The sequence below is a fragment of the Agaribacterium haliotis genome (genome assembly GCF_002312815.1).
GTDB classification, from domain to species: Bacteria; Pseudomonadota; Gammaproteobacteria; order Pseudomonadales; family Cellvibrionaceae; genus Agaribacterium; species Agaribacterium haliotis.
On record NZ_NKQJ01000004.1, the window covers coordinates 1 to 56,896 of the forward strand.

General features: G+C 52.0%; 55 protein-coding genes and 1 tRNA gene (1 of these 56 cut by a window edge). 24 read left to right on the plus strand and 32 right to left on the minus strand.

The window, feature by feature from the left end; translation table 11 throughout:
- Positions 1–43: 43 nt before the first annotated feature.
- The 4 genes from CFK45_RS05945 (at position 44) to CFK45_RS05960 (ending at position 4,495) form a co-directional block, all read left to right on the plus strand.
- The gene (locus CFK45_RS05945) at positions 44–268 is read left to right on the plus strand and encodes a hypothetical protein (RefSeq protein ID WP_096085524.1); all 225 of its coding nucleotides are present in this window, start codon (positions 44–46) and stop codon (positions 266–268) included.
- 190 nt (positions 269–458) lie between these two features.
- Positions 459–1,889: a tetratricopeptide repeat protein gene (locus tag CFK45_RS05950; RefSeq protein WP_096085525.1), complete on the plus strand. Its 1,431-nt coding sequence runs from the start codon at positions 459–461 to the stop codon at positions 1,887–1,889.
- A gap of 9 nt (positions 1,890–1,898) precedes the next feature.
- A complete protein-coding gene (locus tag CFK45_RS05955; protein ID WP_143247487.1) occupies positions 1,899–3,797 on the plus strand; it encodes an ATP-binding protein in 1,899 nt (632 codons plus the stop codon).
- Positions 3,798–3,802: 5 nt separating this feature from the next.
- Positions 3,803–4,495, plus strand: a complete 693-nt coding sequence (locus CFK45_RS05960; protein ID WP_096085527.1) for a response regulator transcription factor — start codon at positions 3,803–3,805, stop codon at positions 4,493–4,495.
- A gap of 39 nt (positions 4,496–4,534) precedes the next feature.
- Here the strand turns inward: CFK45_RS05960 and CFK45_RS05965 are convergent, their stop codons facing one another.
- Positions 4,535–4,831 carry a c-type cytochrome gene (locus CFK45_RS05965; RefSeq protein WP_096085528.1) on the minus strand — a complete coding sequence of 99 codons (297 nt, stop codon included), beginning with the start codon at positions 4,829–4,831 and terminating at the stop codon, positions 4,535–4,537.
- 320 nt (positions 4,832–5,151) lie between these two features.
- Between CFK45_RS05965 and CFK45_RS05970 the strand changes: the two genes are divergently transcribed.
- The 3 genes from CFK45_RS05970 (at position 5,152) to CFK45_RS05980 (ending at position 10,280) form a co-directional block, all read left to right on the plus strand.
- Positions 5,152–7,902, plus strand: a complete 2,751-nt coding sequence (locus CFK45_RS05970; RefSeq protein WP_096085529.1) for a TonB-dependent receptor — start codon at positions 5,152–5,154, stop codon at positions 7,900–7,902.
- Positions 7,903–8,007: 105 nt separating this feature from the next.
- Entirely contained in the window at positions 8,008–9,549 is a 1,542-nt protein-coding gene (locus CFK45_RS05975) for a tryptophan halogenase family protein (RefSeq protein ID WP_239923590.1), read from the plus strand.
- Positions 9,546–10,280, plus strand: a complete 735-nt coding sequence (locus tag CFK45_RS05980; RefSeq protein WP_096085531.1) for a SapC family protein — start codon at positions 9,546–9,548, stop codon at positions 10,278–10,280. Before CFK45_RS05975 ends, CFK45_RS05980 begins: the two co-directional genes overlap by 4 nt.
- On the opposite strand, the gene CFK45_RS05985 is transcribed toward CFK45_RS05980, so the two are convergent.
- Both CFK45_RS05985 and CFK45_RS05990 read right to left on the minus strand, forming a co-directional pair.
- Positions 10,277–11,143 carry a pirin family protein gene (locus CFK45_RS05985; protein ID WP_204378427.1) on the minus strand — a complete coding sequence of 289 codons (867 nt, stop codon included), beginning with the start codon at positions 11,141–11,143 and terminating at the stop codon, positions 10,277–10,279. The genes CFK45_RS05980 and CFK45_RS05985 overlap by 4 nt on opposite strands.
- Before the next feature lie 63 nt (positions 11,144–11,206).
- Entirely contained in the window at positions 11,207–11,782 is a 576-nt protein-coding gene (locus CFK45_RS05990; RefSeq protein WP_096085532.1) for an FMN-dependent NADH-azoreductase, read from the minus strand.
- 125 nt (positions 11,783–11,907) lie between these two features.
- Between CFK45_RS05990 and CFK45_RS05995 the strand changes: the two genes are divergently transcribed.
- Positions 11,908–12,783: a LysR family transcriptional regulator gene (locus CFK45_RS05995; protein ID WP_096085533.1), complete on the plus strand. Its 876-nt coding sequence runs from the start codon at positions 11,908–11,910 to the stop codon at positions 12,781–12,783.
- 17 nt (positions 12,784–12,800) lie between these two features.
- On the opposite strand, the gene CFK45_RS06000 is transcribed toward CFK45_RS05995, so the two are convergent.
- From CFK45_RS06000 to CFK45_RS06020, 4 genes are all read right to left on the minus strand, one after another.
- Complete coding sequence (locus CFK45_RS06000; protein ID WP_096085534.1) at positions 12,801–13,808, minus strand: LacI family DNA-binding transcriptional regulator; 1,008 nt, start codon at positions 13,806–13,808, stop codon at positions 12,801–12,803.
- 299 nt (positions 13,809–14,107) lie between these two features.
- The gene (locus CFK45_RS06005) at positions 14,108–15,685 is read right to left on the minus strand and encodes a thrombospondin type 3 repeat-containing protein (RefSeq protein WP_204378428.1); all 1,578 of its coding nucleotides are present in this window, start codon (positions 15,683–15,685) and stop codon (positions 14,108–14,110) included.
- Positions 15,686–15,877: 192 nt separating this feature from the next.
- The gene (locus CFK45_RS06015; protein ID WP_096085537.1) at positions 15,878–16,807 is read right to left on the minus strand and encodes an alpha/beta hydrolase; all 930 of its coding nucleotides are present in this window, start codon (positions 16,805–16,807) and stop codon (positions 15,878–15,880) included.
- A gap of 2 nt (positions 16,808–16,809) precedes the next feature.
- Positions 16,810–17,499, minus strand: coding sequence for a pseudouridine synthase (locus tag CFK45_RS06020; RefSeq protein ID WP_096085538.1), 690 nt, complete (start codon positions 17,497–17,499; stop codon positions 16,810–16,812).
- Positions 17,500–17,545: 46 nt separating this feature from the next.
- On the opposite strand from CFK45_RS06020, the gene CFK45_RS06025 reads away from it, so the two are divergent.
- A complete protein-coding gene (locus CFK45_RS06025; RefSeq protein WP_096085539.1) occupies positions 17,546–17,917 on the plus strand; it encodes a hypothetical protein in 372 nt (123 codons plus the stop codon).
- On the opposite strand, the gene CFK45_RS06030 is transcribed toward CFK45_RS06025, so the two are convergent.
- The gene (locus CFK45_RS06030) at positions 17,896–18,483 is read right to left on the minus strand and encodes a hypothetical protein (RefSeq protein ID WP_096085540.1); all 588 of its coding nucleotides are present in this window, start codon (positions 18,481–18,483) and stop codon (positions 17,896–17,898) included. The two genes, CFK45_RS06025 and CFK45_RS06030, sit on opposite strands and share 22 nt — an antisense overlap.
- A 95-nt stretch (positions 18,484–18,578) precedes the next feature.
- Here CFK45_RS06030 and CFK45_RS06035 point away from each other — a divergent pair, with 95 nt between their 5' ends.
- Both CFK45_RS06035 and CFK45_RS06040 read left to right on the plus strand, forming a co-directional pair.
- Positions 18,579–19,226, plus strand: a complete 648-nt coding sequence (locus CFK45_RS06035) for a class I SAM-dependent methyltransferase (RefSeq protein WP_096085541.1) — start codon at positions 18,579–18,581, stop codon at positions 19,224–19,226.
- Between the two features lie 69 nt (positions 19,227–19,295).
- Positions 19,296–19,664 carry a VOC family protein gene (locus CFK45_RS06040; protein ID WP_096085542.1) on the plus strand — a complete coding sequence of 123 codons (369 nt, stop codon included), beginning with the start codon at positions 19,296–19,298 and terminating at the stop codon, positions 19,662–19,664.
- A gap of 6 nt (positions 19,665–19,670) precedes the next feature.
- Here CFK45_RS06040 and CFK45_RS06045 read toward each other — a convergent pair whose 3' ends face one another.
- From CFK45_RS06045 to ubiA, 4 genes are all read right to left on the minus strand, one after another.
- Positions 19,671–20,873 (minus strand): GNAT family N-acetyltransferase, encoded by a 1,203-nt coding sequence (locus CFK45_RS06045; RefSeq protein ID WP_096085543.1) that lies wholly within the window; start codon positions 20,871–20,873, stop codon positions 19,671–19,673.
- Between the two features lie 55 nt (positions 20,874–20,928).
- On the minus strand, positions 20,929–22,266 hold the full coding sequence (phoR, locus tag CFK45_RS06050; protein WP_096085544.1) for a phosphate regulon sensor histidine kinase PhoR: 1,338 nt from the start codon (positions 22,264–22,266) through the stop codon (positions 20,929–20,931).
- A 30-nt stretch (positions 22,267–22,296) separates the two neighbouring features.
- Positions 22,297–23,004 carry a phosphate regulon transcriptional regulator PhoB gene (phoB, locus tag CFK45_RS06055; RefSeq protein WP_096085545.1) on the minus strand — a complete coding sequence of 236 codons (708 nt, stop codon included), beginning with the start codon at positions 23,002–23,004 and terminating at the stop codon, positions 22,297–22,299.
- Positions 23,005–23,110: 106 nt separating this feature from the next.
- A complete protein-coding gene (gene ubiA / locus CFK45_RS06060; protein ID WP_096085546.1) occupies positions 23,111–23,974 on the minus strand; it encodes a 4-hydroxybenzoate octaprenyltransferase in 864 nt (287 codons plus the stop codon).
- Positions 23,975–24,127: 153 nt separating this feature from the next.
- Between ubiA and CFK45_RS06065 the strand changes: the two genes are divergently transcribed.
- The 3 genes from CFK45_RS06065 to CFK45_RS06075 are packed head-to-tail and all read left to right on the plus strand — an operon-like array spanning position 24,128 to position 26,085.
- Positions 24,128–24,412, plus strand: coding sequence for an HU family DNA-binding protein (locus tag CFK45_RS06065; protein ID WP_204378429.1), 285 nt, complete (start codon positions 24,128–24,130; stop codon positions 24,410–24,412).
- Between the two features lie 9 nt (positions 24,413–24,421).
- Positions 24,422–25,717: a dicarboxylate/amino acid:cation symporter gene (locus CFK45_RS06070; protein WP_096085548.1), complete on the plus strand. Its 1,296-nt coding sequence runs from the start codon at positions 24,422–24,424 to the stop codon at positions 25,715–25,717.
- Positions 25,718–25,773: 56 nt separating this feature from the next.
- Positions 25,774–26,085 (plus strand): putative signal transducing protein, encoded by a 312-nt coding sequence (locus CFK45_RS06075; protein ID WP_096085549.1) that lies wholly within the window; start codon positions 25,774–25,776, stop codon positions 26,083–26,085.
- Between the two features lie 47 nt (positions 26,086–26,132).
- On the opposite strand, the gene CFK45_RS06080 is transcribed toward CFK45_RS06075, so the two are convergent.
- The 4 genes from CFK45_RS06080 to CFK45_RS06095 form a co-directional block, all read right to left on the minus strand.
- Positions 26,133–27,524 carry an aminoacyl-tRNA deacylase and HDOD domain-containing protein gene (locus CFK45_RS06080; RefSeq protein WP_096085550.1) on the minus strand — a complete coding sequence of 464 codons (1,392 nt, stop codon included), beginning with the start codon at positions 27,522–27,524 and terminating at the stop codon, positions 26,133–26,135.
- A 260-nt stretch (positions 27,525–27,784) separates the two neighbouring features.
- The gene (locus CFK45_RS06085) at positions 27,785–29,095 is read right to left on the minus strand and encodes an aminoacyl-tRNA deacylase and HDOD domain-containing protein (protein ID WP_158224615.1); all 1,311 of its coding nucleotides are present in this window, start codon (positions 29,093–29,095) and stop codon (positions 27,785–27,787) included.
- 196 nt (positions 29,096–29,291) lie between these two features.
- On the minus strand, positions 29,292–31,376 hold the full coding sequence (recG, locus tag CFK45_RS06090) for an ATP-dependent DNA helicase RecG (protein ID WP_096085552.1): 2,085 nt from the start codon (positions 31,374–31,376) through the stop codon (positions 29,292–29,294).
- Positions 31,377–32,297 carry a hydrogen peroxide-inducible genes activator gene (locus CFK45_RS06095; protein WP_096085553.1) on the minus strand — a complete coding sequence of 307 codons (921 nt, stop codon included), beginning with the start codon at positions 32,295–32,297 and terminating at the stop codon, positions 31,377–31,379.
- A 53-nt stretch (positions 32,298–32,350) separates the two neighbouring features.
- Between CFK45_RS06095 and CFK45_RS06100 the strand changes: the two genes are divergently transcribed.
- Complete coding sequence (locus CFK45_RS06100) at positions 32,351–33,256, plus strand: Rossmann-fold NAD(P)-binding domain-containing protein (RefSeq protein ID WP_096085554.1); 906 nt, start codon at positions 32,351–32,353, stop codon at positions 33,254–33,256.
- On the opposite strand, the gene CFK45_RS06105 is transcribed toward CFK45_RS06100, so the two are convergent.
- The 4 genes from CFK45_RS06105 to CFK45_RS06120 all read right to left on the minus strand — a co-directional run bounded on the left by CFK45_RS06105 (position 33,231) and on the right by CFK45_RS06120 (position 36,378).
- On the minus strand, positions 33,231–33,776 hold the full coding sequence (locus tag CFK45_RS06105) for a hypothetical protein (RefSeq protein WP_096085555.1): 546 nt from the start codon (positions 33,774–33,776) through the stop codon (positions 33,231–33,233). The two genes, CFK45_RS06100 and CFK45_RS06105, sit on opposite strands and share 26 nt — an antisense overlap.
- A gap of 23 nt (positions 33,777–33,799) precedes the next feature.
- A complete protein-coding gene (gene hemH / locus CFK45_RS06110) occupies positions 33,800–34,879 on the minus strand; it encodes a ferrochelatase (protein ID WP_096085556.1) in 1,080 nt (359 codons plus the stop codon).
- A gap of 189 nt (positions 34,880–35,068) precedes the next feature.
- A complete protein-coding gene (locus CFK45_RS06115; protein ID WP_096085557.1) occupies positions 35,069–35,971 on the minus strand; it encodes an FHA domain-containing protein in 903 nt (300 codons plus the stop codon).
- Positions 35,972–36,168: 197 nt separating this feature from the next.
- The gene (locus CFK45_RS06120) at positions 36,169–36,378 is read right to left on the minus strand and encodes a hypothetical protein (RefSeq protein WP_096085558.1); all 210 of its coding nucleotides are present in this window, start codon (positions 36,376–36,378) and stop codon (positions 36,169–36,171) included.
- 242 nt (positions 36,379–36,620) lie between these two features.
- Between CFK45_RS06120 and CFK45_RS06125 the strand changes: the two genes are divergently transcribed.
- From CFK45_RS06125 to CFK45_RS06135, 3 genes are all read left to right on the plus strand, one after another.
- Positions 36,621–38,246, plus strand: coding sequence for a S41 family peptidase (locus tag CFK45_RS06125; protein ID WP_096085559.1), 1,626 nt, complete (start codon positions 36,621–36,623; stop codon positions 38,244–38,246).
- 120 nt (positions 38,247–38,366) lie between these two features.
- A complete protein-coding gene (locus tag CFK45_RS06130) occupies positions 38,367–39,947 on the plus strand; it encodes a S41 family peptidase (protein ID WP_096085560.1) in 1,581 nt (526 codons plus the stop codon).
- Positions 39,944–40,297, plus strand: a complete 354-nt coding sequence (locus tag CFK45_RS06135) for a hypothetical protein (RefSeq protein ID WP_096085561.1) — start codon at positions 39,944–39,946, stop codon at positions 40,295–40,297. Before CFK45_RS06130 ends, CFK45_RS06135 begins: the two co-directional genes overlap by 4 nt.
- Here CFK45_RS06135 and CFK45_RS06140 read toward each other — a convergent pair.
- Positions 40,294–41,115 carry a D-hexose-6-phosphate mutarotase gene (locus tag CFK45_RS06140; protein WP_158224616.1) on the minus strand — a complete coding sequence of 274 codons (822 nt, stop codon included), beginning with the start codon at positions 41,113–41,115 and terminating at the stop codon, positions 40,294–40,296. The genes CFK45_RS06135 and CFK45_RS06140 overlap by 4 nt on opposite strands.
- Before the next feature lie 66 nt (positions 41,116–41,181).
- A tRNA-Arg gene (locus CFK45_RS06145) sits at positions 41,182–41,258 on the minus strand.
- A 197-nt stretch (positions 41,259–41,455) separates the two neighbouring features.
- Between CFK45_RS06145 and CFK45_RS06150 the strand changes: the two genes are divergently transcribed.
- Positions 41,456–41,860 (plus strand): c-type cytochrome, encoded by a 405-nt coding sequence (locus CFK45_RS06150; RefSeq protein WP_096085744.1) that lies wholly within the window; start codon positions 41,456–41,458, stop codon positions 41,858–41,860.
- Between the two features lie 95 nt (positions 41,861–41,955).
- Here the strand turns inward: CFK45_RS06150 and CFK45_RS06155 are convergent, their stop codons facing one another.
- The 4 genes from CFK45_RS06155 to CFK45_RS06170 all read right to left on the minus strand — a co-directional run bounded on the left by CFK45_RS06155 (position 41,956) and on the right by CFK45_RS06170 (position 46,700).
- Positions 41,956–42,456, minus strand: coding sequence for an aminoacyl-tRNA deacylase (locus CFK45_RS06155; protein WP_096085563.1), 501 nt, complete (start codon positions 42,454–42,456; stop codon positions 41,956–41,958).
- A gap of 163 nt (positions 42,457–42,619) precedes the next feature.
- Positions 42,620–44,641, minus strand: a complete 2,022-nt coding sequence (gene rep / locus CFK45_RS06160; protein WP_096085745.1) for a DNA helicase Rep — start codon at positions 44,639–44,641, stop codon at positions 42,620–42,622.
- A gap of 189 nt (positions 44,642–44,830) precedes the next feature.
- Positions 44,831–46,351 carry a YifB family Mg chelatase-like AAA ATPase gene (locus CFK45_RS06165; protein ID WP_096085564.1) on the minus strand — a complete coding sequence of 507 codons (1,521 nt, stop codon included), beginning with the start codon at positions 46,349–46,351 and terminating at the stop codon, positions 44,831–44,833.
- A 91-nt stretch (positions 46,352–46,442) separates the two neighbouring features.
- On the minus strand, positions 46,443–46,700 hold the full coding sequence (locus CFK45_RS06170; RefSeq protein ID WP_096085746.1) for an accessory factor UbiK family protein: 258 nt from the start codon (positions 46,698–46,700) through the stop codon (positions 46,443–46,445).
- Positions 46,701–47,066: 366 nt separating this feature from the next.
- Here CFK45_RS06170 and CFK45_RS06175 point away from each other — a divergent pair, with 366 nt between their 5' ends.
- From CFK45_RS06175 to CFK45_RS06195, 5 genes are all read left to right on the plus strand, one after another.
- A complete protein-coding gene (locus CFK45_RS06175) occupies positions 47,067–47,723 on the plus strand; it encodes a TorF family putative porin (protein ID WP_096085565.1) in 657 nt (218 codons plus the stop codon).
- Positions 47,724–47,786: 63 nt separating this feature from the next.
- Entirely contained in the window at positions 47,787–48,125 is a 339-nt protein-coding gene (gene glnK, locus CFK45_RS06180) for a P-II family nitrogen regulator (RefSeq protein ID WP_096085566.1), read from the plus strand.
- A gap of 38 nt (positions 48,126–48,163) precedes the next feature.
- Positions 48,164–49,420: an ammonium transporter gene (locus CFK45_RS06185; protein WP_096085567.1), complete on the plus strand. Its 1,257-nt coding sequence runs from the start codon at positions 48,164–48,166 to the stop codon at positions 49,418–49,420.
- A gap of 176 nt (positions 49,421–49,596) precedes the next feature.
- Positions 49,597–49,935 carry a P-II family nitrogen regulator gene (locus tag CFK45_RS06190; protein ID WP_096085568.1) on the plus strand — a complete coding sequence of 113 codons (339 nt, stop codon included), beginning with the start codon at positions 49,597–49,599 and terminating at the stop codon, positions 49,933–49,935.
- 169 nt (positions 49,936–50,104) lie between these two features.
- On the plus strand, positions 50,105–50,326 hold the full coding sequence (locus tag CFK45_RS06195) for a hypothetical protein (protein ID WP_096085569.1): 222 nt from the start codon (positions 50,105–50,107) through the stop codon (positions 50,324–50,326).
- A 28-nt stretch (positions 50,327–50,354) separates the two neighbouring features.
- Here the strand turns inward: CFK45_RS06195 and xerC are convergent, their stop codons facing one another.
- The 6 genes in view from xerC to CFK45_RS06220 are tightly spaced (at most 55 nt apart) and all read right to left on the minus strand, a layout consistent with a single transcriptional unit that may run on beyond the window.
- Entirely contained in the window at positions 50,355–51,269 is a 915-nt protein-coding gene (gene xerC, locus CFK45_RS06200) for a tyrosine recombinase XerC (protein WP_096085570.1), read from the minus strand.
- Positions 51,266–51,934 carry a DUF484 family protein gene (locus CFK45_RS06205; protein WP_096085571.1) on the minus strand — a complete coding sequence of 223 codons (669 nt, stop codon included), beginning with the start codon at positions 51,932–51,934 and terminating at the stop codon, positions 51,266–51,268. Before CFK45_RS06205 ends, xerC begins: the two co-directional genes overlap by 4 nt.
- Complete coding sequence (gene dapF / locus CFK45_RS06210) at positions 51,931–52,761, minus strand: diaminopimelate epimerase (protein WP_096085572.1); 831 nt, start codon at positions 52,759–52,761, stop codon at positions 51,931–51,933. Before dapF ends, CFK45_RS06205 begins: the two co-directional genes overlap by 4 nt.
- Entirely contained in the window at positions 52,761–54,017 is a 1,257-nt protein-coding gene (gene lysA / locus CFK45_RS06215; RefSeq protein ID WP_096085573.1) for a diaminopimelate decarboxylase, read from the minus strand. The genes dapF and lysA overlap by 1 nt, the downstream gene beginning before the upstream one ends.
- Before the next feature lie 12 nt (positions 54,018–54,029).
- Positions 54,030–54,203: an LPS translocon maturation chaperone LptM gene (gene lptM / locus CFK45_RS18235; protein ID WP_143247488.1), complete on the minus strand. Its 174-nt coding sequence runs from the start codon at positions 54,201–54,203 to the stop codon at positions 54,030–54,032.
- 55 nt (positions 54,204–54,258) lie between these two features.
- Positions 54,259–56,896, minus strand: partial view of a class I adenylate cyclase gene (locus tag CFK45_RS06220; RefSeq protein WP_096085574.1) — the 3' portion only. The gene runs 155 nt beyond the window's last position; 2,638 of the gene's 2,793 nt are visible here — the last part of the coding sequence; the start codon falls outside the window, past its right edge; its stop codon occupies positions 54,259–54,261.

Sequence of the window (56,896 nt, forward strand, 5' to 3'; positions counted from 1 at the left end):
CTGAAGGTGGGCCTCAATTTACCCGTTTGGAAAAGTTTTAAAAATGAATATTTTCTTGGAAGGGAAACCATACAAAGACAATCAGGTTGTTGCCAACCTCGGTGCCGAAGCTCCGGTTTATAAAGATGGCAAGCTGCAAACTATGACGACCAGTTGGGATATCTTTAACCATGTGCACGGCGTGGCGGTAGATCCAGATGATGGCAGCCTTTATGTCGGTCAGTGGAAAGCTAAGCAGACCTACCCGTTTAAATTGATTAAAGTTTAGATCCTTATACCTGCAAAGGCCATTAGCGAAAGCAACGGCCTTTTTTCTTTCTGTGAAGCTATCCCCTTTGGTGACAAAAACAGGATAATGATTCCCTAGACTGCCACAGTACCAAATGTGCTTAATTCAGGAGGAAGTCATGTCATTCGGGAAAAGGTCAGCCAGGAAACTACTTCTCTCTAGCCTATTTGTGCTGAGTTCAGCGAGCTACGCTCACAATTTTGATAAAGAGTGGAACGAAGCCGTCTATCAGCAGCAAACGCTTGGAGATTTGGATGCGGCTTTAGCTATCTACAACAAAATTATTGAAAATGCCGAGGACAGAAAGCTCGTTGCATTTTCGATGCTCAATGCCGCCCAGTGCCACGTCCAGCTTGGTGATGAGCTGATTGCGAACGCGCTGTATGAAACCTTGAAGAAAGACTATAGCGATATAGACGGCGTGCAGGCTTATTTGTCTCAGCAGGGACGCAGCCCCTATTTAAGCCCCGATGAGCTTCTGCCGGTGCCCTGGCAAGATGGTGAAGTGTTGCAGTTTACAAACTACAACCTAGAAGAGCGCCCCTTTGGTTATGCGGTGCGCACCAAAACCTTGACCGAAGTCGAAGGTGAGCGAGCCTGGCAGACCGATATCTTATTTGTCTCTGACCAAAGTAATCAGTTTTCTCACCAGGAAGTCGAAAGCCTTGAAAAGAGCAGTGCGCCGATTCGTTATGAAAACAGCTCTTATGGCATTGTCTACGCAACAATCGATATTGATAAAGGCAAAGTAACATTTGAAAACCCTCACCGAGGGCAAAAATTCGATTTTGAGTATGAAGATAACAGCTATATGGGGCTTGAAATCGATGAGATTGTCCGGCGTCTGCCGCTGTCCGAACACTACGAAACCCGTATTAAAGCAATCTATCCGGGCAATATCGGTTATTTCGATGTTGAAATAAAAGTGACTGACGGCAATGCTGAGCTGGAGTTTGATGGTAAAAGCGTCGAGGCTTGGGTTCTGCAAGTTACCAGCCTTTCCCATAAAGGTGATGTGCTCTGGCAGCAACAAGTCTGGGTTGGCAAAGACGAGCGCCGCTTGCCTTTAAAAGGCGAAGGCAAAATGGGAAGTTTTGTGCTGAGCTCTGCCGATTCCAATGCCGCCAAACAAACAAGCCATTTTAAAGTGGGTTATACCAGTCGAAATTTGAACTTTGAACTGCCTCCGGGCTGGTTCGGTTTTACCGTATACGGCCGCAATGATGAAAGTCAGCGCGCATTTTTCTACAGCCAAGATGGTCGCAGTTCGGCAGTGCTCGGCTGGAAAAAAGACTATGAGTTTGACTGGAGCAAGGATCCGCTGAGCAAGAAAACAGATGAGTCGATAAAGTGGGCCGAAGGTTTTGTTTCAAACCACGAGGTCAAAAAAGATAGTTTTCAGCTGCTCAGTGTTGCCGGCAGTGAGGCGATTCGTTATCAGGCTTCTTTTACCGGGGGTGGACACGACTTTATTGAAGACAGGCTCTGGATTAAAGGCGACAAACCTATTTTTTATAGCCTGGTATTTAATAGCTCTGTTGCAGCCTTTGAGAGCGAGCGAGATGATCATCAGGCGATATTAGAGAATTTTAGTAAATAGGCTCAACACTTGAAGCTTCGATCTTTGATCGCCGCTATCCAACCAGCGGCGATCTTTTTTTTCTTTGGTTTGGCGCTGCCGGTGATCGCCACCATTACTTTTCTCTACCATTCGGCCGAGAGCGAACGCTTGGCGAGTAAAAAAAAGCTCGAGCTGCTTTATCAAAAAGAGCTTCAGGTACACGTCAGTGAATTTTCGGCAACTTGGCGAGATCGTTTACAGTCCTATCAAGACCAGCTCGACGAGCAGGGAAAGGCCGCCTGGTTAAGCATCGTTGCTGACAGTGAGGTTGTCAGTGCCGTTCTGTGGAATGAAAAATCTCAAGCGATTGCTCCTCACCCCTCCCATTCCAATATGGCTTTTCAGCGCAAACAACTCTTGTGGTCTAGCGCACAAGCTCAAGAGTTTCAGCAGCGAAATTATCGCTCGGCACTGAGCCTGTACCAGCGCATAAGCAGCCACAGTAAAGGCATTGAGGCGCTACTGGCAATGCTGGCCGAGGCGCGCTGTTTGATTAAATTAGATCAGCGAGATGCCGCAATTAAGCGTTATCACTCCATGCTCGACTTTGAGCTGGATGCCCAGCAAAGCCATAATTTTGGCCGCGACCCCCGTTTGGATGCCGTGCTGCGTTTATCAGAGCTCGATCTATTAGTTGCCGATGACGAAGAAAAACTTGTGCAGCTATTAAGTGACGAGGCCAGTTTGTCCTCACTCGGTCAGCGGCAGTTGGTATTTGAAGGCTTGCTTGATCGTGGATATCACTTTGGGCAAGTCTTACTCCAGCTAAAAAAAGCGGATATGTTTTGGCGAGATTATGAGCTCAGCCACAATCAGCAGGATATGGATTTTAGCTCGCTTAGTGGCTCGTATATCAATCTCAGTAGTGATGAGGGCCGTTTTAATATATTCCTTGATAAACAGCATTTTAGTGAGCAGCTTTCTCGAAATTTTTCGCAGCAGCACGGCGAATTTTCCGGTCGACTACAGATTGTGGATTTGGCATCGCAGCTCAATAATAACAGTGTCGCCTTTGAGCTGCGTGTTCCTTCTCCGTTTGATGCTTACGTGATTCAAGTACATGTGGATCGGCACGGTTCTCTAATTCGCTCTGGCTCTATGGGGCTGTCAAGTTTTTACGTTGTCGGTTTTGCCCTGCTATTTATGTTAAGTGCCTCGGCCATTTACGTATTTGTGCGCATGCGTCGGCAGGAAAAACTCAACGAACTGAAAAATGACATGATGGCAACGGTTAGTCATGAATTGAGAACACCATTGAGTTCAGTTCGGATTTTAATCGATAACTTAATTGAAGAGCACGAAGCCAAAGGCGATAAGCTTGCAGACTACCTGCGCATCATCAGTGATGAAAACGAACGCCTGACTCGTTTGGTCAATAACTTTCTCAGTTTCTCTCGTATAGATCGCGGTCGTTACGATATCGACAGTGATTATTTTTCGGTTAATCTGATGTTAAATGAGGTGGTCAACAGCCTGTCACTCAAATTAAACCAAGCTGATGTTGAGTTTAGCTTTAAGCCTCTTGAGCAAGATATCGATTTTTATGGGGATCGCGATAAACTGATTGTGGTTGTCTTTAACTTGTTAGAGAACGCCTATAAATACTCTACAAAATTAAAGAAGATTGAGTTGCTTGCAGAGCGTATTAACTCAGAGCTTGTACTTTCGGTTACAGATAACGGCTGTGGCCTTTCTAAGCTTGATCAGGAAAAAGTATTTGAGAAGTTTTACAGAGTTGAGCAACAGCTCAGTCGCAGCACTGAGGGCTGTGGCCTGGGCCTATATATCAGCGCTTATATCGTTGAGCTGCACGGCGGTCGCATTGAGCTGAGCAGTCAATTAGGTAAAGGCAGTTGTTTTCGCATGCTCTTGCCGCTAATGGATTAACAATAATGGAAAAGTCAAAAGTTTTACTGGTCGAAGATGATTACGCAATTATGCGTGGTTTGCGCGATAGTTTTTCGGGCAAGGGCTATGAGGTCAGTTTTGAAATGGAGGGGCCTGCGGCTCTGCAAACTGCGTTAACGGGTCAGTTTGATTTAATTCTGCTCGATTTGATGTTGCCACTGATGAATGGTTTTGAAATCTGCGCCGCAATTCGCGAGGCCGATATTGATACGCCGATAATTATGCTAACCGCCAAAGGTGAAGAGGAAAGTGTGGTTCGCGGCCTTAACCTCGGCGCCGATGATTATGTTATTAAGCCGTTTAGCATGGCTCAGCTGCACGCACGCTGCAGTGCGTTTATTCGCCGCTATAAACAAAAGCAGCCAGAGTTATATACCTTTGCCGAGTTTCAGCTCGATCTCAGTGCCAAAACCTTGATGCATAAACAGCGAGGCGAGATTAAGTTGACACCAAAAGAGTACAACATGCTTGCCTATTTTTTGAAAAAAGATGGTCAGGCGCTGACGCGACAGATGCTTTTGAATGCCGTCTGGCACAGCACTTTACTGACAACGGCCAGAAGTGTTGACCGCTGCGTGAACACGCTCAGGGGTAAAATCGAAGACGATAGCCGCAGGCCCAGATTTTTATTGTCTGTGCGCGATGTCGGCTATCGTTTTTCTTCGGGGGCGGCTTAGGCCTGTTGATCTAGCACCTGTAACAGGTGCTGATACAAGCTACTTTTGCTTGGAGTAATACTCCGCCAGGGCCTTGATATCGGCGTCGCTGAGTGTTGCCATTTGTGCCGTCATAATGCTCGCCATGCCGCCTTTTCTATCGCCGCTTTTGTAGGCCTTCATTGATGTTTCTAAATAGGCTTGGTTTTGGCCATTGAGCTTTGGATAGCTCGGGGCAATGGGCTCAGCGCCGCCAGCGCCGTGACAGGCGCGACAAGCCGCTTCTTTGGCCGGTGCTTCGGCGTACGATAGTGCACTCAAACTGAGCATTAACAGTGTGCTTAGAAACGTTTTCATCTGATTTCCGTCATCTTAGTTAAATAAACAAAAAGCGCTGTTGGCCGTTATTTCGACACAAATTTGCTGGCAAGACAACTGCTGTCACTTTAAACCAGATTGATGGGCTTTTGTGTTGAAACAAATGCTAAGTCTAAATTTGCTGATTGACATCAATCTCGTCCTTCTCTAAGTTGCTACTCAAGCTGGAAGAGGGAAAGCTCGTTGTACTTTCAGCCCATTCAGATTCAAGCCCTACACCGACACAGGTGTAGTACTGCGCCGAGGATGTAGGCGCTTGGATGGAGATGTGAGGCCCACAAATCTGAAAGGATAAATACGTGAATAATAATAAGTGTTTTAGCCGTAAGGCTCTACCTGTGGCAGTGCTTGCAGCAATAACCGCTCAATCTGCTCTGGCTCAAGATAGCGTTGAAGAAGAAGTATTAGTTACCGGTATTCGCCAGTCCCTGGTTCAGTCCATGGATGTCAAACGCGAATCCAGCGGGGTTGTCGATGCAATCTCGGCGGAGGATATTGGTAAATTCCCCGATACTAACCTCGCTGAATCGCTGCAGCGTATAACCGGTGTATCGATAGACCGCACCCGTGGCGAAGGTAATCAGGTTACTGTGCGTGGTTTTGGCCCCGCTTTTAACCTAGTTACTCTCAACGGTCGCCAGATGCCGACTTCCTCGGCCCTGTCGTCAGAACCTGTATCGCGCAGCTTCAATTTTAGAGAAATTGCCGCTGAAAGTGTTTCCGGGGTTGAGGTCTATAAGACCGGTAAGGCGCATGTACCGTCGGGGGGTATCGGTGCCACAATTAACATGAAAACGGCAAAGCCTTTTGACTTTGACGACTTGGTAGCCCGGGCTAGTGTCAAGGGCATTATCGACACCAGTGTTCAGTCAGACAAAGGCGATACGATGACCCCTGAAGTGTCCGGCATGATAAGCCAGACCTTTATGGAAGGCCGTTTGGGTCTGATGGCTTCTGGTTCTTACTCAAAGAGAAACTACCATCAGGATACAAGCGGTACGAGCTGGTATTGGAATACCGGCTACCCTTGGGCTGTTGGCCCAGTCGACACCAGTGAGATTGATACCGAGCAAAACCCCGATCTCGCGGTTTGGAGCACACCTGAATACGGTATTCAGAAAGCCGACTACGAGCGCGAGCGGGTGAATGGCCAGTTGGTTCTGCAGTTTGCACCGACGGATAATGTTGTCGCCAGCTTGGATTACACCGTTGCCAATATCGAAGATAAAGGTGAAGTGGCGCGAACCTCTTACTGGTTTGACAATTACTCAGCTGCGACTGCGGACCGTAACGGCACGCTCAAAAAAGTCTACCGCCATGATGAATCACTGAACTTCTGGGCTTGGGAATACAACTACGAGACCGATAACGACTCACTTGGTTTAAATGTTGAGTGGCAAGTAAATGACTCGTTGAGCCTTAGTTTTGATGCCCACGACTCAACATCTCACGCTAACCCCGGCATGCTTCCGGCTGAGAAAATTGCCAACTTAAACAACTTTGATGAAGTTGTGGATATTTCAGGTTTCTTCGATGGTGACCAAGGTGCTGTCTATGTTGACGACAGCCGTCTTGGCGGCGGTGCTTACGCCAAGCAAAACCTTCAGGCCGACTTATACCAAGAGCGTGGATACGAAGTTGAAAACAATATTCAGCAGTTCCAGTTTGGCGGTATTTTATCCACCGATATGTTTGGCATAAATACGGTTAACTTTGGTTTGGCTCACACAGCTTATGACCTTACGGTCAACGAGCTCGCCGAGAGCAGCTTTGCTTTGCGCGGCGGTGCGATGGATATCAGTGACCTTGATATTCTCTTTGTTGACGGTGCACGAGGTTTTGACAAATATGCCGAATACGATGTGAACCAGTTTATCCGTATGGTGGATGAACAAGGTTTAACCGGTACGCGCACGATTTTCCGCGACGGTGTTGAAGAAGATACTTTGGCTGCTTATGTGTCGTTTGACGGCGAGTGGAGCGTTGCCGACATGCCGTTAAAAGCAAATATTGGTTTGCGCTACGAGTCGACCGATGTCACCGCAAAAACACGTGCGGAGCCCGTTATTGGCTTTGCTTACGTAACGCCTTCTCAGCTTGATCGTATATACGGTGATATGCAATCGCTGGAAGATGAAGGAAGTTATTCTGAGTTGTTGCCAAACCTTGATTTCTCTCTAGATTTTAATGAGAGCATGGTTGGCCGCTTCTCTTATAGCCAGACTATCGCTCGCAGCAGCCTGGATGCGCTGTACCCCGGAGAAGTGCGTATTACCGATGCACGTCCCGGTGTATTTCAGGCGAACCAGGGCAACCCAGATTTGGTACCGTATAAGTCAGATAATATTGATCTGAGTTTTGAGTGGTACTATGCCGAAGGTAGTTATGCGTCGATCGGTTATTTCTGGAAAGACGTTGATAACTTCATTGGGTTAAGTACAACAACAGAAGATCTAATGAGCCCTGAGGGCCCGGTAACCGATCCATCTGTAAATCCACGCCCAGGCTGCCCCGCGCAAGATAATACCGCTTGTCAATCTCAACCTAGCGACCCTGTGGTTCAAATTGATGTGGCTCGCAGTGTCAATCAGCGCTCGACAAGCGTAGATGGTCTCGAGCTCAATGTTCAGCATTTATTTGGTGAAAGTGGTTTTGGTGTTGTCGCCAACTACACCTTTGTTGATGGTGAAGATGAGTTTGATCCCAAGAGCTTTGACAATGACTTTGCGCTCAACGGTTTGAGTGATACCGCTAACTTGGTTGCTTTTTACGACAAGCATGGTTTTGAAGCGCGTATTGCCTATAACTGGCGCGACAAGTTCTATTCCGGCAACGACGGCAATAATCCGATCGAGCCCAAGTTTACTGCCGCTTATTCTCAGATTGATGCGAATATTAGTTATGACCTGACTGATAATTTCAGCATCTTTTGGGAAGGTGTTAACTTGACTGATGAGCCGACTCAGGTGCATGGGCGCTGGTCCAACCAGGTTGAATCCTATGAGACTTACGGGCCGCGCTACACCATTGGCGGCACAATGAAGTTCTAGTAAAGGATCTCCACCCGGTACTAGATGTTGTAGTGAGGCCGCCACAGTAGTGGCGGCCTTTTTTATAGAAATTTATTTTGTAAACGTATTTAACTGGATGGCACAGTGAAAAGAATAATAATTGTCGGCGGTGGTACGGCCGGCTGGCTGACCGCAGGTACTCTGGCGGCTAAGATAAAAGAAAGCTGTGATATGGGCCCGCGTATTACACTGGTTGAATCACCAAATGTGCCGATTGTTGGTGTTGGGGAAGGCACTTGGCCGACTATGCGCAATACCCTAAGGAAAATGGGAATTCGCGAAACGGATTTTATTCGCGAGTGCGACGTATCATTTAAACAGGGTGCCAAGTTTGCTAAATGGACCAGCGGTGCCGACAACGACTTTTATTATCACCCGCTTATTCTTCCGCAAGATTTTAATCATATTAATTTAGCTCCGCACTGGCTTGACCAGGGTGCCGGGCAGAGCTTTTCCGAAGCTGTTTGCCCTCAGGAAGCGCTGTGTGAGTTGGGCCTTGCACCGAAACTTATTACCACACCAGAATACGCCAGCGTTGCCAACTACGCCTATCATTTAAATGCCGGCACCTTTTCGAAATTTTTGCAAAAACACTGTGTCGATAAGCTCGGTATTGAACATATCCTCGACGATGTATTGAGCGTAAACAGCGCCGACAATGGCGACATTCGCTCGCTTAGCTGTGCCAGCGGTAGTGAAATTGACGGAGACTTATTTATTGACTGCAGCGGTTTTAAATCACTGCTGCTCGGTCAGCACTATCAGGTAGCGTTCAAATCGTGTAAAGACACACTGTTCCTGGATACGGCCCTGGCTGTGCAAGTGCCTTACCCGGACGAGAACAGCGCTATTGCTTCACACACTATTTCAACGGCGCAAGATGCCGGCTGGATCTGGGATATCGGCTTGTCTTCGCGCCGCGGGGTTGGCCATGTATATGCCAGCGATTACTGCAGCGAACAAGAAGCCGCCGACAAGCTGCGCGCTTATGTAAAAGCCAGCGGTGCCGACGCCGATAAACTTGACTATAAAAAAATATTGATCCAGCCCGGCCATCGCGAAAAGTTCTGGCATAAAAACTGTGTTGCTATCGGCCTCTCTGCTGGATTTTTAGAACCGCTTGAAGCCTCGGCTTTAGTACTGGTTGAGATGTCGGCGCAGATGATTGCCGAGCAATTGCCGGCAAATCGCGCGGCGATGTCTATTGTGGCAAAGCGCTTTAATAAGACGTTTAGCTATCGCTGGCAGCGTATTATCGACTTTCTCAAGTTGCACTACATTGTTAGCAAACGCGATGACCACGATTTTTGGATTGATAACCGCAACAAAGCTACCATCCCCGATAGCTTACAAGAGCTGATGGAGCTGTGGACTTATCAAAGCCCCTGGCACGATGATTTTGATCACGCAGCAGAAGTGTTTCCCGCTGCGAGCTATCAGTATGTTTTATATGGCATGGGCTTTGAGACCCAGGCGAGTTTTTTAGAGCGCTCTGAGTCTAGAAGAAAACTAGCCATGGAAAGTTTCCAAAAAAATAAAATGTTAACTCAGCAATTAGTTCAGCACTTGCCAACTAACCGGGAGTTGATAAATAAAATAAAAGAATACGGTTTGCAAAAAGTATGAAAAACAATATTGAAGTATTAGATGCAGGCAAGCACAGCCAGCTTAAAGTTATTACCGGGCGCGGCGCAGAGTTTGGCGAGAATGTACACTTTGTACCGGTTGTCGCCGATGAGTTAAGAAGTTTGGTGCTCGACTACCCTATCGTGCTGATGAAAGATGAGCAGACCGGTCAGTTCTCTTTGTTTGCGTTATTGGGTTTTGAGCCGGGTGAGAACCTTTATCTTAACGGCCGTCAGTGGAGTGCAAGTTATCTGCCTTTGCACGTTCGCCGCCAGCCCTTTGTTATATCTTACGCAAGCGATGCCGCTGGTGATAAAAAAAGCGCGGCACTTAGCATCGATCTTAGTAGTCAGCGTGTTCAAAACGATATGGGCGAGCTTTTGTTTAATGGCGACGGTAGCCCGAGCCCCTATTTGACGCAAATAAATCAACTGTTAGCAAAACTTGTCGGCGGCATGGATATAAGCCAGCGTTTTGTACAGAGCCTTGCCGAGCTAGATTTAATTGAACCGGCGCAAATAAATGTCGCTTTTGTTAACGGCGAAGAAAAAAGCTATGACGGCCTTTATACTGTGCATGAAGAAAACTTACAGGCATTAGAGCAAAGTAAACTCGCCGAGTTGCACAGCAAAGGCTTTTTACAGGCTGCATATTTGATGCTTGCATCGATGGGCCAAATCAGCAAACTGATAGAAATGAAAAACCAACGCCTGCAACAGGCTGTCGGCTAAGGGCCACTGTTAACGGCATTAGCAGCTAACTGGCCTTCGCGATAGTCGCGCAAGGCCTGTTCTATCTCTTCGATACTGTTCATGACAAAAGGCCCGTATTGAACGATAGGTTCGCGCAGCGGTCGGCCGGCCAGCAGCAGTATTTTGCTATCTTTTGTGCTTTGTATTTCGAGTTTCTGCTCTCCATTTTCGTAGCTCAACCTAGCAAGTTCTTGGCGGTGAATTTCGGTCTCAGCGATTTTTATTTGTCCATCGTAAACATAAACCAGGGTGTTAAGGCCGGGGTTTAAGTCGAGCCGTAAATTTTTGTCAGCTTCTAAGTGCAGGTCTAAATACAGGGCTTCGGTATCTTCTACTTGAAAATAACCCTCGATTTTTTGCCCGTCTATTTCTGCGCGCCCGGCCAGGGCTTTAATTGTTAAACCCTCTAGTTTGTAATTGGGAATGTTCGCCGCAGCGACATCTTCGTAGCGCGCCGCTTGCATTTTTTTAGCTGCCGGAAGGTTGAGCCAGAGCTGAAAACCGTGCATCTTACCCTGGCTCTGTTGGGGCATTTCTGAGTGGATAACACCGCGGCCGGCCGTCATCCACTGCAGCCCGCCGTCTTCAAGTAGGCCGACATTATTCATGTGGTCGCGGTGTTCCATCTTGCCCTGCAACATATAAGTAATGGTTTCAAAACCGCGATGGGGGTGGGCGGGAAAGCCGCCTATATAGTCGTCAGCGCTGTCGGAGCCAAAGTCATCGAGCATTAAAAACGGGTCAAAGCGCTCGGGCTGATGGCCGCCAAAGACACGCATCAATTTGACACCGTTGCCGTCACTGGCCGCCTGTGCTCGCAGTTTTTCAAGAACGGTTTTCACGTTGGGCTCCTGTGTATTGTTTAGCTTGATACAACAAGGTTAACAGGCCTTGGGCTGCATCATTTATGCAGCCAAGGTCTCAACTAAGGCCTCGATTTGGGCTTTGGCATCGCCGATGGCGCTGTCTTTGAAATCGCTCATTGCCAGGCCTTCGGCGTAGATAAATTCAGCGTCATCGAGGCCAACAAAACTCAACATCTGCTTAACATAGGGTGTGACAAGGTCTGAGCTTTTACCTTTGTGTTTGCCGCCGGCGGTACTGACAACATAGGTTTTTTTGCCAGTTAACAAGCCTTTGGGGCCCTCGCTGGTGTACGCAAAGGTTTCACCTGCGCGGGCGATGTGGTCAAACCAGGCTTTAAGCTGGCTGCTGATACCGAAGTTATACATCGGCGCGGCAATAATAATAACGTCGGCCTGTGTGACTTCGGCGATCAGCTCGTCGGCGAGTTTGGCTTCTCCGGCGGCGATGGCCGCTAAGGTGCTGCCGTCAAAGTGCGGCAGTTGTTCGGCAGCGACGTTGCGATAGCGTTCGCTGGCTTGGTGCTGCTGTTGCAGTTGCTGGCTTAAGTGAGCGCTGAGCTGGCTGGATTTACTGGCTTCACCGGTAATGCTTGAATCGATACGAAGAATGTTCATGGCGCGTTGCCCTCGTTTGTTTAACTGCCACGACAGTGGCTACTCAAGATTTACAGCTAGTTTAATCTTGAAAATTAGATTGATGGTGCGAATAATTAGCACTAAAACATCTAAATATTTGATATATGCCTTTACCGACTATTAATCTGGAGCAGTGGGCGGCCTTTTGTGCTGTTGTTGAGCAAGGCAGCTTTGCCGCGGCCGCTGAGCATTTAAATAAAAGCCAGAGCAGTGTTAGTTATACGCTGAACACTATGCAGCAGCGCTTGCCGGCGCCGGCACTCAAGATGGTCGGGCGCAAGGCCGAGCTGACCGAGCTCGGCCAGATGCTCTACCGCCAAGCCCGTGCCCTACTCGAACAAGCCTGTGCAATAGACAAAGCTGCCGAGGTATTGGCGCACGGCGGCCAAAGTGAGATCAGCATTGCAGTTGACGCACTGTGCCCCATGCAGCGCCTGTTTCAAGCGCTCGCGGCCTTTGCTGAGTGCCAGCCCTATGTGCGCCTGCGTTTGCTGGAAACGACCTTGAGCGGCACTGACGAAGCCCTGCTTGAAGCGCGCGCCGATATCGCGCTGACACCGTCGGTGCCACCGGGTTTTTTGAGCGAGCCGCTGTGGCCGGTGCAGATGCTGCCGGTGGTTGAATGCAAACACGAGTTGGCGCAGAGGCAGAATTTGAACGAAGCCGATCTCGCCTCGCAGCGGCAAATCGTTGTGCGCGACAGCGGCCGGCGTCGAGAGCAGACGGCGGGTTGGCAATCTTCCGAGCAGCGTTTGACGGTCAGCCATTTTGCCAGCAGTGTCGAAGCGGTGAAGGCGGGCTTAGGTTTTGCTTTTTTGCCGAAAGAGCGCATAGAAGCGGAACTAGAAAGCGGCGAACTTGTGGCCCTGGCGATGGAAAACCCGGCCGAGAGGCACATTAGTATTCGTTTGGTACTCGCCGATCAAAGTCGCGCTGCGCCAGTGGTGAAACAGTTGGCGGAAATACTGCGCAGTGCTTAATTATTTCATCGGGGCAGTTACACGCTTGGCGCCGGGCCGGTGGAGTGGCGAATAAGCAGTTTGTGGGCGACGATTTCTGCATCGCTACCGATATTGTTCCCGGCTATGGCTTGGCACAGCCGGAGCATACTTTGTTTGCCAATGGCTGCACCCGGCTGGGCAATGGTGCTGAGCGGCGGGTCGACGATCTCGGCGTAGCGTATATCGTCAAAACCCATCACGCTGATATCTTCGGGTATGCGCAGTTTGGCCTGTTTGATTTCGTGCATGGCGGCCATCGCCATTTGATCGTTTGCACAGAAAATCGCGCTCGGGCGCTTCTGTAAAGCAAGCAACTGGCGCGTGGCACTGCGGGCGCCGTCTAAATCCATTTTGCCTTCGACTAGCCACTGTTTTTCAATCGTTAAGCCCGCGTCTTGCATGGCCTGGCGATAACCTCGTTCGCGGTCGACGGTCAGTAGGGAGTTTTGGTCGCCGGAAATAAACGCAATACGCTTGTGCCCCTGTTGGATTAAATAGCTAGTCGCCTCGTGCGCTGCGGCGCTGTTGTCGATACGTACGCTCGGGTAGCTACTGAGCTCGGGATTAACACTCTCACAGCAAACAATAATCGGTTGTTGAGTTTTTTGTGTGCCCGGATTAAACGGGCAGCTACTTGCAAGCAGAATAATACCGTCGGCTTGTTTGGAGAAAATCATCTGATTGTATTCTTCCGCACTGATGCTTTCACTGCGGGTTTCGCGAATAAGTATGTTGTAGTGCTGCTCTTTGGCAACTTCATTAATACCTTGCATAACGGCGTCAAAAAACGGGTCGCCTATTTCGGGCACGACCACAACCACGATGCCACTTTTGCCTAAACGGAAGTTTCGGGCAAGCGTATTTGGCGAGTACTCTGTTTGTTCGATCGCCGCTTGTACGCGCTTGCGTGTGGCATCTTTAACCAAGTCTGGGTTGTTGATATAGCGAGAAACAGTTGCGATAGAAACGCCGGCAACTCGCGCAACTTCTTTAATTGAAACCATTTAAGTCACAAATACGGTGCGGGTGATTAATCCCGATTTATTGTTTTTAAGGCACTTTTCTCGGGTGCTCGTGATTATAGAGTTAAGCTGCTGTCACGGTAAAACACTCGAGTTTGTCTGTCACCGCAAAAAGTCTAAGGGACTTTAAGCGGCTATTATTAAAACTGGAAATTATTTTTATTTCTTATCAAGTACTTAGCACGGCGTGTGGGCCCAGAAGCGCTGTTTTACGCAAACCCAAGCGCATTAATTTTTAGCTCATACTGTGCGCTAATTCATGCTCGCGCTTTGAGCTACTGTTAGCGAAGTTCAGCAAAGGTGTTCGGGAAATTAAAACCGTAAACGCGGCCGTGGTCAAAAATTGCGCGATACATTTCACAACGGAAGGCGTCTTCACTTTTATCGCAGAAGTTTCTCGCCTCGCGCATGGTGCTTGGGCTGACGCGTGTTGTGTCTGTGGTTTTTAAGGCGATGCTTTCAAACGTGCTGATGCCGTCTCGCACATCGTACTGTTCTTCTCTGGCGTGGCAGCCAATGCAAACACTGCCGCCTTCAACCATGCGGATATGGTCAAATGGGCTGCCGTAATTAATTTCATCATTAATTGGAAAAATAAGCTCGGCTTTAATCGAGCGACCGTCACGGGTGACCTCACTCATTTCGAGCAACGTTTTGGGCTTGTCTTTATCAACTGTTGTGACGATCGATAAATACAACTTTGTGTTGTAGCGAATAAAGACCCGCGGGTTTTTTTCGCCCTGAATGGCCGGTTGTGCGCTAAAAGGGTTAGACGTTGCATTGATATACATCGGTCGCGGCAGCGCCTGTACAAAACATGGCAAGGTCAGTGGCTTGGGCATTAGGTTGATAAAATCGACAAGCGTGTTGATGTCTTTGAGTTCGACATTGGGGTTGTCGCACAGCTGTGTTTGCGCTTCGGGCACATTGGCGTCGAGCGGTGCGATATCTTCGTCGTCGTTGTAGCCGTCGTTGTCGTCGTCGCGGTCGTAGTTGTCGCCAACGCGATCATCATCGTTGTCGGCCCACTCGTCGGGGTCGCTGCTGAAGGCATCAAGCTCGTCGATATAACCGTCGTTATCATCGTCGCTGTCGTGGTTGTTACCGATACCGTCCTTGTCGCTATCGAGGAATTCATTTGGATCTTTGGGCAGTGCATCGATATGGTTTTTTAAACCGTCGTTGTCGTCGTCGGCGTCGAGGCCCGCATCAATGGCGGCTTGTTCCGAGCCGGTATGGGCGCCGTTAGCCAGGCCGTCGCCGTCGATATCCGGGTCGCTGTTATTGCCGATACCGTCGCCGTCACTGTCGAGCCACTCGCTGGCATCGAGCGGGAAGGCATCTTGCTCGTCGAGATAAGTATCGTTGTCATCGTCGCTGTCGACCTCGTTGGCAAGACCATCGCCGTCACTGTCAAAACTTAAGTTTTTATCTCGCGGGGCGAGGTCTTCGCTATTGGGCGCGCCGTCGCCATCGATATCGGGATCGCTGTTATCACCTCGGCCGTCGCCGTCGAGATCACTCCATTCGCTGGCGTCATTGGGGAAGGCGTCTTCGCTGTCGAGCACACCGTCGTTATCGCTGTCGAGTGGCTGCGGATCGCCACTTGGGCTGGGTTGCGGCCTTGAGCTCGGCGCTGGGCTGGGGCTGGGCGCAGGGCTGACTGTTGGGCTCGGCTGCGGTGCCGGGCTCGCTGCGGTGCTGGGCTGCGGCTGGGCTGGCTCAGATGGCTCTGTGCTGGGTTGGTTGCTCGGCCTGCTAGTTGGGCTCGCCACTGGACTTGGGCTGCTTAAGTTAAGCGCAGAGGTGGTGCTGGCACCGCCACAGGCACTGAGTGTCAGGGCAGCAATTAAAGGCATAACAACAGCGTAAGCTTTCATGCGCAGAATGTCGGTCTTGAATGGGAGGGTGCCCAGTCTAGCTGTGCATACACAAGTTCTAAGTGAGCCCATTCACAGTTAGCCGCTTGTCTTGCAGCCCGGCGCAGCAGGCGCTAGTTAATCTGAGCTAATTTGATCTCGCTCAAAGTCGAGCCCGCTTGCGAATACCGCTTAGCCGTCGTTTTTCTGGCCAAAACCCGAGGCGTATTTGTTGATAAAGGTGTAGACGATTTGGCGATAGGCCTCGGGTTGTACAGTGATATCGTCGCCGTGGGCCGCTCCCCAGTTTGTGTGTTCAAATTGGTGGGCCTGTTTCATTGCCGCGGCGATATTGACGCTCTGCTGGCTGTCTGTGGCGGCGTCTGATTGCGAGTGAATAAGCAGCACCGGCGCCTGAATAAAAGCTGCCGCTGCACGCGTGTCGGCGCGCTCCAGGCGAACACCGGCGCGCAGCTGCAACACCAAGTTAACGCCGGAGCGAAACCAGTGCACCCAGCTGCCATACTGGCGCGCGCCGCGCTCGAAGATGGCGCTCTGCCAGTCCTGAAAAGGGCTGTCGGCAACAACAAAAGCCGGCTGAGCATTGAGTGCGGCCGCCTGCAGTACCGTTGCTGCACCCCAGCTTAAGCCAAACCAGCCGATTTGTTGTTCGCTGTAGCCGTGCTGTTCTTGCAGCCATTGGTGCAAGCTGAGCAACTCTAGTTTTTCGAGCTGGCCACCGCCTACGCTCTCGCCGTAGCGGCGGCCGTGACCGCGCATATCGTAGCGCAGCTGTGCACAGTTAAAGTCGGCAAAGGCCGGCTGAAATTTGTCGGACTGCAGGCGCTGCTCACCCCAGCCGTGGTTGTAGATAAGTACACACGGAGCACTGTTGTCGGAGCGTATATACCAGGCGTCGATAACGCCGCCGGCGGGGCTGGGCAGCTGAATGCGCTGAATATCGTCGCGCACTTCGAGGCGCTGTATCTGCGCGAGGGCGCCGGCGTCGTAGGCCGGCTTCAGAATTTGCTCACTAAAATACCAGCAGCAGGCGAGGTAAAAAACACCGAGGCTGAGCAGCAGGCTGCTGCTGATAAACAGATAGCGTCGCCAGTATTTCATGGTTATTTTGCTCTTTGTTTTTTTGATTGTTTAGCGCTGCTGTTTCTTTTTTGGCCGACTTTTTTGCCGGCCTTGCTGCGCTGTTTTGCATGCTGCTTTTGTCTTGCTTCAGCGCTCGGCCGCTGGCGAGGGCTCGGTTCGGCGAGTTCGAGCACTTTGTAGTCGCCGGGTGTTTCGATACCACTTAAATCCCAGTTGCCGACTCGCACGCGCACTAAGCGCAGGCACGGAAAACCAACCGCGGCACACATGCGCCTGACTTGCCGGTTGCGACCCTCGCGCAGTTCGAGCTTGAGCCAGCTGGTGGGAATGGCTTTGCGCTCGCGTATGGGTTTACTGCGCGGCCACAGCTGCGGTTCAATTAAGCTTTCGGCCCCAGCTGGAAGTGTCGGCCCGTCTTTTAATTCGAGCCCTTGACGCAACTTAGCAAGGGCCCGGCTGTCTATTTGGCCTTCGACTTGAGCCCAGTACTCTTTGCTTGTTTTTTGTGTGGGGTTGGCAATTTGATGCTGCAGCTGGCCGTTGTCGGTGAGCAGCACCAAACCTTCGCTATCTCTGTCTAAACGCCCAGCCGGATAAACTTTGTTTAAGCGTTTATCGGTTATATAGTCGGCAAGGGTTGCCCTGCCCTGATCGTCGCGAAACTGGCAGAGCACATCGTAGGGTTTGTTTAACAAGACTAATTTGGCCATCGTGGCGCTAGTTTATCAGCCGCGAAGCCGAGCAAGGAGATCTACATTGAAATACCTGCCGTTTATATTGGCGCTGACCTTGGCAGCCTGCGCAAAAAACAGCGAACCCACAGCACCGGTGACGCTGGTAGAGCTGTATATCGATGACGGTGCGCTGCAGTGTGAGCAGCCGCCGCGAAGCCTCGAGCAAAGCAAGGCTTTGTTAACGCAGCAAAAAATACAGGTTGGCGCCGCCCGCTGCGCGCGCATAGACGGCATGGTTGCGATGCAATGCGGCTTAAAAGATCTCAATGTTCACGTTGTCAGTGTCAGTGAAGATGACGTTGGCAAAGCTCGCAGTTTAGGTTTTGAGCCGATGAGCCAACTCAGTCACCACGGCCAAAAAAGTTTGATTGATCAGCCCTGCCCTTCACCTTGATTAATAAGCTGCAGCATGACGATGGCCAGCGCCAAGCTCGGGCTTTCTGGCCAGGCCAATACTTTAAAGCGGGCGAGCTCTGTGTCGCGCGGGTTGCGAAATAGCTGCACAACTTTGTCTATGCCGCTGTAGTCGGGCTCGGGAGCTTTGAACATCGCCACCTGTACGCGGCGTTTGTGTTCATCGGTGACAACTTTGCTCATGCTCTCGAGCTCGGCGATCTGCTCAAGCAGCGAGCGAAAATGCGGGCCGACTTTGCTCAGCACGGCCACGGTGTTTTGCTGGTCGTCGAGCAGGCGATCGTTTTCGATAGTCCAGCTGCGCTGGCGGGAAAGCATGGAGATTTCTGTCAGTACACGCCCGGCTTTGCGGTGGTGGACCAGATGCAGGCTGGCGCTGGCATCGCTGAGATCGACAATCTCAATTTCGTGGCCAACATGGGGGCGCTCGTAGTGATCACAGAGCAGGCGCTCTTCACCATCAACAAGGCAGCGCAAACTTTGATGTTTGCTCAGTCCGGCGCCTCGTTGCGCTTCGCGAACACTGCGTAAGCTATACATCGTCATCGTCGATTCCGTTACTTCTCACTAACCATAGTCAAGCCCTGTGCCTTTGCCCAGGCTGCCTTGCTTTGTCTGCCTCAAATGCTCAAACTGGGGCGATGAGCCAAGTTTGCCCCCTGTGTAGTTGCCCTTCCCAGCTAGATTTTTATGTCGATAAGCGCCGCGCTTACCAGCGCTGCCAGCGCTGTTATCTGGTGTGGGTCGCAAGCGAGTATCAGCTCAGCCGCGAGGCTGAAAAAGCTGAGTACGATTTGCATCAAAACGAAGTCGATGACCCGGGATACAGGCGTTTTTTAAATCGTTTGGCCGAGCCGCTGCTGGCGCGGCTGCAACCGGGAGCACAGGGGCTAGATTTTGGCTGCGGCCCCGGGCCGGCGCTGGCAAGCATGCTCGAGCAAGCCGGTATGAACGTAAGGCTTTATGACGTCTATTATTTTAATGTATCTGAAAGCCTGTGTATGCATTATGATTTCATTTGCGCGACGGAAGTGATCGAACACTTGAGTCAGCCCGGTGCAGAACTGCGCCGCCTTTGGGCCCTGCTAAAGCCCGGCGGTATGCTGGCTCTGATGAGTAAACTGGTGATTGATCGCGAGGCCTTCTCGCGCTGGCACTACAAAAACGATGCAACACATATTAGCTTTTTTTCGAAACAAACCTTGAGTTGGCTGGCCAGCGAGTTTGATGCCGAGCTCAGCTATCACGCCGAGGATGTGTTTTTTTTGACAAAAAAAACGCTTGCTTAAGTACTTGTTGCACAGGTTATTGTTAATCAATTAAGCGGCGGTGACAGCGCGGCTTTGCGGGGGTAGAGTGTGCATAGACATCACAAAATCAATTACATAGAGTTTGTCGCCAGCGATCTCGAGGCGACCGAGGCCTTTTTTAAAAAACTCTTTGGTTGGAGTTTTACCTATTACGGTCCCGACTATATGGATTTCAACGACGGTGTGTTAAGCGGTGGTTTTTATCGCGCTTCGATGCGCGCCTCTTATGAAGAGGGCGCTCCTTTGATGGTGTTTTACAGCGATGATCTAGAGCAGAGCTACGCCGAAGTTATCGCCTGTGGCGGCACTATATGCAAAGAAATCTTTAACTTCCCCGGCGGCCGCCGTTTCCATTTTTGTGAGCCCAGTGGCAACGAGCTGGCGATATGGCAAGAAAGCACTGCCGAGCCGGGCTAAGCCGCTTTAGCCCAGATCAGAATCCGGCTCGATTAAACAGCTCGCCCGACTTAAGTTAAAACCCTCTTTGTAAGGCAGGTAAGTCCTGGCTTGGTTGAGGTAGTGCAGATTGTGCTGGCGCTCTTGCGCGCAGAACGTTTCGATTGCCGGTTTGAACGCAGCTTCGTTTAAGTAGTGCCAGCTCTGTGTCAGTACGGGTTCAAATCCGCGCTGAATTTTATGCTCACCCTGGGCCCCCGGGCAAAAGCGCTCTAAACCCTCGCGGATGGCGTAGTCGATGCCCTGGTAATAACAGCACTCAAAATGCAGGCCGTCGTATTCCTCCCGGCAACCCCAGTAACGTCCGTAGAGGGTGTGTTGATCGCGAAAGTACATCGCCGCTGCAACGGGCTGGCCGTTTAATATGGCCTGGCACAACAGTACCTGATCTGCGAGCTGCTCGGCGATAGTTAAGAAAAATTCCTTGCCGAGATAGCCCAGGTGGCCGCTGCGCTTTAAGTAGGTTCGCTGATAAAGCTCGTAAAAATTGCGCCAATCCTGTTCATTTAACTCGCTTGCCGAGTTAAAACGCAGTTCAAAAGCCGCGCTTTTCTGGCGTTCTTTTTTGATGTTTTTGCGCTTGCGCGAGCTCATCTGCTGCAGAAAGTCGTCAAAGCTTGTGTAGTGGTGATTAAACCAGTGAAACTGGGTGCCGCGGCGCTCGATAAAGTGCTGTTGGCGAAAATCAGCGGGGCCTGGCTTATTTGAGTTGTTGTTTGAGCGTTGATTGGCTCGGGGGAACAAGCAGTGTACACCGCTGCAATTATTTGTTTTTGCCAGTTCGACTAAGGCCGGCAGTATCAGCGTTTGATCAAAGTCGGCTGAACAGGCCCAGCGCGGGCCACAGCTTGGCGTAAACGGAACGGCGTTAATAAGCTTTGGGTAATAGTTAAGGCCATAGCGCTGATAGGCATCGGCCCAGGCCCAGTCAAATACATATTCGCCATAACTGTGCTGCTTGAGGTACAGCGGCAGCGCCAGGCAGAGTTTGCCGCTGTTATCGAAAGCGACTAAGTGCTGCGCTTGCCAGCCGGAATCGCCGCCGACACTACCACTTTGTTCGAGCGCTTGCAGAAACTCATAGCGGCAAAATGGATAGTCGTCCGGCCAAAGTGTATTCCACTGCTCGGCTTTAATATCGCTAAGCTCGGTGAGGCTCTGTATCTGCAAAGTGACCCCTCAAAGGCGTTTGGCTGAGCTTAAGCCCCGGGTTTAGAGGGCCTGTTTAGGGCGCCACTGCACTGGGAGCTTGGTTTTTTTCGGCAACAACAAGGCGCTCAATTGGAAAACTACAGCTAAAAGTCGAGCCGGCACCGGGGCGGCTGGCGATACGCAAAATGGCGTCGTGGCGCAGCAGTACGTGTTTAACAATGGCCAGGCCGAGGCCTGTTCCGCCGGCGCCGCTTGAGCGGCCGCCGTCAACACGATAAAAGCGTTCGGTCAGCCGGGGGATGTGCTTGGGATCAATGCCGACGCCGTCGTCGCTGATATGTAAGTGGAACATTGGCCCACTGCGTTCGCTGCTAAGGCGAATGGTGCAGGCGTTACCGGTATCGCCCGAGGCGTATTTTACGGCATTAAACACCAGGTTACTGATTGCGCTGCGCAGTTCTTTTTCGTTGCCGCGCAGGCTTAAGCCTGTTTCGATATCGTTGACCAGTGTGTGATCGAGGTTTGCGATGGCGCGGCCGTCGTTGATAATTAAGCCGCCGAGGCGGTTTAAATCGACCAGCTCGTTTTGGCCGGATCGATCGTCTGTCTCGAGTTTGGTTAGGGTGATAAGGTCGTTGACCAGCGACGTCATACGCAGGCCCTGCTCGTGCATTTGCTCAAGCCCTTTTTGCATCAGCGGGTTCAGCTCTGGCACGCTCATCAGGGTTTCGACATAGCCGCGCACCACGGTTAGCGGTGTGCGCAGCTCGTGACTGACATTGGCGACAAAGTCGCGGCGCATTTGCTCGAGTTTGGCAACGCGGGTGATATCGCGCACGATAATCAAACGCTCGCCGGCGCCGAATGGGTGCACCTGAAATAACAGGCGCTGGCCCTCGTTGCGAAAACTTTCAATTTCGAGAGGCTCGCGGTATTCACCGGCGTCAAAGTAGTGCTGAAAGCGCGGTTCGCGCAGGATATTGGTAATGCGTTGGCCGAGGTCCACTTCGCGCAGACCCACCATGGTGTTGGCGGCGTCGTTCCACCATTCGATATTTGCGCGGCTGTCGGCGAGGATAACGCCGTCGTGCAGTGCGGAAGTCATTTGTTGAACCCGGCTGACCACCGTCTGCAGGCGCAATTTATCTTTTTCGTGGCGCTGATTCATCAACTTGATGTCGTCGGCCATTTCCCCCCAGATACCAAAAAACTGGTTTTTCCCCGGGCGGCTGATGCGGGCGTCAGCAATCCAGGCTTCGAGCCGGCCGAGATTGCGGAACAGCCAGAGGGCGTAACTCAACAGTGCAAAAATAGCGGCTTCCCGACCTAGGTCAAAAGACAGGCCGACAAAAACAATCGCACAGACATAGACAGCAAACCACTGAAGCTCAGTGGCCAAACCTTTGCGCATATAGCTCGTTCTTTAAGCAGCGGCTAGCAATTAATCTGCAGCGGCTGCAATCTTGTTGGAGAAGCGGTAACCCGCGCCGCGCACAGTTTGAATGTAACGGTCGTGATCTTCAAGGGTTAAGGCTTTGCGCAAGCGGCGAATATGGACATCGACGGTGCGTTCTTCAACGTAAACGTTGGAGCCCCAGACGTGATCAAGCAGTTGGCTGCGGCTGTAGACACGCTCCTGATGGGTCAGGAAAAACTCCAGCAGGCGGTATTCGGTGGGGCCGATTTGAATGGGCTTGTCGTTGATCGTAACGCGGTGGCTGATAGGGTCGAGGCAGAGGCCGTCGACGTGAATCGGCTCGGTTGGCTTGACGGCCTGGGTGCGGCGCAGAACAGCTTTGAGGCGGGCGACCAACTCGCGCGGCGAGAAAGGTTTGGTGATGTAGTCATCGGCGCCGACTTCGAGGCCCTGAATTTTGTTATCTTCCTCGCCTTTGGCCGTCAGCATGATAATCGGCACATTTTGCGTCAGGTCGTCGCGCTTGAGTCGTCGCGCCAACTCAATACCGCTGGTACCGGGCATCATCCAGTCCAGCAGCACTAGGTCTGGCTGGGCGTCGACAATGACGGCGTGCGCCTCTTTGGCGTCGGCTGCTTCCAGCACTTTGTATTCGGCCATTTCCAGGGCCACACGTAACATGTCCCGGATTGGGGCTTCGTCATCTACTATCAGGATAGTTTTTTGATTCATTGCTCTGCTCTACTGCTGGATGGCATCGAAGTTCGCCGTGGAGCAAATTTAATAAAGCGAAGGTTACGATTTTATGACAATTGTAGTTTTACTGTCATGAAAGTGTCTAAATAAATGCTTTATCGAGCACAATGCCGGCAAATATTGTCATTCCGACAAAATTGTTATGTAAAAAAGCTTTAAAACATAAACTCGGCTCGCGCGCTCGTATCAGCCATTGCTGATATAAAAATAACAGTGCGGTGATGACAACACTGAGCTTATAGATGCCACCGAGTTCAAAACGTTGGCCGACAAGTGCCAGGGCAAAAATGACGGTGAACTGTAAAAATGCGGTAATCATACGGTCGGCGTCGCCAAACAGTACCGCCGTGCTTTTCACGCCAATCTTTATGTCGTCGTCCCTATCGACCATTGCATAAAACGTGTCGTAGGCGACAGTCCAGAGCAGCACAGCGGTGTAGAGCAACCAGCAGCGCGCGTCGAGGTGATTGTTTTGTGCGGCAAAAGCCATTGGCACGGACCACGCAAAAGCGGCACCGAGAACGACCTGGGGCAGGTGACTGTGGCGTTTAACAAACGGATAGAGCGAGGCGAGGCCGACGGCGGCAAAGCTCAGCAATACGGTGAGCTTGTTGGTAAACAAAACCAAGCAAAACGCGACGCTGCACAGCAAACTAAATAGAATCAGAGCTTCTTTGCTGCTGACCAGGCCCAGCACCAGTGGGCGGTTTTTAGTGCGCTCGACATAGCCATCGAAGTTCCTGTCGGCAAAATCGTTAATAATGCAGCCGGCCGAACGCATTAAGATGGCTCCGGCAATAAAAATGGCGAGATTGCGCCAGTCGGGCACGCCATCAGCGGCCAGCCATAGGGCCCAGAGTGTTGGCCACAAAACTAAATAAATACCGATAGGGCGATCGAGGCGCATCAGCGCTGCGTAGGCGCCGAGCTTTTGTCGTGCTTGCATAGTGTTCTTTGCTAGTGTTTGCGGCGAGCATAGCGCAGAGCTGTGTTGAGCTAAAGCTTTGTGAGGCTAGCTGGGCATTTCTCGTCCTTAGAATTGCTGTTTTTGGAATACGTGTGGCGCTATGCTCTAATAATCGACGATGTGGAGGCGCCTTTGAAACAGCGCGAACTTTTACAGCAGCTTGCTGTTCAGGCTGGCATTACTAAAGCTGAGGCCGAGTTAGTGCTCGAGGCGCTGATCGAACAGTTGACAATGGCGCTGGCTCGCGGCGATCGGGTTAATTTACTCGGTTTTGGCTCTTTTGAGCGCAGCTGGCGCAAATCGCGTCAGGGGCGTAACCCCGCTACCGGAGCGCCAATCGAAATTGCCGGGCACTATCAGGCGCGCTTTAAGCCGGCTCAGAAATTTAAAGACTCACTGACTCAAAGATCAGAATAAGGAAAAACTGTGCTTAAACTTCCGCTCTATCAGCAGATTTTACTCGCCATTGCGCTACCGGTGCTGCTCAAGCTGCTCGCTGGTATTTTCTCATTTAGCTTTGATCAGACGACAGTCGTTTTAGGGGTGAACCTGCACGATGTATTTGCGTTTATCGGCGCGATGTTTTTAAACGGCCTGAAGATGGTTGTGGTGCCGTTGGTACTGGCGTCAATTATTTGTGCGGTTAGTGGCATAGCCGGGCAGCGAGATTTGGGCCGGCTCGGCGGTAAAAGTTTGCTGTTTTATGTGTTTTCAAGTTTTGCCGCGATCATGGTCGGTTTGTTTTTTGTAAATTTAATTGCTCCGGGCATTGTCGACGGTGAGCCGGCAAAAGATTTGCTCGCCCTCAGTGATGATGCGGCTGTGCAAAGCAAACTAGCACTGGTTGAAGGGCGTGGCACCGGCGATATTGCCGCGGTATTTTTGCGCATGTTGCCGCCCAATATTGTCGCAGCGGCCGCTGATGGGCAGATGCTCGGTTTAATTACCTTTGGAATTCTCTTTGGTTATTTCATGATGCAGGTGGCCAAAGAAAAGCGCAGTGTGCTCGAAGACTTCTGGCAGGGAGTATTTGAGACGATGATGCTGATCACCATGTTTGTTATGAAGTTCGCGCCACTGGGCGTGCTCGGTTTGATTGGCAAAACGGTGATGGCAACTGGCTTTGCCGGGCTTGAACCGATGCTGGTATTTATGTTTTGTGTTATTGCCGCCCTGGCCGCGCATATGTTTATTACAATGCCGCTGATTTTACGTTATGTGGCCAAGGTCAATCCTATTAAACACTATCAGGCCATGGCCCCGGCTTTATTGACGGCGTTCTCTACCGCTTCGTCGTCGGGTACGCTGCCACTGACAATGGAGTGTGTTGAGAAAAATGCCAAGGTCAGTAACAAAACCGCAGGTTTTGTTTTGCCGCTTGGGGCGACAGTCAATATGGATGGCACGGCCCTATATGAATGTGTTGCGGCGATGTTTATTGCTCAGGCTTACGGGCTCGATCTGAGCCTCACAACTCAGTTCACCATCGTTATGGTGGCGCTGCTAACTTCTGTTGGTGTCGCCGGCATTCCCGCTGCGAGTTTGGTTGCTATTACAATTATTCTTGCCGCGATAGGCCTGCCTGCTGAGGGCATAGGCTTGTTGCTGCTAACCGATAGGCTGTTGGATATGATGCGCACTGCGGTCAACGTTTGGGGAGACAGCTGCTGTGCTGTGGTGGTGGCAAAATCCGAGGGCGAAGAGCAAGTGCTCAAAGACTAGGGCTAACTGACTCTGGGTGAGTTTCCATTGGGCCCACTTACGGGCCGGAGCTATCAGTGAAATTACTTTTTACTCACGAAAATAGCATTATTGTTGAGAACGCTAAAAACTGTCTGCGTGAAGCTGGAATTGATTGTTTATTAAAAAATGAGTTTTCTTCTGGTGCCGTAGGCGAGTTGGCGGCAATTGAAACGTGGCCGGAGCTTTGGGTGCACGAGCGTGAATTTGATCGCGCTCGGCATATTGTCGAGGCGCTCACAGCTAAATCCGAGCGCCGGTCTTGGCTGTGTCAAAGTTGTAGCGAAGAAAATGATGCTTCGTTTGATCACTGTTGGAATTGTCAGCGCGATAATGGTGGCGAGCTATAAAAGTACAGGGTTTTAAACTTTTCTAGCTCGCCTTTAGCCGCCAGTTGTTAGCCGCGCATTTTTTCTGCAATCGCATCGAGATCATCGCCGGATTCCAAAATATTATCGACGGTGCTTTGTGCGCTGTCTTCACTTAAATTTAATGCGTCAAATATATCGGCATCTATTTTTGCCGGCAGCATATCGCCAAAACCTTTATTGGCGAGCAACTGTTTAGCAACGTAGTTTAGCCTTGCGTAACTGGCGTGCTCACCTTTAAATCTTGCATTGCTTTGCTGGCGCAGGGCAACAACAACTTCGTTAGGCATATTCCAGTTTTCGAGCAGCCAGCTTGCAATTTGATTGCCGCTGACACCGAGCGTGTGTTGTTCCACGGCGGCGGGGTGCACGTGTGGATTTGCGGCGCGGGCTCGGTTTAACAGTTGGTAATACGGCGGGAAGATCTCGGCGACTACGAGTGAGCCAAAGTTATTTAGTAAACCACTTAAATACGCCATGCCAAAGCCCGGGCGGTATTCGCGGCTGATACTGGTCACTAAACCTTCGACGGTTGCCGCCGTGTAGACTGCATTGCGCCAATATTCGTCGATATCGTTTTTAGTAAGCACTTTCATCGACAGGGTTTTCCCCAGTGCGAGCCCGAGCGCCAAATTCAGTACCATATCGAAGCCGAGCACACGCACGATGGCGTCGTGCACGCTTTTGATTTTTCCCGGAGCTGAATAGTACGGCGAGGCGGCCCAGCTGACGACTTGCGCGGCCAGGCTCGGGTCTATTTCGACGATATTAGTCAGGTCGTTGATATCGGCATTGGGGTCGGCTCGCAGTTTGATAATACGCTGGGCAGTATCTGGCAAGGGGGGCAGCTCGAGTGTTTCATCGAGGCGCTGGCGAATGCGGCGTTCAGTGAAGCGTTTAACCGAGTCAAGAATTTGCGCCTCGTCGTTACTGGCATCGCCGCTGACATCGGGTGCGGGGCTGCTGAAGTTACCAACTTCACAGGGCTCGGCCATGTTGATAAAACTGTCGTGATTGAGTTTTACCAGTTGGTGGCTATCGCCGGAATCGAGTAATAACTCGTCTTTTTTTAGCAGGCTTTCATCGATAAATGTTGGCAAGTTTTGCCACTGCGGAATGGCCGGCACGCTGTGTAATTCTTTGGCGTTGATCAGAGACCAGACTTCATGGGTGGCGACCCCTTCAAACTGGCGGCCAAAATGCCTAAACATGGCGTCGAGGTCGACGATATTGTGCTGGGGTACAAGTACCTGGACCTGCTGATTTTGGTTGTCTTTGAGAATAAGTCCTTTGACTAGACAGCTTGTTTCATCTTTGGGCACGATGCTCAGCGCCTCGCTTGTAGGTGGTTTTTCGGTAATGGTGAAAGATACGTTCTGCTTATCCTGCAGTAGGTCGAGTATTTTTTGTGAGACGGCCACGCTCTGCTCCTCAAACGCCGTTTAACTCAGGGATCTGAGCTGTTAATTCCCTTTAATGCAGTGGGCTTTGCCTTTTAGCATAGTTAATAAAAACTGGGCTTGCGCTCGGCGCTAGAGGAATTTTGCTCAGTGCCAACAGGCGCGAACGTGGCGGTAATTAAGAAGCGTTTAAGTACTGGTAGAAAAGAGCACTCGGCTCGCGTATGTACGAGCTGAGTGAACGTTGACGATAAGTAAAAATAACAAATAAAACGAGGCGCTTAGTAGCGGTTCTGTTCGCCGAGTATGCGGCAGTGTTCGAGCACTGAGTCTGCGTCTTCTTTGCGGATGCCGAGTTGGTGAAGCTCGTCGTCGACAGCTATTAGAGGGCCGTTGACGAGGCCTTGTTCGGCGAGCAGGGCACTGGCGCAGCGCAGCAGTTGCGCATAGCGCTGGTGTTCGCCGCGGTAGTCGGGTTTGTGTTGCTCGGTCAGTGCGGTGATGATCTCTTCCGGTAACGACCAGCTTTCGAACAAGTAGCAGGCGAGGGCGTCGCCGCTAACGCCAATAATTTCGGTCTGCGCACCGCTTTGGCCGATATGTACGTTGGCGCGTTCGACCCGGCGTATCTGGCGGTGATACAGCGGAAATAGCTCGGCGATCAGCAGCTGGCCAAAATTGCGCAGCAAGCCCGTCATGCGCGCTAATCCGAGCTCCAGGCGCGGTCCCTGGCGGATTTGGGCTGCGAGGGCCGTGCAGCAGTGAGCGGTGAGGCTGGCGTTGTGTGCGTAAAGCTCCAACTGTAGTTGGTCGAGGCCTTTGACTTGGTTGTGGCTGGCCAAACACAGGCAAAGGTTCAGCACTTTGTCGTAGCCGAGCACTCTGTCAATGGCATCGCGCACGGACTTCACTTTAGTCGGGGCTGCATAATAAGGGGATGAGGCCCAACTAACGACTTGCAAGGCCAGGCTCGGGTCGTTTTCGACAATGCGGCACAACGCGTTTGAATCGCGCGGGGCGTTGCGCTGGCGCAGGATCTCTTCGCTACTGTGGCGCATAATTGGCAGCTCTAAGGTTTCGTCGAGGCGCTGGCGCAGGCGGCGGCTATTAAAATCGTGGCTCTGGCGCAGGTTTTTTGTGCTCTGCCTTAGCGGGTGGCTAAAGCTGGCGTGCGGCATATTGGCGACCGCTTGTTTAAAGTCTTCAAGGCTGAGCTTGATCGAATCGTTGGGGTTGCCGCTGTCGAGGTAGAGCGTTTTGTAGTTAAACAAACTGGTATCGATATAGCAGTTTAATGCCTGCCAGCCGGGCATTGCCGGTGCGCGTTGCAGCGCGCGCGGCAGCTGGTCGGGGTTGAGGCCGTCAAAGTGCCCGCCAAAATGCAGCGCCAGTTGGGACAGCTCAAGCACGTGGTGGGTTGGGATCAAAACCAGTACGTAGTTTTGCTCAGACTCGTGGTGGTGGCGCAACAGACAGGCACGCACCAGCGTCTCGCTGCTATTGGCCAAAGCCAAACGAGAGCATGCCTCACCGAGGTTGTATGCAAATTTGTTCGAGTTTAACCAGCGTTCCAGCTGGGAAGCTGTGTCCATAATGCTGTTCTCCTTGGCCAGCATATGTGCAACTATCCGTGCCTAGGCCTATCGTGGGCCTGGCTCTGCGACGCGGAGCGTAGTCAGGTTCGGCGCCAACCTTACCTCAGAGCACGGAAACAACAAAGCCCTGGCGCTAATTTTGCCAAATACTCTGTGCTTTTTGATGAAAAAAACGCCAACTAAGTTTAGCTGCCTATGCTAATGCATAGTGCTGGCGCTGGCCAAACCAGCGCTGTATAAGTTTTTCTGCTCGTTCGGGCTGTTGCTGGAGCAAGTTCTGGCCGTAGTCGTGCACAAAACTGAGCATCGGTGCATCGCGCTCCTGGTCGGCGACACGGTAAAGCATATCGCCGGCTTGGCGCTTGCCTAAAAACTCGCCGGGGCCGCGCATTTCAAGGTCTTTTTCGGCGATATAAAAACCGTCGCTGCTCTCGCGCAGTACCTGCAGGCGCTTTTTGCCGTGCTCGCTGAGCTTGTCGCCGTAGAGCAAAATGCAGTGGCTGGCGATTGTGCCGCGGCCGACGCGCCCGCGCAACTGGTGAAGCTGAGCCAGGCCCAGGCGTTCGGGGTTTTCGATAATCATAACGCTGGCTTGCGGCACATCGACGCCAACTTCAATCACGGTTGTGGCTATCAGTACTTGGCTGTCGCCATGTTTGAATTCGCTCATGCGCTGCTCTTTTTCCGCCGGTTTCAGGCGCCCGTGAATCAGGCTGCAGCTGATGCCCGGCAGTGCTGTGCTGAGTTCACTAAACGCAGTTTCAGCGTTTGCTGCACTGAGTGTTTCGCTTTCTTCAATCAGCGGGCAGACCCAATACACCTGGCGACCTTCGCTAACGGCCACTGCGACTCGGGCGATTACTTCAGACTTGCGCTTTTGACTGATAGCCACCGTTTGGATGGGGGTGCGCCCGGGCGGTAATTCATCGATAACACTGAAGTCGAGTTCGGCATAGGCTGTCATAGCCAGTGTGCGCGGGATAGGGGTCGCTGTCATAACCAGTTGGTGAGGCACAAGTTCGCTGAGGTTTTTGTCGCGCAGACTCAAGCGCTGGGCAACACCAAAGCGGTGCTGTTCGTCGATAATAACTAAGCCCAGATGGCGAAATTTAACCTTGTCCTGAAACAGCGCGTGGGTACCGATAACGATGTCGCACTCGTGTTTGGCAAGTTTGTCGTAACTGGCCTTTTTTTGTTTGGCGGTGAGTTTGCCGACAAGCCAGTCACAGCGCAGCCCGAGCGGTTGCAGCCAGCTGCTGAAATTGTTTAGGTGTTGCTCGGCGAGGATCTCGGTGGGCGCGACGACGGCAACTTGCAGGCCGTTGCGCACTGCGGCGAGGGCGGCAAGCGCGGCGACCAGGGTTTTGCCCGAGCCGACGTCCCCCTGCACCATGCGCAGCATCGGCTGACTTTGTTTAATATCGGCGGCGATTTCGTCGACGACACGCCGCTGTGCGCCGGTCGGCGAAAACGGCAGCGAATCGAGTAGTGGCTTTAAGTCTTCGCTGCGCACCTCAATGCACGGCGCTTGTTGCTGTTTGTTTTTGGCTCTCTGGCGCTGGTGGACAAGGTAGTGGGCGAGCAGTTCTTCAAATGCCAGGCGCTGTTGCGCGGGGTGAAGGCCGTCGAGCAGCAGTTGTTGATCGCTCTCGGCCGGTGGTGCGTGTAGCAGTGCCAGCGCATCGGCGAGGCTGCTGACGGCAAAATGACGGTTGATATCGGCGTCGAGTAATTCTTCCGGGCTGTGCTGTTTAAGCAGTTCAAGCGCCTGTTCACAGAGCTTTCTCAGCCTCGGTTGGCTGACGCCGTCGCAGAGCTGATAAACCGGTGTTAGTTTGGCTTCGCTGTCCTGCTGTTGAGTTTTTTCATCGATAAACTCGTATTCGGGGTGGTAGAGCTCTAGCCCCGACGAGCCGGGCCGCAGTTCGCCAAATAAGCGCACGAGGCGGCCGGCTTCGAAGCTGTTTTTCTGGGCCGCATTAAAGTGAAAAAAGCGCAGGCTCAGGCGCCCACTCTCATCTTCAACCTTGATATTGAGGCTGCGCCGGCGCCCGAATTGAATTTGGCTACTGAGTACACTGGCTTCAATCAGGGCCATGTCGCCCATGCGCAGGCTGGCGATGCTGCGCACCCGGCTGCGGTCTACGTAGCGAAACGGCAGGTGGAACAGCAGGTCCTGCACTGAATACAAATCGAGCTTGCTCAAGGTTTCGGCAAATTTTGCGCCGACTCCGTTGAGCGCAGTCAGAGGCAGCTGCGCAAGTGATGGTGTTTGCATCTACAGCTGGGCGCCAACACCGCAGTTGTGAATGGCCTGGCGCAGCGCATCGATGGCCTGCAGGCGCGGGAAGCTTGCACGCCAGGCCAGAGCCACCGTGCGCTTAGGCGCTTCGCCGGCAAAGGGGCGTATCGTCAACATATCTTCAGAATAGCGCCCGGGCATCGCCGCGGAGCGCGGCAGTACAGTAATGCCGAGACCGGAGGCGACCATGTATTTTAAGGTCTCGAGTGAACTGCCCTCCGCGGCGCTGCGTACTTTACCGCGATTCTCGTCGAGCGAGGGCTTGAGCTTGGGGCAGGCATCGATAACTTGGTCGCGAAAACAGTGGCCTTCACCGAGCAGCAATACCTGTTGTTCGGACAGTTCGTCAGCGCTGATACTCTGCTGTTTTGCCAGAGGGTGGTTTTTATCCATCAGCACCACAAAGTCTTCTTCGTACAGCGCCTGGGTCACAACATCGGCTTCAGTAAAGGGCAGGGCCACGACGATGGCGTCCAAGTCGCCCTGGCGAATGCGACGGCGCAGCGTGGCGGTATAACTCTCTTCGACGTACAGAGGCATATCTGAGGCGAGACTGTGCAGTTCGGGAATTAATTGCGGCAGCAGGTAGGGGCCAACGGTGAAAATAGCGCCGATATGCATGGGGCTGGTCAGTTGATCTTTGCCGGAGCTGACGATGTCTTTAATTGCCGCGGCCTGCTCAAGCACAATTTGGCTCTGCTGAATAATTTTTTCGCCGAGGGGGGTGGCGTAGACTCTGGTTTTACTGCGCTCAAACAGCGCCACGCCAAGTTCTTCTTCAAGTTTTTTAACGGCGATGCTCAAGGTCGGCTGGCTGACAAAGCAGCGCTCTGCGGCGCGGCCAAAGTGCTGCTCCTGGGCGAGGGTGACGATGTACTTGAGTTCGGTTAAAGTCATGGGGAAATCTATTAAGAAGTTTCAATTAATAAGAAAAGTTTAACGTAGTGAGCATGAAGATCAACAGTGTTTCGAGCGCCTCGACAAGTGAAAACCCGCCCAATAGTACGCGTGTGCTCTGGCTTGGCTGGGGGCGTTTGGGCCGCTTGGCGCAGCCGGCGCTGGAATCGAGCTTTGAGCTGATCAGTGTTTCGCGCAGCCCTGCCGAGCGCGACAAGCACCTGTGTATGGATCTCGCCGATAGCGGAGCTTACCAGCGCTTGATGTCGCTGCAGGCAGATGTAATCGTATTGACATTAAGCCCGGATCAGCGCTCGGTTGAAGCCTACCAGCGCAGCTATGTTCGGCCTCTGCAATTGCTGCTTGCGGCCTTACAAAAAACCAAGCAGCGGCCTTTTATTTTGTGTATATCCAGCTCGAGCCTGTGGGGGCAAGCCCAATCTGGCTTGATAGACGAGCAAACCGAGGCGCGGCCGGACAGAGCCACCGCGCAGCAGCTGCTGAGCATGGAGCAGGCCCTGCGCGCTAGTAAGCTTGCCCACTGCATAGTGCGTTTTGCCGGTATTTACGGTGATGGCCGTTTCCATTTGATTAAGCAGCTTGTCGCGGGCAAACCCGGCCCCGCGCGCTGGACCAATCGCATACACGAGCGCGACTGTGCCCAGGTTATTGCTTTTTTACTTGAGCGTTGGCGCCGGGCGCTGCCTGTGCCCGAGCTAGTTATTGGCTGTGACAGCGAGCCCTGTTTGAGCACGGATATACAGGGTTTTATTGCCGAAGCGTTGGCCCTGCCGTGGCAACCTGCTGCAGCTGAAAGCGAATCTCTGAACGAGCGCCGCTTGAGTAACCGGCTACTGTTGAGCTTGGGTTATCAATTTATTTATCCGGGGTATCGGCAGGCCTACCCAACCATTATTGAGCAGTACCGCCAGCTCAATAGTGACCGAGATCGCGACTGAGGTCTTCGCGGGCATTACTGATTTGACTGAGGATAAGCCTGTCTAAATCTTTGTTGGCCTTTAGGCCGAGGCGCCGGTGCAGTAGATATTCGGCGTCTAAATAAGTGCTCAGGCTGTATTTGGGCAGCTTATCGGCGCCGTAGAGTATGCAAACCCAGTCGTCGACACAGCGGATGTACAGTTCGGGCGGCAGGCTGATATAAGGCGCAAACTGATAGTGCAGGCCTTTGATATTGCGCTCGCCCGGAGCGCGCAAACCCGGAGGGCGAATAAGGCTGAGACTAAGTGTCCACGGCAGATGCAGCAGGAAAAAAAACAGCCGTATCAGCCACCAGCTGAGCCACAGCGGGCTGCTGAGTATTAACATTAGCAAAGGCAGTAGCTTATTTAAACCGCCGGCCTGGCTTAAGCTCTGTTTAAACAGCGGCGTCGGCACCAGGCGCTGTTTAAACTGCTGCCAAATCCAGATTCGCTGCCAGCGACGAAGGCAGCGAAAACACTGCGCCTCTTTGCTTGTCATAATCTGGCCTAGGGACATAAAACTTATTTCGCTATTTTGTTGTGCAGGTGTTGATCATAGCGCTCAGAGCTGGTGCTATCGTGGCTGATCCAGCCCTGCAGGTTGTCGAGGCAGAGCTCAGCGAGTGCGTCGATATGTTTGTCGTCGCTGTTAAGCGCGGCAATATAATGGAACTCTTTGCCGCCGGCCTCTAAAAAATAATCTCGATTCTCTACTTTTATCTCTTCTAGTGTCTCCAGGCAGTCGGCGGCAAAGCCTGGGCATATAACGCTGACACTTTCACAGCCTTCTTTGGCGAGGCGCTTGAGTTCGAAATCCGTATAGGGCTGCAACCAGGTTTCGCGGCCAAAGCGGCTTTGAAAACAGCTTAAATACTCATCTTCGCCAAGCGCCAGTCGTTCGGCAACAGCGCGGCTGGTTTGCAGGCAAAAGCAGTGGTACGGGTCGCCCGCGTGCAGATACCTGAGCGGCAAACCGTGGTAAGAAAATATTAGTTTCTGCTGGCGCCCGTGCTGTTGCCAGTGCTGCTCGATGCTCTGCACCAGGGCATCGATATAGGCCTGCTGCTGATGGTAACCCGAAATAAAGCGCAGTTGCGGCAGCCAGCGGCGTTGGCGGAAGTCCTCGCTTAAGGCATCGAAGCTCGAAGCGGTGGTGCTGGCACTGTATTGCGGGTACAGAGGCAGTACTAACAGGTGATCGACACCGCTGTCGAGCAGGCGCTGGCAGGCTGAGCCTATGCTCGGTTCTCCATAGCGCATGGCCCAGTCGACAACGATGTCCTGTTGGCTGCGCGCGCTGAGCCGCTGCTGCAACGCCGCAGCTTGATTGGCGGTGTGTAAAGCCAGTGGGCTGCCCTGTTCGGTCCAAACTTCTCGATAAGCCTGGGCCGATTTTTTGGGCCTAAACGGCAAAATAAACAAGTTAAGAATCAAAAACCAGAGCAACCTGGGCACTTCAATAACCCTGGGGTCGCTGAGGAATTGCTTGAGATAGGGCCTCAAGGCTTTGGCTGTCGGCTGTGTTGGTGAGCCTAAGTTGCTTATAAGAACGCCGATGCGCCGAGCTTGGCCGTGTTGAAAAGCTTGGGTGCGAAATTTCATGGTGTTTGAGTATGACACAGAGGGGCTGAGGTGGATGAAGTATTTTGCCTGTGCAGTACTGACAAAAGCTAGTTTTGGATCTCGCAGATTGTTGAAAAACTGTCGGCCTTGTCACTTTCGCGGGAAAAGACTTTAAGCTTGCTTATCTAATGTACAAACGAGTTACAAGATCGGCGTAAATTTTTGACGCTATGCAATATAAGTTTGGTAGACAAACCAAAGTGCGGCGGCACTTGCCAGGCACGCGGCAATGAACATCAGGCTTCGCAAAGATTTGGATGAGCCTTTGTTGTTATCGTTTAGCTGCGGCTGATCATTCAGCAGCGGTTCCTGCAGGGGAGGAAAAGGGTTGCTTGCCGGTGGCCGGCGCTTTTTGGCTGCACTTCGCGCAGGGTTTGCTGTTTTTTTCTGTAGTTGCGGGCGCAAGGTGGTGCTGTCGTCGCGGCCGTGAGTCTTGGTTTCTGCGAGCAGTTGCGCCGGGCCAACAAGGCGAAAGTGCAGGGTATCGAAGGCGATATCGTCGCCGTGTTTTAACTGTTTGCTCTTAATGCGCTCGCCATTGACAAAGGTTCCGTTTGACGAGGCCAGATCTTCAATGCGGATTTGATTATTGCTGACAGTGATACGCGCGTGTTCACGGCTTAGGTGCACAACGTTTAAACACACATCACATTCGTGCGAGCGGCCTATGGTTTTGCTGCCCGGGGGCAGAGCGATAACTTTGTTGGCCATCGCGGTATTGCGCCCCTGCAGCGTCCAGTGCTGGCCGGCTTGCAGAGTTTTTTGAGCCTGTTGTTGGCGCAGTTTTTTGGGGTCTTCGATGACAAAGCTGGAATCGCCGATGTCGAGCTCATCGCCGCTCTGTAGTTCACAGTGATCGGCAATGCTCTGGCCGTTGCGGCGAACACAGTTGCTGCCGCCTATATTTTCGAGCCTTAGCTGGTCACCGTTGACTCGAATGCAGGCCTGTACGCCTTGGACACCCTGGCCGTGAACCTGGTAGTTATTATTTGCATCGGTGCCAAAACTGTAGCGTTCATCAACCAGCCACTGGGCATGTCCGTTTGCTCTTTTGGGTTTTATTTGCAGCATTTGTGTTTCTGGGGCCTGTGCACACTAGCAAAATCCATGGTTATAAGCAGAGGTTAAACCAAGCTTTACTATCTGACTAGGCGCAAGCTTACATAAGTATTTGATTGTTTTTGCCCTGCCAGGCTGAACACGCTTTGGCTAAATTTCAGGCATAAAAAAAGCCAGCGCGGGCTGGCTTTTTGGCTAAGCGGCTCAGCTTATTCAGCGGCGTCGTCTGCAGCTTCTTCGGCAGCCTCTTCAGCTTCTGGTTCAGCCTTAGGCTCAGGCTTCTTCAGCAGCTCTTCTTTATAAAGGATTTCGACTTTATCTTCGCCGTTAATCCACTTAGCGTTGGTGCCACGAACAGCGTAACGGCCGTCACGACGTTGGAATACGGTGTACTCGGCGGTTTTCTTAACCAGTTTCATAGGGCCTTTCCTCGATGTGAATGGTGGTGCCAGTTGCAGGCGCGCGGATTCTAATGCGTACTTTGGCTAAAGGCCAGCACTTTCTTTGCTCTGTAAGAATCTATTGTCAGTAGCACACAAAGTATAAAAGAGTGACAAAATGGTAACCTAGATGGCTTCGGCGCCAGCTATGATGCTTTTGCCTGTGGCAGAGCTTGTGATAAGGCGCAGGTAAACGCCGGATAGTTAAGGAGAAGATAATAATGAAGATTAGAATGTTGCCACTACTAGCAGTGCTGATATTGAGTGCCTGCGGAGGCGGCTCATCTTCAGGTGGCGGCGGCCTTGAGCCCACTACAAACACAGGTTCAAACAGCAGTGCCGAGGACGACACTGCCGGTGGCGGAAGTGAGCCAAACGCTGTTTCGGATGCCGATACCAATGACATCCTAAGCTGGCAATTGGGAGACTTTGCTCCGAGCTTTAATTTTAAAGACTACTGCGCCGAGCCGAGAGCCGCCAGCTCGGCGTCTGGCGACAGCTACAACGATAAAGCCGGCAGCCTGCAGCACGAAAAGATGTGGTTGCGCAGTTGGAGTCATGAGAGTTATTTGTGGTACGACGAGATCGACGATGTCGACCCCGAGCCTTTTGTCACTGCACAAGCCTATTTTAATGTGCTGAAAACGCGCCAGCGCACTGCTTCTGATGCGCCCAAAGATAACTTTCACTTTTACCAGGACACAGCCGAGTACAAAAAACAGACTCAGAGCGGCGTGCGAACCGGCTATGGTTTAGCTTTGTCATGGTGGCAGCGCGGCGATGTGCGCGAGCTTGTTGTGAGCTATGTCGAACCAAATTCTCCGGCTGAGCGCGCGTTGATAGATCGCGGCAGTGTGCTGTTGGCCGTCGATGGCATTCGCACAGACCAGCTCGATAATGAGCTATTAAAACAGCAGTTTATTGCAGCGTTATCGCCTGAAACAGAGGGTGAAAGTCACAGCTTTTTGTTTCGGGATTTAGACCCAAGTGTTGGCGAGCGGCAATTGAATATGCGCTCGGCCAATGTTGAAACGTCACCGGTACTTTTAAGCAGCTACTACGATGTTGGCGCTAATAAAGTAGCGTATTTAGTGTTTAACCGTTTTATTGCTCCGGCCCAGCCCGAATTGATTTCGGCTTTTGAGTCTATGCAGCAGCAGGGGGTCAGTGAGCTGATTTTGGATTTGCGCTACAACGGTGGTGGTTTGCTTTATCTCGCTGCTCAACTCGCCCATATGATCAGCGGTCGCTCAGAATCCGAGCTGTTTTTTGAGCAGCAATACAACGACAAAATAGAGTCCGCCGGCCCGATACCGTTTGTTTCGCGTGAAATTGACTATGGCGCCGGGCGTTTTTTAGATCAGCGCCTGCCGAGCCTGAATTTGAACCGAGTATTTATTCTAACCGGCGCCGGTACTTGCTCGGCAAGTGAAGCGGTTATTAACGGCCTGCGTGGTGTCGATATTGATGTTCTGCTGATCGGCTCGCAAACCTGCGGCAAACCCTACGGTTTTACCGCCCAGGACAATTGCGGTACGACCTATTCTACGATTCAGTTTCAGGGCGTTAATGCCAAAGGTTTTGGAGAATACTCGACAGGCTTTGCCGCTACAGGCAGCAGCAACGACGCCGTCAAAGTTTCCGGTTGCGACGTCGAGGATGACTTTAGTGCTGTACTTGGCGACAACAAAGAAAAGCGCCTGCAAGCGGCGCTGAGTTTAATTGGCACAGGTTCGTGCCCAAGCAGTGCCTCTGCCGCGTTAAATAAAAGCCGAGGGCAAACATCGGTGCTTCCGTTTGAAACGGACTCGCTTTTAAACAACGGTATTTTTGAGTTGATTAAATAACAGGAAGTTAATGGCGGGCTTTGATATAGCCTGTTTAGATGCTATCGAAATATAAAATCCATAATTCAAGCGTTATAGGTTATTATTAATGCCTTTTGCAGTACGTTGTAGGGATTGGGAATGAGATTTAAGCAGTCTAATGTAGCTTTGATTTTGCTCGGTAGTTTACTTGGAGCCTGTGGGGGAGGTAATACCTTTCCAACACCAGCTCTGGAGTGGCAACAGGGGCGTTTTGAAAAAAGTGCGTCGTTTAAAGACCGCTGTGAGTTGCCCAGAAGTGGCAGCGATGCAAGTGGCAATGCTTACCCCGATAAAGACGGTAGTTTGGTTTATGAAAAAATGTGGCTGCGCAGCTGGAGCTACGAAAGCTATCTTTGGTACAGCGAAATTGACGATGTTAATCCAAATGATTTTGCAACGCCGCAAGCCTATTTTGATGTCTTAAAAACTCAGCAAAGTGGTGTAGAAGATAGGCCTAAAGATGCTTTTCACTACTATGTTGATACGGCTGAATTTGAGCTTCAATCTGAAGCGGGTGTAAATGTTAACTACGGTTTGGGGCTCAGTCTGTATGGCGAAGGTGAAAGCAGCCTTCTTCAGGTTACTTATGTCGAGCCCAATTCGCCGGCTTCAGCTGCAGAGCTAAATATTTCCCGAGGTGCGACGATTTATTCGATCAACAACCGTGCAGTTGGTACGTATACCGGGGCCGAGTTGGCAGCCTTAATTGAGCCGGGTGTTGCCAACCAAAGTTTGATACTTGAGTTGGCTGATACAGAGCTTGCGTCACAAGTAAATCAAGCTACTGCCACGCGTACAGTGACTTTAGTGTCAGCGGCTTATTATTCTAGCCCCGTGTTGCAATTTAACTCTAATGTGGCTCCCGCTTCTTCTTCGCGAGTGGCTTATATGGCGTTTAACAGTTTTATTTCTAGCGCTCAAGATACGCTAATCGATAGATTTAATGAGATGCAAGCAAATAACGTTACCGAGCTTGTTCTCGATTTGCGATACAACGGCGGCGGCTTGCTGCACTTATCGTCCCAGCTTGCGTATATGATTAGCGGAAAAAGTAGCAGCGATACTTATTTTCAGTTTATTTACAACGATAAGAGCCCAAGCGGAGAAATTCTGCCTTTTGTAGATACAAAAATTGATTATGCTGCCGGCGAGACACTTGCACAAAAACTTCCGAGCCTTGAGTTGGATAGAGTATTTATTATTGCCAACGAAGGTACATGCTCTGCGAGCGAAGCTTTGATTAATGGTTTGCGTGGCGTTGGTGTGCATGTGCACTTAGTCGGTGAGCAAACGTGTGGCAAGCCGTATGGTTTTATCCCTGAAGACAACTGTGGAACAACGTATTTTACGATTCAGTTCCGGGGTATTAACGACGTAGGTTTTGGTGATTATGCCAATGGTTTTGCGCCGATGGGCAGCTCCGGCGGCGGTTATAAAATACCAGGCTGCCCGGCGATCGATGATTTAAGTAAAGAGCTTGGCGATGCTACTGAGGCAAGTTTAAGTACGGCGCTATCGTTTATTGACGATGGCAAATGCGCAAGTGGCACGCCTCCTGCCACAACAACTGCAAGTTCGGGCTCCGGGAGCTTTAGCAAGAGCGCTGCAGAGCCGCTTAAGCCCAGCCTGATAGGGGGTGATAAAATCATTGATAATATGATCTGGGAGCCCATTCAGTGAAAACGCTATTTATCTTGATATTGAGTGTTGTGCTATTGGCGTGTGCGGCGCAGTCGGCAGAGAAGCCCGCTCAGCCGGCACGAATGGTCAATGCCGATGCTCTCGCTCATCAAGAAATAGCAGCGTTAATTGCCAGGGCGATCAATCAGAGTTCGGTGCAGTTATCGTCGACGATGTTTGAGCAAAGCCCGGATCTTTTTATCGCTAAAAAAGATCTGACGGGCATGCAAGTCGGTATGAAGGCGGGTACGCGTTTTAGCCTGCTCAAGCAGGGGCAGCAGTGCTTGCTTGAGGGCAAAGACCAGCGCTGGCCTCTGCAGCATGTTCAGTGTGTTGTATTTGAGCCCTAGGGCTCTTTTATATCTTTTAGGCTGTGCAGCTCAATAAGCTGCTCGCCAAACCAGCTCTCGCCGGCTTCGAGTGTTTTTCTCGGGTCGACGAGAGCCGCCTCTACACAGAGCATATTTAGATATTCCTTATCGGCCATATCGGCCAACTCGGCGGCGCCTTCGCTCCACGGGTTCCAAACCACCACTTCGCTAAAACCGGTATTTTTTAATACGCGGGTTCTGTTGGGCTCAACGATCTTAAGGTCTTTATTGACGTTAAAATACATGCGGTCTATTGCGGCGTCGACGCGCAGCTCGTCGGCCTGCTCTTTGTGGCGCTGTTTAAAATCGTTGCCGTTGTCCCAGTACTCAAAGCCTTTTAGGCCGAAAACTTTTGTGTTGGCCAAATCGTCGATAGCAAAATAACTGTGCAGGGCCGCGGCAAAGTCAAAGCGCTGAGTGCCGATATTTTTTATTTGCAGCTGCATTTTTAAGCGGTTTTTTGTTAGTTCAGCTGTGAATTTTGCGCTGAATTGTCCCGGCCAAAGCTCGAGACTGTTTTGATCGCTGTGCAATACAAAGCTCAGGCTGTTTTCGTTTCGGCTGTCTAGTTGCCAGTTGGCACTGCGCAAGAAGCCGTGGCGAACACCGTCGCCTATGGCGGCAAATTGGGGGAATATAAGCGGCACACCGCCGCGTATCGCCTTGCCTTTGGCGAAGGCACTTTGCTCGCTGAGAAACAGCTGCTCTGCGCCATTGCAGTTCCAGCTGCTCAAGTGGGCGCCCTGGTGATAGATACGCAGGCTGTCTTCGCCGTAGCTAAGTTCGGAGTAAGTCATTGCTTTCATCTCTATATATTGCCGCGAACGGGCAGAGGGAGAGGGTTGCGCACTAGCGCAAAAAAATGGCACACCCGGAGGGATTCGAACCCCCGACCAAGTGGTTCGAAGCCACCTACTCTATCCAGCTGAGCTACGGGTGCACGGGAGGGGCCTAACGGCCACACGGCGGGCATCATACTGGTAGCTGGCCCGCTTAGGCAAGCTGATTAGAGCTTGCATGTCGAATGCGGCACAATTGGGCCTACTAATCGGGCAGGCTATAGGTATAATCTGCGCAAAAACTATATTGACCCAAATATTTCGACTTTATGTCGACCTAAGTTTCGTGGAACTCATTATGAAAACTGTTATTGCCTCACTGCTCGCTGTGGCTGCTGCGCTGTCTGCATTGGCTATCGCTGACGAATCCATTGACGAACGCTTGAAGCCCGCCGGCGAGCTTTGCATGGCGGGGGACGAATGCGCTGCGGCCGTCGTCGAAGTGGCAGCTAGCTCTGGCCCTCGCTCGGGCGACGATGTCTACGGCAGTAAGTGCGCAACCTGTCACGCCACGGGCGCAGCTGGCGCGCCTAAGCTCGGTGATGCCGGTGCCTGGGCACCGCGTGTAGGCCAGGGCATGGACATACTCTACGCTCACGCCCTCGAAGGTTTTAACGGCATGCCGGCCAAAGGCCTGTGTTTTGACTGCAGCGATGACGAAATCAAAGCCGCGGTTGATCACATGGTCGAGAATTCCAAGTAAGTTTTTCTTAACTTACCGGTACACGCCAAAAGCCCGCTCAGAGTGTTGAAACTCTGAGCGGGCTTTTTTGTTTTGGTATAACTAGTTTTGCCGCGTTAGTGAATGTGGCGGTAGATTTCCAGTGCGTCCGTTGCACAGCTGATAGTGCTCAGGTCGCAGTCGTCCATCAGCGCTTCAAAATCATCTTTGCTGATGTGCACGAGGTGGCGGTGGTCGCCGCCCTCGAGATAAATATCGTTGACGTGTTTGAGTGAGCGGTCCCAGACGACGTCGATGCCATAGGGTGTACCGAGTGCGGGCACGGCGCCCTGCTCACAGTCGGGGAAGAGGTTTTGCAGCTCATTTTCTGCGGCGAGCTCATAGCGGGCGTCGAGCTCGCGGTTGAGCCAATTGAGCACAAGAGAGTGGGAGCTTGGCAGCACGCACATCAGGTAGTGGTAGCGATCTCTGAGTATGACTGCTTTGGCTAACTGGCTGGGGCTCACGTGGGCGCTGTGAGCACTTTGCATGGAGTTGTTGCTTAAAGGGTGTTCTAACACTTCAAATGGAATGTTGGAGCGCATTAGGTAGCGCTCGACAGCTGGTGAAAGGGCCATGGCTCTGTCCTCCTGCGTGACCACAGAGCGACTTTCTCGCTATGCAGCCGAGCCGTCAAGCTAAGTCGCGCCTTTACATTCAAATTATCTAAGCAGCAATTTGTTTATCGTTAATAGGCCCTAACTTATCGATTTTATACGTGTTGTTGTTCTGGCTTAGTGATTAATCAAACATGTTCATCAAAGAGCTTAAAGTCTCGGCGCCTTTTTTGTCGATGTCTTCCTGGCTGGCCTGGGAAAAGCCTTCTAGTTCAATATCCTCTTCGGGAACTTCTTCGAGAAAACGGCTCGGTGTTGTGCTCTGTTTTTCACCGTATTGTTTGCGGGTGCCGGACAGCGTTAGCGTCAGGCATTTTTTGGCGCGTGTTATGCCGACATAAGTCAGGCGCCGCTCCTCTTCGATATTGTTTTCTTCAATGCTCGAGCGATGTGGCAGTAGTTCTTCTTCAAAACCCACTAAAAAAACATGGGGAAATTCCAGGCCTTTGCTGGCGTGCAGTGTCATTAATTGCACGCGATCGCTATCGTCTTCTTCCTCTTGCCGGTCGAGCATGTCGCGCAAGATTAACTTGGTGATTGCGTCGTTGAGCCGGGCTTCGTTGTCTTCGAGTTCATCTTCGTTGCGCTCGAGTGTCATGCGGATGGAATCGACCAGAGTACAGACATTTTCCCAGCGCTTTTCTGCGACTTTGGGCGAACTGGCATTTTGGTGCAGCCAGCCTTCGTAGTCGATATCTTCGAGCATTTCCTGAATAGCGGTGACGGTGTGCTTGTCGTGGCAGTTTGTTTTTACGTGCTGCAACCACAGCGCAAAGTCACTGACGCGCTGGTGGCTTTTTTCCGGCAAGATCGATGCGGCGCCCAACTCAGTACATGCGCTGAGCAGGCCAATTTCCCTTTCTGTTGCGTAGCGGCCGAGCGCCTCGAGGGTGCTGGTGCCAATTTGCCTGCGCGGTGTGTTGATAACCCGCAAAAAGGCGTTGTCGTCGTCGGGGTTGACCAGCAAACGCAGGTAGGCCATTACATCTTTAATTTCGGCGCGGGCAAAAAAGCTGGTGCCGCCGCTGATATTGTAGGGAATTTGGTGGTGCTGAAGTTTGAGTTCGAGTATGCGGCTTTGGTGGTTGCCGCGATACAAAATTGCAAAGTCTTTGAATTTTAGGCCCCGGCGCATTTTCTGAGTCAGAATTTCGGTGGCAACTCGTTCGGCTTCGCTGTCTTCACTTGGGCAGCGGATGGCTCTTAGACTTTCACCGAGGCCCAAATCCGACCACAGGCTTTTGTCAAAGTCGTGCGGGTTGTTGGCGATTACCGCATTGGCTACCCGCAAAATACGCGAGGTCGAGCGGTAGTTCTGCTCGAGCTTGATAACTTCGAGATTGGGGAAATCTTTTTTAAGCAGGCTTAAGTTTTCCGGGCGGGCACCGCGCCAGGCGTAAATGCTCTGGTCGTCATCGCCGACGACAGTTAGGGCGCCGCGGTGGCCGATAAGCTGTTTGACCAGCTCGTACTGGCTGGAGTTGGTGTCCTGGTATTCGTCGACAAGCAAGTAGCGAATGCGCTGGCGCCAGCGGGCTAACACTTCCTCGTTGTTTAAAAACAATTGGGTTGGCAGGCGGATCAGGTCGTCAAAATCAACTGCGTTATAAGCTTTAAGTGCATCGTTGTAGCGCTCATAAATAAACGCGATCACTTTTTCGCTGTTGCTTTCGGCGAGCTCCTGCGCTTTTGCCGGCTCGATTAGGCCACTTTTCCAGTTACTGATTTGCATCTGCACTGTGTCGAGCAAGTCGGTGTCGAGGTCGCCGTCGCGCAGCATGATCTCTTTAATCAGGCCGCGCGCGTCTTCCTGGTCAAAGATGCTAAAGCTGCTTTTGTAACCGAGCACCCGGCATTCGCGGCGGATGATATTGAGGCCGAGGTTGTGAAAGGTCGATACGGTCAAGCCGTGGCTGGCTTTGCCTTTGACCAGCTTGCCGACACGCTCTTTCATTTCGCGCGCGGCTTTATTGGTAAACGTCACTGCCGCGACATGGCGCGCGCTCATGCCACACTGTTCAATCAGGTAGGCGATTTTGCGTGTGATCACGCTGGTTTTACCCGAGCCGGCGCCGGCGAGCACAAGGCAGGGGCCGTCGATGTAGTTGACGGCTTGTTGTTGGCGAGGATTTAGCTGATTGGCCACGGTTTTACTTCTAAGCGGCAGGACTGGGCCCGGCAGTTTAGCAGGTTTGTTTTTGCTTTCGGCAGGCAAATTTAGCAGTTTTTATGTTTGCGGAGGCAGGCTTGCAGGCCCTGCTAGGCCTGCCGGCTTTAAGTCGTGTTAACAAACCCTGGGGTACGCGGGGAGCACGTACGGGAACTCTCCGGGTGTTTAGCCCAGTCGGGCATAAAAACGATCAAAGTTGCGATAGCCGAGCGCCTCGCTCAAATCGCCGGCACTGATTTGTGTTTCTTGTTTGAGGTCGGCGATGCTGCGCGCGACCCTGAGGCAGCGATCGTAAGCGCGGGCACTGAGGCCGAGTTTGTCCATAGCTCTTGCTAAAAGTTGGTGCTCACTTTCGCCAAGCTTGCAGTATTCCCGAAGTTTGTCGCCACTTAGCTCGGCATTACTACAGCTCTGGCGGCGATGCTGTAGATCGCGACTTTGGCGCACTCGCTGCTGGACCTCGGCGCTGGTATCGCCTGTGCTGTTGTTTTCACGCAGCTTACTCAGTGCAACCTTTTCGACTTGAACCTGAAGGTCGATGCGATCGAGCAAGGGGCCGCTAATTTTGTCTTTATAGTTGAGTATGCGTGTTGGCGTGCAGCTACAGCGCTGACCGCCGTCGCCGTAATGGCCACAGGGGCAGGGGTTCATCGCCGCGACCAGTTGAAAGCGCGCTGGAAAGTTCACTTGCGCCGATGCGCGACTGATGCAGATTTCACCGCTTTCCATCGGCTCGCGCAAGTGTTCGAGCACTGAGCGCTTAAACTCGGGCAGCTCATCGAGAAACAGTACGCCGTGGTGGGCAAGGCTGATTTCGCCGGGGCGCGGTTGCGAGCCGCCACCGACCAAAGCCGGCGCCGAGGCGCTGTGGTGAGGTTGGCGGAAGGGGCGGTTGAGGCTGACAACAACAGACTTTTGGCCAATAGTATTGGCGACAGAGTGAATGCTGGCGAGCTCAAGTGCCTGCTCCTGCATCAGCGGTGGCAGCAAGCTTGGCAGGCGACTGGCGAGCATGCTTTTGCCGGTTCCGGGCGGGCCAAACATCAACAGGTTGTGGGCGCCGGCGGCCGCGATCTCGAGGGCTCGTTTGGCGCTGTGCTGACCGATTACATCGGCCAGTTCGAGGCCGCCGTTCAGCTGCGCTAGCTTGCGTTCGGGCGCGCGGGGCAGCTTTTCACGTTCGTACAGGTGGGCACATACTTCGAGTAAGCTTTTTGCAAGGCCGTTAGCACCGTTGCAGCACAAGCCGAGCTCCGGGCTGTTGTCGTGTGAGCAGATAAGCGTTCGATGCGCCGCTTGGCACGCGAGTGCAGCGGCAATCGCACCGCGCACAGCCCTGAGCTCGCCGTTTAACGCGAGTTCGCCGATAAATTCACTGTGCTCAAGCAGTTTGCCGGGAATCTGCTTCGACGCCGCGAGAATGCCGATGGCTATTGCCAGGTCGTAGCGCGCGCCTTCTTTGGGTAGCTCAGCCGGAGCCAAGTTGATAGTGATACGCCGCTGTGGAAATTCAAAGTGGCTGTTCAGCAGGGCGCTTCGCACCCGGTCTTTGCTTTCTCTGACGGTCGTTTCCGGCATGCCGACAATATTAAAAGCCGGCAGGCCGTTGCTGAGGTGGCATTCAACCCGCACAGCGGGCGCTTGCACGCCGACCTGGGCGCGGGTGTGCACAATGGCAAGACTCATAGATTTCCCTATCTACAGTGGCTATGGCAGGTAAAGATGAGCGTCCATGCTCACCTGCTTAAATAACTAAGCTCGGCTAGTGAAGCTTAGTTTAGCTCTGTTTTTGAGAGTTCTGCAGGGCCTGCTCTAATTGTGCGAGCTGTTGCTCCAGGGCGTCGACCTTTTCGCGAGTGCGTTCAAGTACGGCTTGCTGAGCATCAAACTCTTCGCGGCTGACCAGGTTTAACTTGCGCAGTGACGACTCGAGCAGCGTGCGAACCTTCGCTTCGCCGTCTTGTTTCAGTTCACTGAGTGCTTCCGGGCTCTGCGGTAACTTGGCAAAAATCTCTTTGGCGAGTTGGTCGATCATAAGTGTAATTTCGCTAAAAAAGTGAGCAGTTATATTAACAATAATGAGCATGCTTAGGCACTACAACGGTGCTTTGTTGGCTGTTTTAGATGCAATTAAATTCAAACCGATTCAAGCATTTGGCGTCGCTTTTAATTTTTTGATTTAACTCAAGCTTAATTTTGTTTTGTTTTGGTGCGCGCGCCCTGTTGCGGAGTTTGTTGGGCACCATTATAGTGCTTTTTGCTCGGCATAAGCTGGGTTTCGGGTACGGGTATTTTTTATAACCTATTGAATATTAAAGGAATATTAATGTTGGCCTGGATGCTGCTAATTTAACGGAAGCTAATTGTATTAGCCATAAAAACAAATTTTGGAGGAAGCATTATGAAATTTACTCAAAAAGCTATCGTTGGTGCTATTGCCGCCGCGACTATGTCTGCGGCTATGGTTCCAGCTGTCAATGCAGAAGTTACTGCAAATGCCGGTTTTGTCACTGACTACTACTTCCGTGGTACTGCCCTTGGTAATTCAGCTGCATACGCTGGCGCTGATTACAGTGCAGGCGGTTTCTACGCTGGTACTTGGTGGATCAACGACGGTAACGGTGCTAACGACGGTTTAGAAAACGACTGGTATCTCGGTTACGGTGGCGAAGCTGGTTCTTTCTCTTACGACGTCAGCTACGTTAACTACCAGTACACCTATGCCGACAACTGGGAGCACGAACTTGCTTTGAACCTCGGTGTGGCTGGTTTTAGCCTCGGCCTTGTTGCCGGTGATGCTGAGCCAGGTGTAGATGATGTGGATGCAGTTGGTTACAACGTATATACCCTTGGCTACGAAGTTTCTTTCTTTAGTGCAACGGTTGGTCAGTGGGAAAACGATGACGATGGCGAATATCAGTGGGCTGAAATCAGCTTCTCTGGCGACATTGTTGAAGGTGTTTCTGCTTCTTTGACTATGGGCGCTAAAGCCGAAGACGATGTTGATAACGACGGTTATATGTTCCTCGACATCAGCAAGTCTTTTGACCTGATGTAAGTAAAGCTCTAGCAGGCGCCATTCGAGCGCCTGTTTCTTTTTTTAATCAACAGGAGCAGTTCAATGAAACTGATCACGGCTGTCATCAAACCGTTCAAACTCGACGCTGTTCGTGAAGCTTTGTCTGAGATTGGTGTACAAGGAATTACCGTTACTGAAGTCAAAGGCTTCGGTCGTCAAAAGGGTCACACGGAATTGTACCGCGGCGCGGAATACGTCGTAGATTTTTTGCCAAAGACCAAACTCGAAGTTGCTGTGGCTGATGACCAGGTTGACTCCGTTGTTGAGTCCATCAGCAAAGCTGCTCACAGCGGCAAGATTGGCGACGGCAAAATCTTTGTCAGCGCTCTGGAGCAGGTTATCCGTATTCGCACCGGCGAAAGCGGCGACGACGCTCTGTAATTACTACCCGATAACAATTCCCTACCCGGAGAACTGCTATGGAAAATCAAATTTTCGAATTGCAGTACGCCATGGATACTTTTTATTTCCTGATTTGTGGCGCACTTGTAATGTGGATGGCCGCGGGCTTTGCGATGCTCGAGTCCGGCCTGGTACGTGCTAAAAACACGACCGAAATTCTGACTAAAAACGTCGCTCTGTTTGCTATCGCCTGTACGATGTACCTCGTTTGTGGTTACGAATTTATGTACGGCGGCGGCTGGTTCTTGAGCGGTGTTGAAACCACTGGCGGTATTGATGTAGCTGCTGCATTAGCTGCTTCAGCCGAAAATGGTTTCGACGGCGACTCTGTTTACTCAGGCGCTTCTGACTTCTTCTTCCAGGTTGTATTTGTTGCTACCTGTATGTCTATTGTTTCCGGTGCGGTTGCCGAGCGTATGAAGCTTTGGGCTTTCCTCGCTTTTGCAGTTGTTATGACCGGTGTGATCTACCCAATCGAAGGCGGTTGGACTTGGGGCGGCAACTCTGTATTTGGCATGTTTGAGCTGAACTACAGTGACTACGCAGGTTCCGGTATTGTTCACATGGCTGGTGCCGCTGCTGCTCTGGCTGCTGTGATTGTGCTTGGCCCGCGTAAAGGCAAGTACGGCCCCAACGGTGAAGTTAACGCCATCCCCGGTGCCAACCTGCCTCTGGCAACCCTCGGTACCTTCATCCTGTGGATGGGCTGGTTCGGTTTCAACGGCGGTTCTACTCTGAAGCTTGGCGGCATTGAAGTGGCCAACGAAGTAGCCAACGTATTTATGAATACCAACGCTGCTGCCGCTGGTGGCTTGATCGCTGCATTGATCACTGCTCGCATTCTGTTTGGCAAAGCCGACCTGACCATGACCCTGAACGGTGCTCTGGCTGGCCTGGTTGCGATCACTGCGGATCCAGCTTCTCCAAGTGCCCTCGGCGCAACGATTGTTGGTGCGATCGGTGGTGTACTGGTTGTATTCAGTATCCTGACTCTCGATAAGTTCAAGCTCGATGACCCTGTCGGTGCGATCTCTGTACACGGTGTAGTTGGTATCTTCGGTGTACTGGCTGTCTGTGTTACCGGTGGCGCCAGCTTCGGTGGTCAGTTGGTCGGTCTGTTGACCATCTTCATCTGGGTATTTGTTACTTCTCTGATCGTTTGGTTTGCTCTGAAAGCTATTATGGGCATCCGCGTCAGCGAAGAAGAAGAGTACGAAGGTGTGGACTTGAGCGAATGTGGTATGGAAGCATACCCAGAGTTCACCAACAAATAAGACTTAGATCAGTCTTAGCTGTGAAAAAACCGGGGCTTGCCCCGGTTTTTTTGTGTTCGCAATAAAAGCGTTTTACACTCTGCTGCTGCGCTCAGGCGGCACAGAAGTGGCCGGTGCAGCAGAGGTCCCCGGGTTTATGCCGGGCCCTGTATGAAATAAGAACAAACAGGTGCAATATGAAATTAATTACCGCAGTGATCAAACCTTTTAAACTGGACGATGTGCGTTCTGCCTTGTCTGAAATTGGGGTACAGGGTTTAACGGTGACAGAGGTAAAAGGCTTTGGCCGCCAAAAGGGCCACACCGAGCTCTATCGCGGCGCCGAGTATGTCGTCGACTTTCTGCCAAAAATGAAGCTTGAGCTTGTCGTTGATGACGCTGTATTGGATCAAGCCATCGATGTGATCTCGCAAAATGCTCAGACCGGAAAAATTGGCGACGGTAAGATTTTTGTGCAGAACATTGAGAATGTTGTGCGTATTCGCACCGGCGAAACGGGTTCTGAAGCCATTTAAGTGCTGTTATTGCTCCGGTTTTGCGTTATTGCGGTGCAAAATCGGAGAGTTCTACTTCCTCCCTTTTTTATAAAAAAATTATCTAAAAATTCTTTATAAAAACTTAGTTTCTTTCACGGTTCTCATCTATAAATTTTTTTCGTGTACAACGCTATTGAGGGGATGGCGCATGGAAAATCAAAGTAGTAACCACGAAATTGATGCTGCTGATATGGAGCACGGCGGCGAAGCTCAGATGCTGATGCAAAATAAAGAAGCTGAGCGCCAGCAAATTCAAGCCGATATAGAAGCCTTTTTAGCCGGTGGCGGCAAGATTAGTGCTGTCGGTGATGACGTCATGGCCGACCCACCAAAAAAACCGGAATCCAGTTACGGCAGCCAGCCTATTTAAAGCCTGCGCGACACTTTGTGATTCGGCTTTAGTTTTTTTTCTTTGCCCTGGGGTGGGCCGCGTCGTACACCTTGGCTAGATGCTGGAAGTCGAGGTGGGTATAAATCTGGGTTGTGCCGATATCGGCGTGGCCCAGTAGTTCTTGTACGGCGCGCAAATCGCCACTCGACTCTAGCAGGTGGCTGGCAAAGCTGTGTCTCAGTTTGTGTGGGTGCAGGTGCTGGCTCAGGCCCTGCTTTTCGGCCATTTCTTTAAGCCGTTGCTGCACACTGCGCGCGCTTAAGCGCTGGCCGCGCTGGCTTAAGAACACGGCTTGTTCACTCGGGTTTTTAACGATGGCTGCGCGCTCGGCCAGCCACTTGTGTAGCGCGGCGATGGCCAGCTTTCCGAGCGGTAGCACACGCTGCTTGTCGCCTTTACCGGTTACGCGCACTTCAGCGCTATTAAAATCGATATCCGTTAAGTTCAGCCCGCACAGTTCACTTAAGCGCAGGCCCGAACCGTACATCAGTTCAATAACCGCCAAATCTCTAATTTCCAGAGCGTCGTCGGTGCTGCGTTCTAACAGCGCGCTGACGGCGTCAGCATCCAAGGCCTTGGGCAGTTTTTTGGGGGCTTTTGGCGCGTGCAGGGCGATGCTGGGGTTGAAGTCTATGTGTTGGTGGATCTTAAGCCAGCGACAGAAACTGCGCACACTGCTCAGCCAGCGCTTCAGAGATGAGGCCTGCAGGCCACTGAATCTCAGCTGTTGCAGGCAATTGCGCAGCAAGGCATCCGATAGCTGGCCAACGTCACTGATATTGCGGGCCAGACAAAATTCATTGAGCTTGGCCAGGTCTCGGCGATAGGCACTTACGCTGTGCGGGCTGTAGTTTTTTTCGGTCTTAAGGAAGAGCAAAAAGGCGTCGATGGCCTGGTTCAGCTGCAGCGCGTGAGGCTTCAAGCCCGTGCCCTAAAGTCGCGAATACTGCGGCTGAGCACTTCGGAAATATAACTCAAAAACATCGTGCCCATGCCGCTGTGATAATAGTTTGCATCGCGATTGCCAATGGCTACTACGCCATAGAGCTCACCGTAGGCGAGCACCGCCAGCGCCGCTGAGCCGATTTCCTGGGCCCGCTCGCCAAACAAGTATTGGCGCTCAGTTTCACCTAAGCCACCGCCTATGGTTTGTCTGGCCTTGAGGTACTTGCCGATATGTTCTTGGGCGCTGCTCAGTTTTTCATTGCGTGCGCGGCTGAGCCCCGGGCTATCAAATAAAATAACCTCGGTGTACTGCACACCGAAGTCGCTGTCGAAACTGGAGTAAACAATGTCGATGGCCTGACTCAAGTTGTTGCTGTCGAGCAGGGATAAAACCAGTTGTCGGGTATGGCTAAACAGCCTGTCATTTTCGCGGGCATTGTTGACCAGGCTGCTAAGGCGGTTGCGCAATTCGGTATTTCGCTCGCGCAGCACCGCCTGTTGTTTTTCGACCAGAGAGATGGCTTGACCTGGGTTATGCGGTACGCGCAGCTCGCTCAGCAGTTTCTCGCGCCCTTCAAAAAAGTTGGGGTTTTGCTTGAGAAACGCCGCGACCTGATTGGCGTCGATGTCATCTGGGCTCATATCTTTATCTGTCCGTGAAATACGGTGGTGGCGGGGCCGGTCATCAGCACGGCTTTTCCGGGGCCCTGCCATTCTATTTCGAGCTCGCCACCGGGCAAATGAATAAGCACCCTGGCGTCGATCAAATCGCGCAGGCGGGCGCTGACTGCTGCGGCACAGGCACCGGTACCGCAGGCGAGGGTTTCCCCGACGCCGCGCTCAAATACGCGCAGCTTAGCTTCACCGCGGCTGACAAGCTGCATAAAACCTGCGTTAACTTTGTTGGGAAAGCGCGGGTGCTGTTCAACTTCCGCACCGTCTATAAGCACGGGATAGCTGTCGACATCATCGACAAGCGCAACTGCGTGTGGGTTGCCCATGCTGACAGCGCCGATTTCGAGTTGTTTGTTGGCGAGCTGCAGTTTGTAGGTGGTGGCTTTGCCCTCGGCATCAAAGGGAATTTGGGCCGGCTCGAGCTCGGGCACACCCATGTCGACGGTCACTTGTTTGTCTTTGCGAACCTTTAAGCTGAGTAAACCGTTTGCAGTTTCGACACGAATAGTATTTTTGCTGCACAGGCCGCGCTGCTGTACAAAGATGGCAAAACAGCGCGCGCCGTTGCCACAGTTTTCAACTTCGGAGCCGTCGTTATTAAAAATTCGATAGCGAAAATCGGCAGCCGGGCTGCGCGGTGGTTCGACCAGCAAGACCTGATCGCAACCGACACCAAAATGCCTATCGGCGAGCTTGCGAATTTTAGCTGGGCTCAGGCTCAGTTTTTGGCTGACCCCGTCGAGCATGACAAAATCATTGCCTATGCCCTGCATTTTGGTGAAGCGCAGGCGCATTAACTGCCCCCTTTGCTGATCAGCGCTTCGCCGCGGACAAGGTCGTCGTAGTTCTCGCGGGCGCGCACAAGGTGGTGCTCGCTGCCGTCGACCATTACTTCGGCTGCGCGGCCGCGACTGTTGTAGTTGGAGCTCATAACAAAACCGTAAGCGCCGCTGCTCATCAGTGCTAAGCGATCGCCGCAGCTCAAATTGAGGGTGCGCTCTTTGGCAAGAAAATCGCCGGTTTCGCAAATCGGGCCGACTAAATCCCAGGTTTGAGTTGGCCCGGCTTTGCTCTCGAGCGGCTCGACGGCCTGCCAGGCTTGGTAAAGCGATGGCCGGATATTGTCGTTCATCGCCGCGTCGACAATGGCAAAGTTTTTGTGTTCGGTCGGCTTTAAATAGATGACTTCGGTCAGTAACACCCCGGCATTGGCCGCGATCGAGCGGCCCGGCTCAAAATACAGCGCCAACTGCCTGTCGCCGAGCCGCTGTTTGACGCTGGCGATATAACTTGCGATGTTCGGTGCGACTTCATCTTTGTAGCAGACACCGAGGCCGCCGCCGAGATCCAGGTGCTCGATATGAATACCTTGGCCTGCAAGCGTGTCGATTAATACAAACAGGCGCTCGAGCGCATCAAAAAATGGTTGGGTTTCGACCAGCTGCGAACCGATATGGCAATCGACGCCAACGATATTCAGGCCCGGTAGCGACGTCGCGTGAGTGTAGACGTCGGCCGCTTTTTGAATGTCGATACCAAATTTGTTTTCTTTTAAGCCGGTGCTGATATACGGGTGGGTTTGGGCGTCGACATCGGGATTAACACGCAGGCTGATATTGGCCTGAAAACCGTTGCGGCTGGCAACCTGGCTCAATACCTCGAGCTCGGCTTCAGATTCGACGTTAAAGCAGCCTATGCCCTGCTCTAATGCAAATAGCATTTCGTCTGCGCTTTTGCCGACACCGGAAAAAATAATTTTGCTGGCCTCACCGCCCGCTTGCAGTACGCGCTGCAGTTCACCTTTACTAACGATGTCAAAACCTGCGCCGAGTTCGGCTAAAACCTGCAATACGGCAAGGTTTGAATTGGCTTTAACGGCGTAGCAGATTTGTCCCGGGTGACTGCCAAGAGCGTTGGCATAGCTGAGATAAGCCTCGCTCAAGGCTTTGCGGCTGTAGATATACAGCGGCGTTTGATAGTGATCGGCCAGTTGACTTAAGGGCAGCTCTTCACAGTAGAGGCTGGTGGCCCGGCGTTGGAATACAGACATAGCAAACTCGTATTAGTCGGAAGCCGCCGGCTGCTGCAGGGCTTGTTGCTCCTGCTCAATAGGGTCGAGCAGTGGCCCTTTTTGACCGCAGGCACTAAGGCTCGCACTGAGCAATAACAGCGAAGCTGCAAACGCGGCGCGCTTTAAAGTGGCGCTTTGCGATTCGAGTGCGGTGCGGTGCAGCATGGCAGTTTCCGTAAAATTTCAAACCGCCGAGTATAGCTTGCACAGCTTGAGCTGGCTACGCTGGTGGCTGTTGCGCTGGCGCGTGTTGCAGCTGCGCCGCGTTGTTTAGTTGCTCTTCTATCTCTGCTTTTAGCTGCAAGTAGTGGCTGCTTTGAATCGCGCCGTCGAGAGCGAGTTCGTCGCGAACAAGGCTGAGGTCGAGATCGCTTAAGCAGATTGTTTGGTTTCTGCGCTTAGTGCGTTGTCGAAGTATTTTGGTCGCGACCTCGGAGTAGAGCTGCTGCGCTTCGTCGTTTTGCATGCGCTCGCTGTCTACTTCAAAGTCGTAGTGCAGCTGGCCGTTGAGCATGCGCGCATAGGCTTTAATTTCAGGCTCACTGTCGCTGCCAAAACGGTACTCGATCTGCTGTTGCCTGAGGCTCAGCGCCGCGTTTTTGTGTTTTTGTATGCGATAAAAATAAATGGGGCAGACGCCGAAGTCTTCAAGCAGTTGTGGCTCGAGATGGCACTGGCGCTTAACGACATTGCGCAAAAAAAACTGCAGTGTTTTTAAGTTGTGTATTGTTTTATCGCCGCGCAGGCTGAGCTGAATAATGCTGCCTTTTTCGTCGGCAATATAGCAGCGGGTGCCGATATCGTAGTGGCGATAAAAAACGTGAATGCAATTGCGCTTTAGTTTTTCGGCTATTAAGGGCAGCGCGCTGTCTTGCAGGCAGTTGCGATCAATGTGCAGAGGGCTCCACAGGCTTTGCGGCTGGGAAAAACTTTGAATCAGGGCCTGTTCGCTTGTAAACGCGTTTGTGCGCAGGTGTTCGCCCTGGCGCTGCAAACAGTACCAGTGGCCATCCCAGCTAAAAGCGTAGCGCTGCTGTTCGCTGCCGTGCGAGAAAAATACGGAGTACAGGTCGTCAAACCACTGCTGGCTTTTCTGTTCGACATATTGGCTGCGCTGTTGGCTGAGGCAGTGAATTTCAAGTTTGGGCACGCGCTTTTTATTGTTGTTGCCGAGGCTGAGGCTGAGCACGTAGCAGGCGGCATCGACAAGCGCGCGCTCGCCCGAAAAATGACGATTTTGCAGCTCGAGCCAAGTATTCAGGCTCAGGCAGTCGACGCCGTGTACAAGTTGTTCGCCGGTTTGGGTGCTGTAGCTGTGCTTGTTTGTCAGTTCGCTGTTGATGAGCAACAGCAGCTTGTCGCAGCGCGCAGCGTGGTTAAAGGCCCGGTGTTTGGCTTGTCTTTGTGACGGCAGCCAGCGCAGCAATAATTGCCTGATGCGTTGCAGGCGCGAGTTTTCGATCTGCCAGTTACTCTGCAGCAAGCTCTGTTCATCGCAGACACCGTTGTAGCACGCCCAAAGTACAAGTTGAATTAAGCTTGCCGCCCGGTGAAGTACGGTTTTGTTGTCTCTTTCAGTGGCGAGCAGCTGCCATTGCTGTTGATTTTTTTCCAAGCCTAAACTGCTTTCACTCAGGTCGCGGCTGATGCCGGGGTTGATCCATTCAACTTTATCGGCGCGCTGCTCAAATGCAGCCTGGAGTTTGCGCCCGAGTATATTTAATTCGCCGGCATCAATTTGAATGTCACTGTGCTGCTGCTGGGCAAAATCGAGCAGGCTCTGGTAGGCAAAATTGAGTTCGCGCACTAGTAGCTTGCGCTCATCTTTGACGGTTTCAGCTTTCCAGTGCTTGCGTGCATCAAGTTTTTGCAGCTGTGGTTGCGACCAGGCCCACTGCTCCAATAGCTGTTTCATTGCTTGCTGCTGCCAGGGGCGAGCTGAGCTTCGCTTGCCGCACTTCGACATCGCCCGCCCCACTTTAAAATAAAAACAGTGGCGAGCGAGCTCGAGGCGCAATTTTTGTTTGTGCGTCAGCAGGTAGCGCTCTATGCGCCGGTAGGTGAGTACGTAGGCGTCGAGCTGGTCAATATCCGTATCGCCGTCGTAAATGCGGCGTTTAAAATCCAGTGCCAGGGTTTGTATATCTGGCCACTGGCTGACATAGACTTCGAGCAGCAGCAGTTTCAGCACACTTTTGTAGGGCGCATCAATGGCCTTGTACAGCTGCCAGATTGCCGCGCCGATAAACTCTTCGGCAGGCACATTGGCAACTGAGCCAAAATCGATAACCGGGTCACCGGGCAAGTATTTTTGTTTGATCAGGCGCGCGCAGTGCTCGGAGTAGTTTTGTTCGTCGGCCGGCGGCACGTACCACCACAGCGGTATTTTCCCGGCGAGGTAAATGCTCGAGCGATAAAATTCATCTAGCAGCAATAAGCGCTGGGCCGAGCCGCTGCTTTCCTGGTCCATGCCGGCGATACCTTCGGCGCAAAAGGCCTCGGCATTCATTAAAAAAATATGCAGATCGAGGCGCTGGCGCTGGGCCCAGTCGGCGATCGCGGAGGCTTTTTTTTGCAGCAGTTTTAGCTCTTGTGTTTTTAAGTCCGGGCTGTGGCAGAGCCAAATATCAATGTCGCTGCCGCGGCTCTGGGCGATGCTACCGACACTGCCCATCAGGTAAATAGCGTCGATCGCACAGTCTTCGTAGCTAAAACTGGTTTCGGTAAAGCTGCGGGCAAAACTGCGCAAGCTTTGCAGAGCGCTTTTTTCTGGAGTGAAGTTGCTGATCTTATTTGGGCACTGGCGCCCGCAAAAACCCGGCAGCATTGGGTGGTTGTAGTGAAACAGCAGTGCCAGC

Coding starts and splice junctions, on each gene's coding strand:
- CFK45_RS05945 (WP_096085524.1), top strand. CDS start 44: ATGAATATTTTCTTGGAAGGGAAACCATACAAAGACAATCAGGTTGTT.
- CFK45_RS05960 (WP_096085527.1), top strand. CDS start 3,803: ATGGAAAAGTCAAAAGTTTTACTGGTCGAAGATGATTACGCAATTATG.
- CFK45_RS05965 (WP_096085528.1), bottom strand. CDS start 4,831: ATGAAAACGTTTCTAAGCACACTGTTAATGCTCAGTTTGAGTGCACTA.
- CFK45_RS05980 (WP_096085531.1), top strand. CDS start 9,546: ATGAAAAACAATATTGAAGTATTAGATGCAGGCAAGCACAGCCAGCTT.
- CFK45_RS05990 (WP_096085532.1), bottom strand. CDS start 11,782: ATGAACATTCTTCGTATCGATTCAAGCATTACCGGTGAAGCCAGTAAA.
- CFK45_RS05995 (WP_096085533.1), top strand. CDS start 11,908: ATGCCTTTACCGACTATTAATCTGGAGCAGTGGGCGGCCTTTTGTGCT.
- CFK45_RS06000 (WP_096085534.1), bottom strand. CDS start 13,808: ATGGTTTCAATTAAAGAAGTTGCGCGAGTTGCCGGCGTTTCTATCGCA.
- CFK45_RS06005 (WP_204378428.1), bottom strand. CDS start 15,685: ATGCCTTTAATTGCTGCCCTGACACTCAGTGCCTGTGGCGGTGCCAGC.
- CFK45_RS06015 (WP_096085537.1), bottom strand. CDS start 16,807: ATGAAATACTGGCGACGCTATCTGTTTATCAGCAGCAGCCTGCTGCTC.
- CFK45_RS06020 (WP_096085538.1), bottom strand. CDS start 17,499: ATGGCCAAATTAGTCTTGTTAAACAAACCCTACGATGTGCTCTGCCAG.
- CFK45_RS06030 (WP_096085540.1), bottom strand. CDS start 18,483: ATGACGATGTATAGCTTACGCAGTGTTCGCGAAGCGCAACGAGGCGCC.
- CFK45_RS06035 (WP_096085541.1), top strand. CDS start 18,579: ATGAGCCAAGTTTGCCCCCTGTGTAGTTGCCCTTCCCAGCTAGATTTT.
- phoR (WP_096085544.1), bottom strand. CDS start 22,266: ATGCGCAAAGGTTTGGCCACTGAGCTTCAGTGGTTTGCTGTCTATGTC.
- phoB (WP_096085545.1), bottom strand. CDS start 23,004: ATGAATCAAAAAACTATCCTGATAGTAGATGACGAAGCCCCAATCCGG.
- ubiA (WP_096085546.1), bottom strand. CDS start 23,974: ATGCAAGCACGACAAAAGCTCGGCGCCTACGCAGCGCTGATGCGCCTC.
- CFK45_RS06085 (WP_158224615.1), bottom strand. CDS start 29,095: ATGGACACAGCTTCCCAGCTGGAACGCTGGTTAAACTCGAACAAATTT.
- recG (WP_096085552.1), bottom strand. CDS start 31,376: ATGCAAACACCATCACTTGCGCAGCTGCCTCTGACTGCGCTCAACGGA.
- CFK45_RS06095 (WP_096085553.1), bottom strand. CDS start 32,297: ATGACTTTAACCGAACTCAAGTACATCGTCACCCTCGCCCAGGAGCAG.
- CFK45_RS06100 (WP_096085554.1), top strand. CDS start 32,351: ATGAAGATCAACAGTGTTTCGAGCGCCTCGACAAGTGAAAACCCGCCC.
- CFK45_RS06105 (WP_096085555.1), bottom strand. CDS start 33,776: ATGACAAGCAAAGAGGCGCAGTGTTTTCGCTGCCTTCGTCGCTGGCAG.
- hemH (WP_096085556.1), bottom strand. CDS start 34,879: ATGAAATTTCGCACCCAAGCTTTTCAACACGGCCAAGCTCGGCGCATC.
- CFK45_RS06115 (WP_096085557.1), bottom strand. CDS start 35,971: ATGCTGCAAATAAAACCCAAAAGAGCAAACGGACATGCCCAGTGGCTG.
- CFK45_RS06120 (WP_096085558.1), bottom strand. CDS start 36,378: ATGAAACTGGTTAAGAAAACCGCCGAGTACACCGTATTCCAACGTCGT.
- CFK45_RS06125 (WP_096085559.1), top strand. CDS start 36,621: ATGAAGATTAGAATGTTGCCACTACTAGCAGTGCTGATATTGAGTGCC.
- CFK45_RS06130 (WP_096085560.1), top strand. CDS start 38,367: ATGAGATTTAAGCAGTCTAATGTAGCTTTGATTTTGCTCGGTAGTTTA.
- CFK45_RS06140 (WP_158224616.1), bottom strand. CDS start 41,115: ATGACTTACTCCGAACTTAGCTACGGCGAAGACAGCCTGCGTATCTAT.
- CFK45_RS06150 (WP_096085744.1), top strand. CDS start 41,456: ATGAAAACTGTTATTGCCTCACTGCTCGCTGTGGCTGCTGCGCTGTCT.
- CFK45_RS06155 (WP_096085563.1), bottom strand. CDS start 42,456: ATGGCCCTTTCACCAGCTGTCGAGCGCTACCTAATGCGCTCCAACATT.
- CFK45_RS06165 (WP_096085564.1), bottom strand. CDS start 46,351: ATGAGTCTTGCCATTGTGCACACCCGCGCCCAGGTCGGCGTGCAAGCG.
- CFK45_RS06170 (WP_096085746.1), bottom strand. CDS start 46,700: ATGATCGACCAACTCGCCAAAGAGATTTTTGCCAAGTTACCGCAGAGC.
- CFK45_RS06175 (WP_096085565.1), top strand. CDS start 47,067: ATGAAATTTACTCAAAAAGCTATCGTTGGTGCTATTGCCGCCGCGACT.
- glnK (WP_096085566.1), top strand. CDS start 47,787: ATGAAACTGATCACGGCTGTCATCAAACCGTTCAAACTCGACGCTGTT.
- CFK45_RS06185 (WP_096085567.1), top strand. CDS start 48,164: ATGGAAAATCAAATTTTCGAATTGCAGTACGCCATGGATACTTTTTAT.
- CFK45_RS06190 (WP_096085568.1), top strand. CDS start 49,597: ATGAAATTAATTACCGCAGTGATCAAACCTTTTAAACTGGACGATGTG.
- CFK45_RS06195 (WP_096085569.1), top strand. CDS start 50,105: ATGGAAAATCAAAGTAGTAACCACGAAATTGATGCTGCTGATATGGAG.
- CFK45_RS06205 (WP_096085571.1), bottom strand. CDS start 51,934: ATGAGCCCAGATGACATCGACGCCAATCAGGTCGCGGCGTTTCTCAAG.
- dapF (WP_096085572.1), bottom strand. CDS start 52,761: ATGCGCCTGCGCTTCACCAAAATGCAGGGCATAGGCAATGATTTTGTC.
- lysA (WP_096085573.1), bottom strand. CDS start 54,017: ATGTCTGTATTCCAACGCCGGGCCACCAGCCTCTACTGTGAAGAGCTG.
- lptM (WP_143247488.1), bottom strand. CDS start 54,203: ATGCTGCACCGCACCGCACTCGAATCGCAAAGCGCCACTTTAAAGCGC.